52 protein-coding genes (1 of these 52 running past the window's edge) are annotated in these 57,671 nt (G+C 42.6%); 22 read left to right on the top strand and 30 right to left on the bottom strand.

Annotated features, from left to right (window positions below):
* Positions 1-812, bottom strand: the 5' portion of a protein-coding gene (locus tag IQ31_RS22625; RefSeq protein ID WP_145330238.1) for a glycoside hydrolase family 3 protein. The gene continues 1,501 nt to the left of window position 1, outside the view; the window shows 812 of its 2,313 coding nt (coding positions 1-812); it begins with the start codon at positions 810-812; its stop codon lies off the left edge, out of view.
* Between the two features lie 311 nt (positions 813-1,123).
* Here IQ31_RS22625 and IQ31_RS22620 point away from each other — a divergent pair, with 311 nt between their 5' ends.
* Positions 1,124-1,873: an NUDIX hydrolase gene (locus IQ31_RS22620; RefSeq protein WP_145330236.1), complete on the top strand. Its 750-nt coding sequence runs from the start codon at positions 1,124-1,126 to the stop codon at positions 1,871-1,873.
* A 152-nt stretch (positions 1,874-2,025) separates the two neighbouring features.
* Here the strand turns inward: IQ31_RS22620 and IQ31_RS22615 are convergent, their stop codons facing one another.
* The 5 genes from IQ31_RS22615 to IQ31_RS22595 form a co-directional block, all read right to left on the bottom strand.
* On the bottom strand, positions 2,026-2,391 hold the full coding sequence (locus tag IQ31_RS22615; protein ID WP_075992441.1) for a response regulator: 366 nt from the start codon (positions 2,389-2,391) through the stop codon (positions 2,026-2,028).
* Between the two features lie 71 nt (positions 2,392-2,462).
* Positions 2,463-3,293, bottom strand: a complete 831-nt coding sequence (locus tag IQ31_RS22610; protein WP_145330234.1) for a CheR family methyltransferase — start codon at positions 3,291-3,293, stop codon at positions 2,463-2,465.
* Positions 3,294-3,665 carry a response regulator gene (locus IQ31_RS22605; RefSeq protein ID WP_145330232.1) on the bottom strand — a complete coding sequence of 124 codons (372 nt, stop codon included), beginning with the start codon at positions 3,663-3,665 and terminating at the stop codon, positions 3,294-3,296. It abuts the gene before it with no gap.
* Between the two features lie 13 nt (positions 3,666-3,678).
* A complete protein-coding gene (locus IQ31_RS22600; protein WP_145330230.1) occupies positions 3,679-7,281 on the bottom strand; it encodes a response regulator in 3,603 nt (1,200 codons plus the stop codon).
* Positions 7,271-8,755, bottom strand: a complete 1,485-nt coding sequence (locus tag IQ31_RS22595; RefSeq protein WP_145330228.1) for a hybrid sensor histidine kinase/response regulator — start codon at positions 8,753-8,755, stop codon at positions 7,271-7,273. The genes IQ31_RS22600 and IQ31_RS22595 overlap by 11 nt, the downstream gene beginning before the upstream one ends.
* Positions 8,756-8,899: 144 nt before the next feature.
* Between IQ31_RS22595 and IQ31_RS22590 the strand changes: the two genes are divergently transcribed.
* Genes IQ31_RS22590 through pdeM form a run of 4 tightly spaced genes read left to right on the top strand, consistent with a single transcriptional unit; the run spans position 8,900 to position 14,627 of the window.
* Complete coding sequence (locus IQ31_RS22590; protein WP_145330226.1) at positions 8,900-9,898, top strand: ligase-associated DNA damage response exonuclease; 999 nt, start codon at positions 8,900-8,902, stop codon at positions 9,896-9,898.
* 7 nt (positions 9,899-9,905) lie between these two features.
* Entirely contained in the window at positions 9,906-11,486 is a 1,581-nt protein-coding gene (locus IQ31_RS22585) for an ATP-dependent DNA ligase (protein ID WP_145330224.1), read from the top strand.
* A 19-nt stretch (positions 11,487-11,505) separates the two neighbouring features.
* Positions 11,506-13,968, top strand: coding sequence for a ligase-associated DNA damage response DEXH box helicase (locus tag IQ31_RS22580; protein ID WP_145330222.1), 2,463 nt, complete (start codon positions 11,506-11,508; stop codon positions 13,966-13,968).
* Positions 13,965-14,627 (top strand): ligase-associated DNA damage response endonuclease PdeM, encoded by a 663-nt coding sequence (pdeM, locus tag IQ31_RS22575; RefSeq protein WP_145330220.1) that lies wholly within the window; start codon positions 13,965-13,967, stop codon positions 14,625-14,627. Before IQ31_RS22580 ends, pdeM begins: the two co-directional genes overlap by 4 nt.
* Positions 14,628-14,645: 18 nt before the next feature.
* On the opposite strand, the gene IQ31_RS22570 is transcribed toward pdeM, so the two are convergent.
* From IQ31_RS22570 to IQ31_RS22555, 4 genes are all read right to left on the bottom strand, one after another.
* Complete coding sequence (locus tag IQ31_RS22570; RefSeq protein ID WP_075992433.1) at positions 14,646-15,608, bottom strand: helix-turn-helix transcriptional regulator; 963 nt, start codon at positions 15,606-15,608, stop codon at positions 14,646-14,648.
* 91 nt (positions 15,609-15,699) lie between these two features.
* Entirely contained in the window at positions 15,700-16,491 is a 792-nt protein-coding gene (locus IQ31_RS22565; RefSeq protein WP_145330218.1) for a heme ABC transporter ATP-binding protein, read from the bottom strand.
* 33 nt (positions 16,492-16,524) lie between these two features.
* Positions 16,525-17,556 carry a FecCD family ABC transporter permease gene (locus tag IQ31_RS22560; RefSeq protein WP_145330216.1) on the bottom strand — a complete coding sequence of 344 codons (1,032 nt, stop codon included), beginning with the start codon at positions 17,554-17,556 and terminating at the stop codon, positions 16,525-16,527.
* A 5-nt stretch (positions 17,557-17,561) separates the two neighbouring features.
* Positions 17,562-18,419, bottom strand: coding sequence for a heme/hemin ABC transporter substrate-binding protein (locus IQ31_RS22555; protein WP_145330214.1), 858 nt, complete (start codon positions 18,417-18,419; stop codon positions 17,562-17,564).
* Between the two features lie 312 nt (positions 18,420-18,731).
* Here IQ31_RS22555 and IQ31_RS22550 point away from each other — a divergent pair, with 312 nt between their 5' ends.
* The 9 genes from IQ31_RS22550 (at position 18,732) to IQ31_RS22510 (ending at position 28,917) form a co-directional block, all read left to right on the top strand.
* Entirely contained in the window at positions 18,732-21,110 is a 2,379-nt protein-coding gene (locus tag IQ31_RS22550; protein ID WP_244294562.1) for a TonB-dependent receptor, read from the top strand.
* Between the two features lie 47 nt (positions 21,111-21,157).
* Positions 21,158-21,913: an HmuY family protein gene (locus tag IQ31_RS22545; RefSeq protein WP_244294561.1), complete on the top strand. Its 756-nt coding sequence runs from the start codon at positions 21,158-21,160 to the stop codon at positions 21,911-21,913.
* A 29-nt stretch (positions 21,914-21,942) separates the two neighbouring features.
* The gene (locus tag IQ31_RS22540; RefSeq protein ID WP_145330212.1) at positions 21,943-22,566 is read left to right on the top strand and encodes a hypothetical protein; all 624 of its coding nucleotides are present in this window, start codon (positions 21,943-21,945) and stop codon (positions 22,564-22,566) included.
* 273 nt (positions 22,567-22,839) lie between these two features.
* On the top strand, positions 22,840-23,577 hold the full coding sequence (locus tag IQ31_RS22535) for an HmuY family protein (protein ID WP_145330210.1): 738 nt from the start codon (positions 22,840-22,842) through the stop codon (positions 23,575-23,577).
* Positions 23,578-23,615: 38 nt separating this feature from the next.
* Positions 23,616-24,602, top strand: a complete 987-nt coding sequence (locus IQ31_RS22530; protein WP_145330208.1) for a hypothetical protein — start codon at positions 23,616-23,618, stop codon at positions 24,600-24,602.
* Between the two features lie 67 nt (positions 24,603-24,669).
* A complete protein-coding gene (locus IQ31_RS22525) occupies positions 24,670-25,239 on the top strand; it encodes a hypothetical protein (protein ID WP_075992426.1) in 570 nt (189 codons plus the stop codon).
* A gap of 162 nt (positions 25,240-25,401) precedes the next feature.
* The gene (locus IQ31_RS22520; protein WP_145330206.1) at positions 25,402-26,322 is read left to right on the top strand and encodes a peptidoglycan binding domain-containing protein; all 921 of its coding nucleotides are present in this window, start codon (positions 25,402-25,404) and stop codon (positions 26,320-26,322) included.
* A 74-nt stretch (positions 26,323-26,396) separates the two neighbouring features.
* Positions 26,397-27,473 carry a cytochrome-c peroxidase gene (locus IQ31_RS22515; RefSeq protein ID WP_244294560.1) on the top strand — a complete coding sequence of 359 codons (1,077 nt, stop codon included), beginning with the start codon at positions 26,397-26,399 and terminating at the stop codon, positions 27,471-27,473.
* A gap of 196 nt (positions 27,474-27,669) precedes the next feature.
* Entirely contained in the window at positions 27,670-28,917 is a 1,248-nt protein-coding gene (locus IQ31_RS22510; protein WP_145330204.1) for a S41 family peptidase, read from the top strand.
* Between the two features lie 148 nt (positions 28,918-29,065).
* Here IQ31_RS22510 and IQ31_RS22505 read toward each other — a convergent pair whose 3' ends face one another.
* Positions 29,066-29,518, bottom strand: coding sequence for an RES family NAD+ phosphorylase (locus IQ31_RS22505; RefSeq protein WP_145330202.1), 453 nt, complete (start codon positions 29,516-29,518; stop codon positions 29,066-29,068).
* Positions 29,519-29,520: 2 nt separating this feature from the next.
* Positions 29,521-29,961, bottom strand: coding sequence for an antitoxin Xre/MbcA/ParS toxin-binding domain-containing protein (locus tag IQ31_RS22500; RefSeq protein WP_115048458.1), 441 nt, complete (start codon positions 29,959-29,961; stop codon positions 29,521-29,523).
* Between the two features lie 254 nt (positions 29,962-30,215).
* On the opposite strand from IQ31_RS22500, the gene IQ31_RS22495 reads away from it, so the two are divergent.
* The gene (locus IQ31_RS22495; RefSeq protein ID WP_088161405.1) at positions 30,216-30,779 is read left to right on the top strand and encodes a biliverdin-producing heme oxygenase; all 564 of its coding nucleotides are present in this window, start codon (positions 30,216-30,218) and stop codon (positions 30,777-30,779) included.
* 29 nt (positions 30,780-30,808) lie between these two features.
* On the top strand, positions 30,809-30,943 hold the full coding sequence (locus tag IQ31_RS28115; RefSeq protein ID WP_257786987.1) for a hypothetical protein: 135 nt from the start codon (positions 30,809-30,811) through the stop codon (positions 30,941-30,943).
* A 116-nt stretch (positions 30,944-31,059) separates the two neighbouring features.
* Here IQ31_RS28115 and IQ31_RS22490 read toward each other — a convergent pair whose 3' ends face one another.
* The 6 genes from IQ31_RS22490 to IQ31_RS22465 form a co-directional block, all read right to left on the bottom strand.
* On the bottom strand, positions 31,060-31,272 hold the full coding sequence (locus IQ31_RS22490; RefSeq protein ID WP_139145000.1) for a hypothetical protein: 213 nt from the start codon (positions 31,270-31,272) through the stop codon (positions 31,060-31,062).
* Positions 31,273-31,288: 16 nt separating this feature from the next.
* Positions 31,289-32,293 carry a metallophosphoesterase gene (locus tag IQ31_RS22485; RefSeq protein ID WP_145330200.1) on the bottom strand — a complete coding sequence of 335 codons (1,005 nt, stop codon included), beginning with the start codon at positions 32,291-32,293 and terminating at the stop codon, positions 31,289-31,291.
* Between the two features lie 9 nt (positions 32,294-32,302).
* The gene (locus IQ31_RS22480; RefSeq protein WP_145330198.1) at positions 32,303-33,952 is read right to left on the bottom strand and encodes a RagB/SusD family nutrient uptake outer membrane protein; all 1,650 of its coding nucleotides are present in this window, start codon (positions 33,950-33,952) and stop codon (positions 32,303-32,305) included.
* A gap of 94 nt (positions 33,953-34,046) precedes the next feature.
* Positions 34,047-37,085, bottom strand: a complete 3,039-nt coding sequence (locus IQ31_RS22475) for a SusC/RagA family TonB-linked outer membrane protein (protein ID WP_145330196.1) — start codon at positions 37,083-37,085, stop codon at positions 34,047-34,049.
* A 5-nt stretch (positions 37,086-37,090) separates the two neighbouring features.
* On the bottom strand, positions 37,091-38,149 hold the full coding sequence (locus IQ31_RS22470; protein WP_145330194.1) for a FecR family protein: 1,059 nt from the start codon (positions 38,147-38,149) through the stop codon (positions 37,091-37,093).
* An 83-nt stretch (positions 38,150-38,232) separates the two neighbouring features.
* The gene (locus IQ31_RS22465) at positions 38,233-38,757 is read right to left on the bottom strand and encodes an RNA polymerase sigma factor (RefSeq protein ID WP_120336057.1); all 525 of its coding nucleotides are present in this window, start codon (positions 38,755-38,757) and stop codon (positions 38,233-38,235) included.
* 271 nt (positions 38,758-39,028) lie between these two features.
* On the opposite strand from IQ31_RS22465, the gene IQ31_RS22460 reads away from it, so the two are divergent.
* The 3 genes from IQ31_RS22460 to IQ31_RS22450 all read left to right on the top strand — a co-directional run bounded on the left by IQ31_RS22460 (position 39,029) and on the right by IQ31_RS22450 (position 41,919).
* Positions 39,029-40,171, top strand: coding sequence for a DUF4932 domain-containing protein (locus tag IQ31_RS22460; protein ID WP_145330192.1), 1,143 nt, complete (start codon positions 39,029-39,031; stop codon positions 40,169-40,171).
* 147 nt (positions 40,172-40,318) lie between these two features.
* The gene (locus tag IQ31_RS22455; RefSeq protein WP_145330190.1) at positions 40,319-41,374 is read left to right on the top strand and encodes a 3-oxoacyl-ACP synthase III family protein; all 1,056 of its coding nucleotides are present in this window, start codon (positions 40,319-40,321) and stop codon (positions 41,372-41,374) included.
* A gap of 353 nt (positions 41,375-41,727) precedes the next feature.
* Positions 41,728-41,919 (top strand): cold-shock protein, encoded by a 192-nt coding sequence (locus IQ31_RS22450; RefSeq protein WP_070566486.1) that lies wholly within the window; start codon positions 41,728-41,730, stop codon positions 41,917-41,919.
* A 140-nt stretch (positions 41,920-42,059) separates the two neighbouring features.
* Here IQ31_RS22450 and IQ31_RS22445 read toward each other — a convergent pair whose 3' ends face one another.
* From IQ31_RS22445 to IQ31_RS22400, 11 genes are all read right to left on the bottom strand, one after another.
* Positions 42,060-42,653 carry a TlpA family protein disulfide reductase gene (locus IQ31_RS22445; protein ID WP_145330188.1) on the bottom strand — a complete coding sequence of 198 codons (594 nt, stop codon included), beginning with the start codon at positions 42,651-42,653 and terminating at the stop codon, positions 42,060-42,062.
* A gap of 1,262 nt (positions 42,654-43,915) precedes the next feature.
* A complete protein-coding gene (locus IQ31_RS22440; RefSeq protein ID WP_145330186.1) occupies positions 43,916-45,343 on the bottom strand; it encodes a phytoene desaturase family protein in 1,428 nt (475 codons plus the stop codon).
* Between the two features lie 20 nt (positions 45,344-45,363).
* Positions 45,364-45,525, bottom strand: a complete 162-nt coding sequence (locus IQ31_RS27435) for a hypothetical protein (protein ID WP_153847574.1) — start codon at positions 45,523-45,525, stop codon at positions 45,364-45,366.
* 193 nt (positions 45,526-45,718) lie between these two features.
* Positions 45,719-46,114 carry a thioredoxin domain-containing protein gene (locus IQ31_RS22435; RefSeq protein ID WP_145330183.1) on the bottom strand — a complete coding sequence of 132 codons (396 nt, stop codon included), beginning with the start codon at positions 46,112-46,114 and terminating at the stop codon, positions 45,719-45,721.
* Between the two features lie 14 nt (positions 46,115-46,128).
* Positions 46,129-46,359 carry a DUF3995 domain-containing protein gene (locus tag IQ31_RS22430; RefSeq protein WP_070566495.1) on the bottom strand — a complete coding sequence of 77 codons (231 nt, stop codon included), beginning with the start codon at positions 46,357-46,359 and terminating at the stop codon, positions 46,129-46,131.
* A 218-nt stretch (positions 46,360-46,577) separates the two neighbouring features.
* The gene (locus IQ31_RS22425; protein ID WP_075992405.1) at positions 46,578-47,408 is read right to left on the bottom strand and encodes a metallophosphoesterase family protein; all 831 of its coding nucleotides are present in this window, start codon (positions 47,406-47,408) and stop codon (positions 46,578-46,580) included.
* Complete coding sequence (locus IQ31_RS22420) at positions 47,408-49,207, bottom strand: RagB/SusD family nutrient uptake outer membrane protein (protein WP_145330181.1); 1,800 nt, start codon at positions 49,205-49,207, stop codon at positions 47,408-47,410. Before IQ31_RS22420 ends, IQ31_RS22425 begins: the two co-directional genes overlap by 1 nt.
* A gap of 9 nt (positions 49,208-49,216) precedes the next feature.
* Positions 49,217-52,510 carry a SusC/RagA family TonB-linked outer membrane protein gene (locus tag IQ31_RS22415; RefSeq protein ID WP_070567092.1) on the bottom strand — a complete coding sequence of 1,098 codons (3,294 nt, stop codon included), beginning with the start codon at positions 52,508-52,510 and terminating at the stop codon, positions 49,217-49,219.
* 77 nt (positions 52,511-52,587) lie between these two features.
* On the bottom strand, positions 52,588-53,607 hold the full coding sequence (locus IQ31_RS22410) for a FecR family protein (protein ID WP_145330179.1): 1,020 nt from the start codon (positions 53,605-53,607) through the stop codon (positions 52,588-52,590).
* A gap of 104 nt (positions 53,608-53,711) precedes the next feature.
* Complete coding sequence (locus IQ31_RS22405; RefSeq protein WP_158638957.1) at positions 53,712-54,311, bottom strand: RNA polymerase sigma factor; 600 nt, start codon at positions 54,309-54,311, stop codon at positions 53,712-53,714.
* A 333-nt stretch (positions 54,312-54,644) separates the two neighbouring features.
* The gene (locus IQ31_RS22400; RefSeq protein ID WP_070567095.1) at positions 54,645-55,244 is read right to left on the bottom strand and encodes a porin family protein; all 600 of its coding nucleotides are present in this window, start codon (positions 55,242-55,244) and stop codon (positions 54,645-54,647) included.
* Between the two features lie 142 nt (positions 55,245-55,386).
* Between IQ31_RS22400 and IQ31_RS22395 the strand changes: the two genes are divergently transcribed.
* Complete coding sequence (locus IQ31_RS22395) at positions 55,387-56,241, top strand: helix-turn-helix domain-containing protein (RefSeq protein ID WP_070566506.1); 855 nt, start codon at positions 55,387-55,389, stop codon at positions 56,239-56,241.
* A gap of 49 nt (positions 56,242-56,290) precedes the next feature.
* Here the strand turns inward: IQ31_RS22395 and IQ31_RS22390 are convergent, their stop codons facing one another.
* Positions 56,291-56,716, bottom strand: a complete 426-nt coding sequence (locus IQ31_RS22390) for a TonB-dependent receptor domain-containing protein (RefSeq protein ID WP_083295966.1) — start codon at positions 56,714-56,716, stop codon at positions 56,291-56,293.
* Positions 56,717-56,724: 8 nt separating this feature from the next.
* Here IQ31_RS22390 and IQ31_RS22385 point away from each other — a divergent pair, with 8 nt between their 5' ends.
* A complete protein-coding gene (locus IQ31_RS22385) occupies positions 56,725-57,153 on the top strand; it encodes a DUF4998 domain-containing protein (RefSeq protein WP_244294559.1) in 429 nt (142 codons plus the stop codon).
* Between the two features lie 286 nt (positions 57,154-57,439).
* Positions 57,440-57,671 (top strand): DUF4372 domain-containing protein (locus IQ31_RS22380; protein WP_145330177.1); only part of this gene is annotated, 232 nt, incomplete at its 3' end.

The raw sequence follows: 57,671 nt of genomic DNA, 5'->3' as shown, positions 1-57,671 counted from the left end.
ATATAAGCTCTAGCCATGGCTGTGGTCAACTCGGGGCTCTCTCCGAAAGTCATACCAATGCGGTACCAACGCGGCTCGGTACCCAAATCTATCTGTGGCGATAATGCCGTCGTGATGCCCAATGATCGATATTCTGAAGCCGCCACTTGCCCAAAACGTTTGACGATAGCTGGATCGAATGTCGCCGCCATCGCAAGTCCATCCGGCCACATCGAAATTTGCCCCCCTGCCCCCGCATTGAACTCTGCACTGACAACAGCATTATGACGTGGATCGGAACTATTATTCGCCGGAATACCCCATCCCAACCCTTCCACAAAACCCTGCAACTCATTATTCCAGCGGGCAGCGGTTTCCGGATCTTCTACTGCTGTTAATAGGACATGCCTAAGCCCATCCTTCTCCAGAAATTCGCGCTGCTGATCGGTCAGGGCCCAAGGTGAAACAATACCTTCCTGATAGTTTTTGCCTTGATAGGTGCCTGCCATAAATCCAAAGGCGGGTGCTGGTAAAGCTTGGTGTCTGCTGTATAACATAAGTCCAGCAATCTGATCAACAGATAATTTTGAGGCGAGATCTTTGGCGCGCTCTTCTGGTGTCAAACGCCAGTCTTCATAACGATCTAATTTCCCATTTCGATTGAGATCCTTAAATTTATTTCCAGCGATGCTTAGGATCTTCACTCCTGAAGTTGTCGAATAACCCAAGACAGGACCGTATTTATTCTCAATCTTTTGATAAACCTGGCCTTGTGCCGAAAACGTTAAAAATAGACTGAAAGATGAAGCGAATAGTAGTTTCCTTGCGTTCATATAATCTGTTATTTTAATAAATGAGTTCGTAGTAAAAACGTTCGCCTTATTGGCAATAAAAACATTTGGCTTGATACGTTATAATCAGTTACTTATATTGCTTCATTATGAAGCAATACAATTTTACAACCTTTTTATTCAAATACAAAATAAAATCAATAAAATAACACAAACAGCTAGATATCAATATATTGATTTAACAAGAGAGCCCCTAATGTAATTTTTGACACAAGGATTTGTTCGACTTTATCAACCAACTTTCCTCCCATTGGGATATTTTTTTGTAATATTAACCCAAAGACAGAAAGTACATGGATTTCAGAACACAGATTATTAACGCATCGGCAGAGAGTTATGAAAAATTTCTACCTCACATTTCTGTAGACACCGTCGTCTTTGGCTTCGACCAAGGTTCTTTGAGAATCCTTTTGCTAAAAATGAACTACAATAAAGAGTGGTTTCTTCCTGGAGGCTATGTAGGGAAAGAGGAAGATACTGACGAAGCGGTCAAACGCGTACTTTATGAACGCTCGGGTGTAAAGGATATCTTCTTGGAAGAATTTGCTGTATTTGGAAACCCACAGCGCAGCCAGCAATCCTTTGCGGATTACCCAGACACATTGTGGAACAAACAGCGTTTTATTTCAATTGGTTACTACGCGCTGGTAAATTACAAACATGTGGTTCCTCAACCTGATTCCTTAAGTGAGACCTGCCAGTGGATCGACTTTAAGGACATCACTGAACTCAATATCACCATGGACCACCGCAAAATCATCAGCAAGGCTCTTCGGACTCTTCGCGAACGGCTTTCTTACAAACCAATAGGATACAATTTACTACCAGACAAGTTTACACTGTCCGACTTGCAAGGGCTCTATGAAACAGTACTTGGTAAAAAACTTAATCGAGGCAATTTTTATCGTAAAATGAAAAATATGGGCATCCTTCAAAAACTTGACGAGCAACGGAAAGGCGGGGCCCATAAAGCTCCCGACCTCTATAAGTTCAACGTGGAAACCTATAATAATATCTTACAGGAAGGCTTAAATACCTGGTAGTACAATCAAAATACTTTGATACCAAATTTATATTTATATAATAGACTACAACCTAGTCACCGCTGACATAGGCCAACACATTCTACCATCGGCTAAACTAACCCGCAAGAAACTGACATGCGCAGTACGGAAGTCCAACCTTTACAATTGATCTATACAATATATTTATTGACAATATTTTCCAAATCTTCCAAATCAAAAGGTTTAGATAAAAAATCATCCGCTCCGGCACGATCTGCTAGGGATTGAATATCGTTGTTTGCCGAAACGTAAATTACAGGAATATGGCTAAAACGCTTATCTGATTTGAGCAATCTAGTCGCTTCAACACCACCTATGTTTGGAATCCAATTATCCATTAAGATAAGGTCAGGCTCTGCAGATTCCACCTTTTGGATAATATCATGTGAAGTTTCCGAAACTTCAACGTGAAAGCCCAAATCTGTCAAAACAACTGTTATAACCTCCAAAATAATGGTATCGTCCTCAAATATCAATACCGTTTTTGCTTTACTCATATAAAATAGTTTATGTATACCCTCATTGTTTTACATCAGACACAAAAAGATTCACGCCTGCCTGCAAACTCCTATAAGGTATAAATTTTTTTCCAAATTTTTTGATCCCCTACAGGTGTAAAGTTATGCTGAATACCTGAAAATCGTATGGTTTCTTTACTACCTAATGCCAAATATCCTAAATTTTCTAGACTCGCGTCGAATAATTTAAAGACACGCTCCTGCAAGTCCTTATTAAAATAGATCAAGACATTGCGACAAAGGATTAATTGAAAGCTATTAAATGAGGTATCAGATACCAGATTATGGGTAGATAAAATCATTTTTTGCTTTAGGTCGGCATTGAATTTCGCCCATTCATAATTTGCTGTATAATATTTCGAAAAATCCTGTTTTCCTCCAGATTCTATATAATTTTCAGAGAAAGATTTTATCTGGCTCAATGGATATACACCATTCCGGGCAATATCAAGTACCCGTGGATTAATATCCGTCGCATATATCAATGATTTGTGGTACAAATTGGCCTCTTTTAGCAAAATGGACATCGAGTAAGCTTCCTCTCCTGTGGAGCAACCAGCAATCCAAACACGGATTAACGGGTATGTGCCCAATTGTGGTAGAATTTCCTCCCGTAGCTGACGAAAGAATACGGGATCCCGAAACATTTCGGTTAGGTTAACGGTAATCTCTTCTACAAAGTGCTGCAAAAATGCAGGATTGTCCTTTAATACAAAGCGAAGTTCAGCAAAGCTTGCCAAACGGTCATTCGTCATAAGCCGATTAATCCGCCTCTTCATCGAGGCACGGCTATACTGCAAAAAATCATACCCGTAGTCTCGATAGATATCTTCAAGTAAAATATCTATTTCATGGTCTTTTATGATACTATAGCCCAACATTTAGATTAACCGTTCAATTTCACCCATCAATTTATCGACATCAATCGGCTTCGAGACATACGACTGGGCTCCAGCTTCCAAGCATTTCTCCCGGTCTCCACTCATCGCTTGAGCCGTCACGGCAATAACCGGAATTTTGCCTGTAAAACTCGAATTGCGAATTAGCTGAATCGCCTCATAGCCATCAATTTCAGGCATCATCATATCCATCAATATCAACGCCACGCCTTTATTCCCCTCCAAGATCTCCATAGCCTCGCTCGCACTTGTGCTGCTCAAAACCTGATATCCCTTAGCTTTCAACGTCAAACGCAATGCAAAAATATTGCGTTGATCGTCGTCCACAATTAATATTACCTTATGCTGATCCATATATCAGTTGTCCTCAATTTTCATATAACCACACACGCAACAAAGACAAGAGTTGGTCGATATCCACCGGCTTCGAGATATAATCCGAAGCTCCTGCCTGAATACACTTTTCACGATCCCCGATCATCGACTTCGCCGTAACAGCGATAATTGGCAATCTAGCATAGTCCGCATGTTGCCTGATATTCTTAATCGTCTCATAACCATCCATCTCAGGCATCATCATATCCATCAATACGATATCAATGGGTTCTCCGGACATCAATACTTCTAACGCTTCTTTACCATCCATCGCGGGAATTACCTTCACTTGAAATTTCTCCAATGCTTTGGTCATCGAGAAGATATTCCTAACGTCATCATCCGCGACAAGAACCTTCTTGCCCTTCAATACGTCAGTCAGAGCTCCAAGCCCATTGTTCTTCCTCCTAGCGTCGTCTGAATTATTAACCTCAATCAAATGAAGAAACAGGCCTACCTCATCCAGAATCCGTTGATAGGAATGAGCCGTCTTTACAACAACTGAGTCTGCATATTTTTTAATCTTCAACTCTTCAGCCTTGGACAGATTCTTGCCTGTAAAGATAATGATCGGCAAGTTCTCCAGTCCTTCATGTTGTTTGATTGCTTCCAACGTATGGTAGCCCATTTCATCAGGTACTCCCATGTCCAAAATCACACAGTCCACATCCGCTGTACGTAAAGCTGTAATGCTATCCTCTACATTATCTTTTACTTCAAGTGATATATTAAAACTACTTAAGAAATAAGATAATGCACTTGCATGCTTCGGGTTTTCTTCAACAATAAGCACCTTCTTCGGCGAACGGCTTAACGCCGATTCAATTCTTTGGAATACCGAAGTCATTTGTTCTAACGCAACAGGCTTATTAATGAAATCGATCGCTCCTTTTAATAAACTTTCTTTCTTCACCTCAAGCGAAGACATAATATGAACCGGAATATGCCGCGTAGCCTTATTGCCCTTCAATTGATCCATGACAGCCCATCCATCCATAATTGGCAATTGAATATCGAGCAAAACAGCAACGGGATGATATTTTTCGGCGGCTGGGAGTGCATGGTCACCACGAACTACAACTACACCTTTATAGTTTTGCGTATGGGTATACTTCAAGAGTGCCTTGGCAAAATTAATGTCATCCTCCACAATCAAAATCACCTTATCCCCTTCTACAACTGTATCCCGATCATCTGGAATCTCCTCTGGGATCCTAATCGTGACCGGATTATAGGTATCTTCTTTAACAATCTCAATGACCTCTTCGACTTCCGAAGATATCTCCTCAACCAATTGCTGCTCCTTGGTCAATATCTCTTTGACTTCAACTTTAGACTTCGGTATAATGAACAAAAACGTACTGCCTTTGCCTACTTCGCTTTCCAACCGGATTTCTCCACCGAGTAAGCGCGCGATCTCGCGGCTAATGGAAAGCCCCAATCCAGTACCGCCAAACTTCCGCCTTGTTGAACCATCAGCTTGTTGAAAGGCTTCAAAAATAATCTTTTGCTTTTCAAGTGGTATACCAATGCCCGAATCGACTACAGCGAACACCAATCGATCGCTATCGCTTGGATCTTCATAGATTTCCAGACGTATTTCGCCCTCTTTGGTAAATTTAATCGCATTTGAAATCAAATTACGGAGTACCTGATCGATGCGAAGCCGATCTCCCTGAAATCTCCGGTTGACCTTATCGCTGATATTCGTCTTTAGCAGCAAACCTTTTTCCTGTACAATCGGCAAAAACAAACTATTCAAATCCGACAAAATATCATGCAGATCCAACGACGCATAATCCAAAGTCATCTTGCCCGATTCAATTTTTGAAAGATCCAGAATTTCATCGATCAACGTTAACAAACTCGTTCCTGAACTTTGAATGACTTTAGCCGATTCAATCTGATCTGAATTTAAGTTTTTCTCTACATTCTCCGATAGCAAACGTGATAGAAGTAATATCGAATTGAGCGGTGTACGGAGTTCATGGGACATATTAGCCAAAAACTCGGATTTATATTTAGTACTCAACGCCAACTCTTCGGCTTTATGTTGAATTTCCTGATTCCGTTCGGCAATCATTAAATTTTTATCTTCAAGCAATCGCGAGCGTTCCTCTAATTCCTGATTGGATTGCATCAGTTCCTCGTGTTGCACTTTGAGCTCTTCCTCTGATGACTGCAAACGCAATGTCTGCGCCTCCAATTCCGTATTCAGGCTTTCAAGCTCGGCATGCTGCGTCAACAACTCTTCAGACTGTACCTGAGTCTCTTCCAACAGGGCTTGAATCTTTGCCCTTCCCTTTGCTGAGACAAGGGCGACACCAATCTGTCGAGCACATTCTGTCAAAAATGTATGCTCTAATACTGTAAAAGGCTCCATTTGGCCAATTTCCAATACACCCAGCACCTGACCATCAACCAGCATTGGTAAAAAAAGGATATGCTGCACACCGATCTTTCCATTGGCAAAACTGACTACATAATCCTTAGCATTTAGATTATGTAGTGCCTTGGGCTCGCGATCCAAAAATACTTGCCCGATATAACCTTCTCCTGGCAGAAAATACTTTTGAGTCTGCATATCCAAGCCATATGTACCTGATAGTTGCAGCTTCTCATCATTAAAAATATAGATTGCACCACTAACTGATTCCGTATAGCCGACAAGACTCTTAATGGAGTCCGCAGCAATAATATCTTCACTCTTATTTCCCACCAATCCCGTATAGAGTTTAGCATAACCTGCATGAAGCCAATCGTTATCCGTTAGCTGATCAAATGATTTCTTTAATGATTTGGACATTCTATTGACCGATTTGGCAATTGCGCCCAAATCGTCATCTTCAATCTCCTCAGCCTTGACATCATAATCCCCCAATGCTATACGATTAGTAATCTTTTGGACCAAATTTAGTCGTCTAGAAATACCTTCATCCTTCTCACGTAATGATTTTTCAAGGGCTGAACGTTTCAAGAAGTCAGCACGTAATCTAAAATAAAAATAGGATGTAATAAAAAGAGAAAGCAGCGCACTGATGATAATAAACAAGGTTGTAATAAACGAAGAATTGTCCAGATTAGCCGACTTCTTGTCAATACTATCGTCCTCATAATGAATAATAGCCTTAATAATCGCGCGACACTTATCCATAGCCATCTTACTTTCATCCAAATGTGCTAAACTGACAACGCCTCCCTTTCTTTTAATATCAATAGACTCCTTTAAAATAGCTAAACGCCATTGCGCTGCAGTCAATAGGCTGTCAACCCGAACTTTTTGTACGGGATCCATCTTGGTCAGCGCTTCTACTTCCTGCAATTCTCCAGGAAGGCTTTTAAGTGCCATATTAAAGGGTTCCAGGTAATTTTCCTTGCCTGTCAGAAGAAAACCTCTATTACCCGTCTCTGCTCCTTGCAATGAGCTAAGCAGGCTATTCGACATACTGATAATTTTGCGTGTAACAGCAAGTTCCTGACGGTGTCTATTCTGTTCTTGAATACCTAGATAGGATGCTGTAGAACTGATTAGCAGAATAATTAAAGAAAAGCCTATGCCAATCGTTAAATTATTGATTGTCTTATTATTTGGCATCTACAGGTAAATTTAGTGGTAAAGTAAAATAGAAGGTGGTCCCTTGCTCACCCGAACTTTCTACAGCGATCGTACCCTGGTGACTACGGATAATTTCGGCACAGATATATAAACCTATGCCCAGTCCCTGAAAATCAAACGACGTTTCCTCCACGCGGTAAAATTTCTCAAAAACATCGGCTTGCTTCTCCACAGGTATCCCTATGCCAAAATCAATCACACTGATTTTCACAGCATCCTCAACGAGGGTGCAATCAACGATGACCTTCTCTGTTCCCGCAGCATATTTATATGCATTTGTTAGAAAATTAACCAAAACCTGCTCAAGACGAATCTCATCGCCATAAATCAGCAAATCGCCAATATCTCCCTGGCGATAAAGTACCATATTGCTCTGATCGTGTGTTTGAATAATCGAATCAATGGCGCTCTTGATCATATGCTCGAGTGAAAACACCTTCTTATTGATCAAGAGCTTGCCGTTATCGATCTTTGATAGATCGAGGAGATCACTAATTAAACTATTGAGTTTATCAACCTGCCCCTGAACGCGGTTCACATACTTTGCTTCAGCACTCTCTTCCTCAAGCTTAAGCTTGCGGTCCAGCAATTGCATATAGGCCTTAATGCTCGTCAAAGGGGTTTTCAACTCGTGACTGGCGATACTCAAAAATTCATCTTTCTCTTTTTCCGCCCGCTTCTGGGCGTCAATATCGGTAAAGGTCCCTACCCAGTTGCTTTCACTATTTTCTAAGATTGGCCATACCCGCAACAATTGGTACGAATATTCACCACAAATGCTCTTTTTCAAGCGAACCTCCATCTCCAGTGGTTTGCCCGACTGAAGACTCGCATGGAGCTCGGCCGCAATAGACCGATCTCCCGGATAGGTTTGCGGAAAAATAGTGGCATTGTCCGAAAACTGAAACCAACGACCATTGACAAAATCAATATTCCCCCTGTTATCACAGGTGAATGCAATTTGAGGCAAGGACTCTAAAAGAGTATGCAGGTAATCCACTTTGGACCGGAGCTCTTTCTGTGCCTGCTTGCGCCGTTCTACCTCAAGTTCCAACGTTTGTTGAACGTCTTTCAGCGCCTGCGTTTGCTCATATAAACGATAAAATGTCTTGACCTTCAACAGGAGAATATCTGGATCAACCGGTTTGGTCACATAATCCAATCCACCCGAATCATATCCCTTTGTGATAAAGCGCTTGTCGGTATTCACTGCCGACAAAAATATAATCGGTGTCTCCTTCGTTTTGCTAAATCCGGCAATATTTTCAGCAACTTCAAAGCCATCCATATCCGGCATCTGCACATCTAATATAATGAGTGCGTAATTATATTTTAAGATCTTTTTTAATGCTTCTTCGCCAGATTGAGCGGTATCAACTTTAAAATTTTTGGATTCCAGCAATTTTTGTAAAGAGTAAATATTATCCGGATTATCATCGACAATTAATATCATAGTGTATTAAAACTTAGCATCAAGGTTAACAAATCTAAAAAAATTAACTGAATACCCCCAATATAAATAAGCAATCGCAGCGCTAAATTGAAAACGCGACAAATAAGTAAAACTTTAGCGTACAGAAGCCTGTTTTAATGAGATATGATACGTTTTACATCAAAAGGTATTTATTGCGTTCCGGGCAAGTTTTATCTCGATCCATGGCAACCTGTAGATCTGGCCGTTATCTCCCATGGACATGCAGACCATGCCCATGTGGGAATGAAGAAATACCTCTGCCATCATTTTACGGTCAATATCCTACGAAGCCGCATAGGTCCAGACATTCAGGTTCAGGGTCTAGCCTACAACGAAGCGATATGTATCAATGGCGTCCGGGTATCACTACACCCCGCGGGGCATATTATTGGTTCCGCCCAGATACGCCTGGAGTATAAAGGTAAAGTTGTCGTTTTTACGGGCGATTACAAGATTCAGGACGATGGCTTGTCTACACCCTTTGAACCCATAAAGTGCCATGAACTTATTACAGAAAGTACATTTGGCCTCCCAATTTACCGTTGGGAATCTGTAGAAGCACAAAATGAACGACTACAAGCTTGGATTAAAACCAACCAAAGCAACAAAAAAACGTCCGTTTTTATCGGGTATTCACTTGGAAAATCACAACGTATCCTCAACGCTGTTCATGAAATAGGTCCTGTTTATGTCCATTACAGCATTGCCAAATTAAATGAAGCCTACAGTATGGCGGGAATAAAATTGCCGGACTATCACATTGCCGACTTAAAATCGGACCTCAAACAACTAGACAATCAGATTGTTCTGCTTCCACCAGCCTTGCTGGAAAGCCAACTGCTTCAAAAAATACCACATGTAGCTTATGCGATCTGCTCGGGTTGGATGCAGATCCGGGGGGCGCGACGGTGGCGTAGTGCCGACGCTGGCTTTGCGATCAGTGATCACGCCGACTGGACAGGTCTGCTACAGGCTGTCCGTGGCAGTGCCGCCGAAAAAGTATATGTCACTCATGGACAGACGGCGACATTCGCCAAATACCTCAATGAAATCGGCGTTGAAGCCGAAGAAGTGACAACACACTATGGTGATGAAGAGGATCCGCAAACCCAGACAACTTAGATAGCCTATGAAAGAATTTGCCACATTGATCAATGCTCTTGATAGCAGCAACAAGACCAATTTAAAAAAAGAGGCTATATTGGACTTTTTCAGAACGGCTACAGAAAAAGACAAAATCTGGTTCCTGGCCCTGATGACAGGTAAAAGGCCCAAACGCAGCATCGCAATAAAGGACCTCAAAATATGGACTTTAGAAATTACAGGAATCCCAGAATGGCTATTTATCGAATCTTATGCCGCTGTCGGCGATCTCGCCGAGACCCTGTCCCTACTGCTACCACCGCCCGCAATGCTGATCGAAAAAAGTCTGAGCGAATGGATGGACGAGATCATCGCCCTCCAGGATGCCACCATAATGGAAAAGAAAGTTTTTGTGCTCCGTTCCTGGAATACATTAAACACAGTGGAGCGCTTTATTTTCAACAAGCTTCTCGGCGGCAGCTTCCGGCTCGGTATTTCCGCCAAAGGACTAATCAACACCATCGCACATTATGCGAACACCGAAGCGAGCGCCGTGGCACATAGTATTATGGGGCAATGGAATCCACATGAGGTTGAATTCGACAAACTAGTCAAAGGTGCTTACAGCAACACCAACCGCTCCAAACCTTATCCCTTCTGCCTTGCTTATCCTTTAGAAAAAACACCCGAAGAACTTGGCCCGATAACGGAATGGCAAGCGGAATACAAATGGGACGGTATACGTGGCCAACTTATCAAGCGCGAAGACGAGATACATATTTGGTCTCGCGGCGAGGAACTCGTAACCACACAGTTCCCCGAAATTACCGAAGCTCTCAATCAGTGGAAAGGAAATTTTGTGCTCGATGGTGAGATCCTCGCTGTCAAAGATGGCCGTGTGCTGAACTTTTCCGAGCTGCAAAAACGGATCAACCGAAAGACCATCCCCAAATCACTGCGTGAAGAAGTGCCTATTTCCGTCTATCTATATGATATCCTGGAACTGAACGGCATCGATCTGCGCAATGAGCCCGTGACCTATAGACGTGCGCTGCTGGAGCAATGCTATGCAGCAAACCCTCCAGGTGCATTACAGCTGTCACTTTTGATACATGCAGCGGACTGGTCCGCGCTCCAGCATATCCAGGCAACATCCCGTACGCTAAACAGCGAGGGACTGATGCTGAAAAAGAAAGACTCGCCCTATTATACAGGACGCAAAAAGGGTGGCTGGTGGAAATGGAAAGTCAACCCCATGAGCATTGATGCCGTACTCATTTATGCACAGAAAGGAAGTGGCCGTCGCAGTGCACATTATACTGATTATACTTTTGCAGTACGGGACGGTGATCAGCTTGTAACAATTGCCAAAGCCTATTCGGGGCTTACAGATCAAGAAATTCTGGAGGTGAGCCGCTTTGTAAAACAAAACTCACTGGAAAAATTCGGCCCTGTAAGAACGGTCAAACCGGAGCTTGTTTTTGAGATTGCTTTTGAAGGCATAGGATACAGCAAAAGGCACAAATCGGGTATTGCACTGCGTTTTCCACGGATATTGCGCTGGCGAAAAGACAAAACAGCAGCGGAGATAGACGATCTTGAAGCGATTAAGAAATTGATACAGTAAAAAATAGAAACAATAGATATTGAACACAACGTTAGCACATAGTGAAGGGTTTCGAATTGTCAACGGCTATTTCGAAACCCAAGGAAAGGTCCCCTTTAGCTTTCAGACCAAGGCCTGGGAAAAGTATGCCCAGGGATATAGCGGACTGGTTATTGCCCCTACGGGTTTCGGAAAAACCTTTTCCCTTTTTATGGCGGTACTAATGGACTTCCTCAATCATCCAGAGCAATACCATAAGGGGCTAAAGCTGCTTTGGATCACACCCCTGCGCTCCCTGGCCAAAGATCTTGCGCGGGCCATGCAAACAGCAATAGACGAAATTGGACTCGACTGGATCGTACAGGTCCGTAACGGCGACACCGACCCCAAGATTAAAGCGCAGCAAACCCGTTCCATGCCCGACGTTTTGCTCGTTACTCCAGAAAGCCTGCACCTACTGCTTGCTCAAAAACAACGCGACAAATATTTTAAAAATCTGCGATGTGTGACGGTAGATGAGTGGCATGAACTTATGGGCAACAAACGGGGCGTGATGGTCGAGCTGGTACTTTCCTTTCTGAAATCGTATACGAAAAACCTGCGCATTTGGGGTATCACAGCGACCATCGGTAACCTTGATGAAGCCATGGAAGTGTTGCTTCCACAAGCTGCAAAACGTATACAGATCGTTGCCAAGGAGAAAAAGAAAATTGCCATCAAACCGATATTCCCCAGCACAGTGGAGCTCCTTCCTTGGGCAGGGCACCTCGGTGGCAAACTCGTTGATCAGGTCGTCCCGATTATACTAGCAAGTAAAAGCACGATCGTCTTTACCAACACGCGTAGTCAAAGTGAAATGTGGTACCAATTGTTACTGGAGGCTCACCCCGATTTTGCCGGACAAATCGCCTTACACCACAGCTCCATTGATGCCCATATCCGCGAATGGATCGAAGACAATCTCAGCAGCGGCAAACTTAAAGCAGTTGTATCGACCTCTTCCTTGGACCTAGGGGTAGATTTCAAACCCGTTGATACAGTCATACAGGTTGGCTCGAGTAAAGGTGTAGCCCGGTTTATGCAACGCGCTGGAAGAAGCGGACATAGCCCTTTCGAAACCTCTACGATTTATTTTGTCCCCACGCACTCCCTGGAGCTCATCGAAGTCGCCGCCCTTAAAGAGGCCGTAAAAACGCAGACGATCGAAAACCGGGATCCCATGGTTCAGACTTTCGATGTGCTTGTTCAATTCATGGTAACCATCGCCTTGGGCGGAGGATTTCGTTCGGAAGAACTGCATGCAATCGTCGCCAATACCCATGCCTTTCGCTACATGGATACGGAAGAATGGCAATGGTGCATGTATTTTATTACCGCAGGTGGAAAAATAGGCAAACGCTACGAAGAATTTCACAAGGTTATCCAAGATGAAGAAGGTAAATGGATCATCAAAAACCGTCGTCTTGCACTGCTCCACAGGCTCAATATCGGTTCCATTGTCGGTGATGCCATGATGCGCGTGAAGTTTCTCTCCGGTGGTTACATCGGCATGATCGAAGAATACTTTATCAGCAAACTTAAAAAAGGCGAACGCTTTATTCTTGCGGGGCGGATACTCGAACTTGTGATGATCAAGGAAATGACCGTATTCGTAAGAAACTCGTCGGGTAAAGCCATTACTCCAAGCTGGCTTGGTGGCAGACTTCCCTTATCGTCCAACTTGAGCCATTTCCTTAGAAAAAAATTGGCTGCGGCAACAGAAGCTCCTTCAAGTGAAAAAGAGCTTCATTTCCTGGCACCACTGATCGAAAAACAGGCCGAACTTTCGGCCGTGCCGAGCGAGGCCGAATTTCTCGTCGAACATATCAAAACCAGAGAAGGCCATCATTTGTTTTTCTACCCCTTGGAAGGCAGATTGATCCATGAGGTCATGGCAGCGCTTATCGCCTACCGCATCAGCAAGTTATATCCCATCAGCTTTTCCATGGCGATGAATGACTATGGCTTCGAACTCTATTCTGACAAAGAGATCCAGCTCAGCCAAATGCAGCTCGAACAGCTCTTGAGCCGGACCAATTTGATGGATGATGTGATCAGCAGTATAAACGCTGCAGAGATGGCCAGTCGCAAATTTAGGGATATCGCCGTCATTTCGGGACTGGTTGTCCAGAACTACCCAGGCACACAGCAAAACAACAAATCATTGCAGGCCTCCTCAGGAATTATTTTCCGCGTACTGATGGAACACGATCCCACCAACCTTTTGCTCAAACAGGCTTTTTCCGAAGTGTTCAACCAGCAACTGGAAGAACATCGATTAATAAAAGCATTCGAAAGGATCAATCATAGCAAAATACGCTATACCTTTGTCGAAGAGTATACGCCATTGAGCTTTCCGATAAAAGTGGATAGCCTCCGGCAATCGCTGTCGAGCGAAGCCTTGATTGAACAGATTCAACGCATGGAAAAGACCAATGTTCAAAAAAAGAAGCGCAGAAAATGAAAATCGGAGAACAAACAATTACCTTCAATAAACAGGAATTAACCCTTAACACACAACGATCTATATACTGGAAAGACCAAAAAACATTGATCTTGTCCGACCTGCATCTTGGCAAAGCGGCACATTTCAGGAGGCATGGCATTGCCATCCCCATGGATATAGCCATAACCGACCTCAATCGACTGGAATCCCTCATAGCGCACTATCAAGCCAAACAAGTCATCGTTGTTGGCGATCTTATTCACGCAGGCATCAATCAGGAAGTACTTTTGTTGGAATCATTCAGACAACGACACCCGGAGCTCCAGCTTCATCTTGTCAAAGGCAATCACGACCGCTTATCACAACAAATGACCGCCCGTTTCGGTATAGTGCATCACAAGGAAATTCTTGAAACGCAACAGATTCAGTTTAAACACCATCCCGCTGATGCAGCAGATTCATCTTCTTTTCGGATTAGTGGGCATATCCATCCGGGTATAAGCTTGGTTATTCCACCGAAACGACAGGTTCGCCTACCTTGTTTTCTCGTATCTGATCATCAGATTATCCTTCCCGCTTTTAGTACTTTTACGGGATTAGACAGTAACGACCTGTCTTCCCTATATCAAAGCTATGCTATTTCGGACGATCACATCTTCCCGATCAGAAAAAACTAATCCAAGGCCCAGCTTATATTACATCTTGAGCTCTCCAGGCGAGATCCCATAATATTTTTTAAATGCACTGCTAAAATTATTCTGATGACCATAGCCCGTCAACAGGGCCACCTCATAAACCGTCATTTTATCTTCGAGCAGATAACTTTTGGCTTTTTCCATACGCACCCGTGTGAGGTAGTCGTGAATGGTCACTGAAAAATATTCCTTAAAGTCCTTACGTAGTTTACTTTCACTCGTCAGCACCTCTGCTGCCAGTTCTTTTTGCGTTGGTGGATTGGCAATACGCTGTTCAAGAATCTGCCGTGCCATCTCCAACCTTTGCACATCCTCCTCATGAAAGAGTGAATCGCTGCTTTCGGTCTTCTCGTTATATTGCTCGAACTGATACATCAATAGTTCAACAACACGTGACTCGGTATGTAATCGACGGATCTCTCCTTTCTTTTTAGATTCAATCAGCTCAGTTATGGTATGCTGCATCTCGTAGGTTGCCATCAGATCCTCCTCCGAAAATGACACATACTCTCCCTTTTCGATCTCATGCACAAATTGCTGATGCAATAACGAATCGCGTTTGATCAGATTGAGGTAATACTCTTTGGAAATAACGGCTATAAAATACGTGTATTCAATACCAGGTTCCACTTCATGAATGGATTTGACCGAAGGAATGTAGCGTATATTATGCCGGCTCATACCGTAAGGCAATTTGCTATCTGTCGGCTTAAAAAAGATAAACTGGCTGGTTATGGTCTCGCCTTCGATCTCCGTAAGCACCTGCACTGGCCGATCAAACTGCATTTTCGAATGCAAGATAAACAATCCTGAAGTCGATAGCTGAAAATTCTCCATATGGACAGGATCTTTGGATATGGATATCCTATTTTCGACCAAAGGTTTGTCGGGAACATAGCCATCCGGAATTTCTTCTTCAAAAAGCCAATCTGCCAACTCTACTATTTTACTTTTCACCAACATGATTACAAATCCTAAATAAGCCTGAAGCAGTTAAAATTAACGAAATAAGATGGTATTCTAAAATTATTTATAACCTTTCTAAATAACACAGTTAATCCAAGTCAATATCCATTTCCTCCAACTGAACATAGGGTTTCAATGTTCTTGGATTCATAATGACATTGGACTCGACCGAAAAGATGGTATAGATCTCCTTTTGGGCCAATACCTCCACCGGGGTACCATGAAAGAGCTTTCGGCCATTTTTGAGCATCAGAATACGATCGGCATACATGGCGGCAAAATTGACGTCGTGCACAATCAGCACCACCATAAATCCTTTTCGGGCAAGTGCCCGTGCAATGGCCAGTACTTTCTGCTGATAGTGCAGATCCAATGCTGAAATCGGTTCATCCAGCAACAACAAGGCATCCGGATTATCCCATATCTGCGCCAAGATCCGTGCAAGATGAACACGCTGCTGTTCACCACCAGACAGGCTCAAAAAATCCCGTTCAGCAAAAGCAGATACCCCACAAAGTTCCATGGTTTCGGACACGATCTTATAGTCCTGTTGTTTCGGACTATTCTTATAATGCGGATACCGTCCCATCAGCACAATTTCTTCTACATTAAAACTCAATGTCATCTGCTGCTGTTGACTCAGTAAAGCCCTGCATTTGGCCAAAGCCGCAGGCTCGTATGCCGACAGTGCCTTGCCATTGAGATGAATAGCTCCCGAATCCGGCTTTTTTTCACCACAAAGCACCCCCATCAGCGTCGATTTACCCGCGCCATTGGCTCCTAGGATTGCCAGAATTTCCCCTTTGCGCACCTGAAAGGTAATATCCTTCAGGAGCTTTCGTCCGTTCACTTCGTAGTTGATCTTCTCTACACGTAGCATAATGCGATTATTTTTTAAGCCTCTACCAAAAGACTATTTATCTTTGATTAAAATATACAAGAATACCGGTGTACCCAGTAAAGCTGTAATCACGCCAATGGGCAATTCGATGGGTGCCACGGCGACCCGGGCAATCACGTCTGCCAATGTCAACACCAGTGCCCCTAATAGCAATGAACCAGGAAGCACAAATCGGTGATCCGCCCCACCCATCAGGCGAACTGTATGTGGAACAATCAATCCCACAAAACCAATAATACCCGACACCGCAACGGATGCTCCCACAGCAAGCGTGGATAAGACAACCACCCAGCGTTTGACGCGATCAGTACGCATACCCAAAAGATCTGCCTGCAACTCCCCGAGTGAAAAAGCGTTCAATGACTTTCCAAAAAAAGGCAAGATCAGCATCGGGATCAAAATAAAGGGAGCCAACGCCCTTAGGTTATCCCAAGTAGCCCCGCCAAGACTGCCCAGCATCCAAAAAGTGATGGTACGTAACTGTTGCTCCGTCGACATATAAGTCATCAAACCCGTCAGCGCACCAGCAAAGGCATTGATGGCAATACCCGCCAACAACATCGTCGTCACATTTGGGCGACCATTTTTACTGGCGATACGGTAAACCAAAAAAGCGGTTAAACCAGCGCCCACAAAAGCACCAAAAGCCAATATATAGTATCCAATCCAGGCCGCTAAAGAGGTGAAGAGAAAAGTCTCAAAGGCAATGATCAGTACTGCAAAAAGGGATGCTCCAGAAGAAATCCCGATCAATCCGGGTTCCGCTAAGGGGTTGCGGAATATACCCTGGATCGCAGCACCCGATATACCAAGTGCTGCACCCACCAAAAGTCCAAGCAAAAGACGCGGCATACGAATCTCAAAAAGAACATCTCCTTGCATATTGCGCACAGCTTCGACACTCCCCAAGTGCAACTTTTGTGTCAACATCGTTAAGATATCAGCGGACGGAATATGGTAGGCCCCCAGCCCCAAGGCAACAATACTTACAACACCCAATACCAGGCCCAAAGCCAATAGGATAAATTTCTGTTTCTTTTGCACCGGCTTTATTTTGAATCCATCACTTTTCCAAATCCACGGTGCAATTCTAAGATTGCGTCTGGCAGCCGGTTACTGAAATTTACCAGTAGTGAGGCATTCATCACCAAGATACGGTCGTTTTTACCCGCATTCGTAATACGCATGCCCGGCAATTTGAGGATAGCATCCTCACCGCCAAGGCTACTCGCGCCAAAATCAAATAGCAACACAATATCTGGATTGGCCTGCACCAGCGCTTCCGTCGTATAGGGTTTGAAATCCGAAAATTCCTGAACCGCATTTTTACCACCAGCCAGATTAATCATCGCATCCAAGCTACTGCCCTTACCTGCCACACTCATGGTACCGGTACCACGCGCATATAAAAACAATACTTTGGGCGCCGCTTTACCCTGATTTTCCTTCTTTACTAATTCCATGGTATGATCCAAGCTTACTTTCGTGCGGGAAACCAGATTTTTACCGGCAGCAGATTCACCGACGGCATCTGCCACCTCCTGGATGTAACGAAGTGCACCCGGAACAGAATAGTTTGGTTTAATGGAGACAAACTTCACACCAGCCGCACGAATCTGCTGAATGACCGATTTGGATACGTCGCCTTCATTCGCAATGACGATGCTTGGTTTAAAAGATAACAGACCTTCGGCCGAAACCGACCGATTTTTGCTTACCCTCGGCAAGGCTGCAGCCGCTTTGGGCGATATACTTGTCACATCGGTAGCGACCATGCGCTCGCCTACTCCCAGTCCGTAGATCGTTTCGGTCAACGAACTGTTTAACGTAATGATTCTCTGCTGTGCCGTCGCCCATCCACCGATTTGCATCACAAAACACAGTATAACAACATAAAATCTACTCATCGTAATTCTTTATCTCCATGATGGCGATAGCGGATTTCCAGGAATGGTTTTCGCATCTCGCCGTTCAACTTGAGTACAAAACAAATCAATAATCAGTCTAAATACAAATTATATCGAATCTTTTAGAATAGCACACTACAACACAAAAAAGACTATAAAACACTATTAAACAGTATTATACCTCTTAAAATAAACTACTTTTCAGTTCACAAAAAACGGATTAAATAGAATTTATGACATTTTGCATAGAGAAAAATTCAGACGGATTACCGTTTTTTGTTACATTATTTAGAATTAGTAAAAATAAAAATAGTGTTTAGAAGCATCTCATCTATTCGAACAAGCACCCTGATCGCCTTATGTGCCTGCCAGGTTTATACCCTGCAAGCACAGGAAAAATGGAAAATCTCCGGTGTATTGAAAAACGAATCCAATAAAGGCGTAGCCAATGCGACCGTATATCTTTATCCGGACAAATATGCTTTTAAAACAGATACTGCAGGTAGGTTTCAATTCAGTCAGCTCTATGCGGGACGCTACGAATTACAGGTACAGGCCATGGGTTATCAGCAGTACCGCCAAGTTATCGATTTGGAAGACAAAAATCAGCAGTTGAACATTGTGTTAAAAGCTGAAGAACGGCAGATGGATGTAGTTGATGTACAGGGTAAAGTGCAGGCTGTAGACAATCTCGTTAAGGCCGAAAATGCCGCCATGCCCGTTAAAGTCATCACTAAACGTGAAATTGAGCTTATGGGCAGCCGCCGTCTGGATGAAGTTTTAAAAGAACAGACGGGTATCGCCATCGTTAACGATATTGCCGGGGGCTCCAGAGCTGTTGGTGTACAGATCCAGGGGTTCAGCAGCAACTACGTGATGGTCCTTGTAGACGGACAACCCATGCTAGGGCGAAACAGTGGTAATTTTGACCTATCCCGTATCTCGGTGACCAACATCGAACGTATCGAAATTATCAAAGGCGCATCCTCTTGCTTATACGGCAGTGACGCATTGGGTGGTGCGATCAATATCATTACACGCCATGGTGCAATCACACCACAGGCACAGGCATCGCTTCTTTATGGCAGTCTCAATACCGTTGATGCAACGTTGGAAGCAGAAACACCTTTTGCTAATCAACGCGGGAGCGCCGTTTTTTCGGGCAATTACTACCGCACGGATGGTTTTAATACCGACAAGCAGTATCTGGACTCCAAGAGCACCACATTTCCACCCTATACCAACTATAGTTTCCAGGGGCGAGTACGTTATCGTACAAGCAAAAATGGCACTTTGGGCGTTACAGGGCGTTATGCAGCCCGAGAATCTGAAATGATCAATGCATGGTCAGAGTCGGCCACACTACAGGATAAACAGAAAGATCAGGACATCAACCTTTCGGCAAGTTACGACCATAATTTCGAGTCGGGACTGCGCAGTATGACGCGCTACTATTTCTCGCGTTTCCATTCCCAGATTGCCGCACAATGGCTGCAACAAGGTATTGTTGCAAGTGCCGAGCAATTCGGTCAAAATGTACACCGCATTGAACAGCAATTTGCGTATAGCCCCGCACAGCAGGTTAAACTTACCGGTGGTATAGGTGGTAGCCTTGAACTGATGGACAACCAGGATCTGGATGCCAAGCGCTCTTTGAACAGCGCATTTGCCTATTTGCAGACCGAATGGAAACCTGTAGACCGCTTATTAACGACGCTAGGCTTACGCTACGATCAGACCAATGTCTACAATGGCCATCTGAGTCCAAGTTTGGGTCTACAATACCATGTCAGTCCTACACTTTTGATCAAAGGTGGTATCGGAGCAGGATTCAAGGCTCCCGACTATAAGATGCGCTATCAGGTCTTTTTCAATCCAGCAGCCAACTATTTGGTCGTCGGTTCAGAGCGCCTAGCCGATGTGATTGCAGCCATGGATCAAGCCGGAGAACTGAGTTATAAAAACAGCTATATGCTGAATTTGGTGGCGGGCAACCTCAAAGCCGAAACCAGCATTTCAAACAATATTGGACTTACCTGGAGTCCGTCCAATAGATTTCAGGCCGATTTCTCCGTCTTCTACCATCGGATCAACAATCAGATCAACACAGTCAGTGTGGGCAACGGGACCAAAGTAGCACAGATCTATAGCTACCGCAACCTGCCCAAAGCCATGAATAAAGGTTTCGAAGTTTCATTGACCTATCAGGCAACCAAGGATCTGCAATTGTCGATGGGCTATCAATACCTGATTGCCAAAGACCTGAGTGTTTTGGATAGTATTGCCAAGGGAAGTTATCCCTATAACCAGATCAACGATCCCGCTACGGGCGAATATCGCCAGAGTAAAAAATCGGATTATTGGAGTATTGAGGACCGTTCGAGACACATGTTCAACGCAAAAGCCCAATATGAATATAAACCCTGGGGCGTCAATGTCAATGCGCGTGTCAATTTCAGAAGTGCCACACCTTTTCAGGAATATAATGGCAACCAGTTTATCGACAAATATGACATCTTTATTCCCTATCACACACTGGTGAATATGACGGTAGAAAAGAGTCTGATGAACCGCAGATTGACACTGCGTCTAATCGGTGACAATCTATTCAATTTTACAAGCCGTTATTTACTTGGGCAACCTGGACGTGTTATTATGGGCGGCGTCAGCTACCGTTGGATAAAAGAATAATAAGGACTAATGAACAAGAATTTAGCACACAAAGTACAAGATAAAAGATGAGAACGATTCGCATGATTATTGGAGAATGTAGCATCTGGCTTTCCTTTCACAAGATTGACCGTTGTATTTTTTCAGCACTATTGTTATTGACAGTGGTATCCTGTGGGAAAGACAAAGACTATACGATCGGATTAGAAGATGGCAAAAGTACCTTGATCAAAGATCTTGCTGGCGATACCGATGCAGCCATGGGCGAAGGTACTGAAGGAAAAGAGCAAAGACCATTTTTTATATTTCTTTTTCGTTTTAAAGACCAAAAGCAAATATGGGTTAAGACCAAAGCCGATTCTGCGCAGTGGCTTAAAACAAAAGATTGGGATATTGCCTTTACAGGTCCTTACAATTCGGAGATCTATGTGAACAATTCCCAGCATGAATACAATCCAGGTTATGGTGGCCAGGCAAATAATACCGCTGTGGTTTTACTGCGACAAGCCTATCAGAGTGTCACTGTGGCCCCTTCGGATGAAGAGTTTAATAAAAGTGAAGTAAACAAAATTGGCTGGGCAGCAACCGATGGTTCGGATGGCTGGTTTCGCTATAGTTTGAGCACCCATATTATGAAGGCGCTCCCCAATCGCACCTATGCAATTCGCTTACCCGATGGCAAATATGCCAAGTTGCAACTGATCAATGCCTATAAGGGAAATCCAGCGGCGGTAACCAACCTCAATTGGCCTGCCCCGTACTATACATTTAAATATTATGTACAGCAGGATGGCAGCAAAGATTTAAATACAAACACATTATAATAAGGAAAAATTACACAATTAAATTAAAGATGAATAGATTATTTACAACAGCAGCACTACTATGTGCATTGAGTTTAGGTTTTACTTCTTGTAGCAAGGATGAGGCAGTGGTAGAGGAGCCAACCGAGCAACCAGAAGAAAAGCCTGAGGACCCAAAACTTAGTGATGAGACAGCTGTTTCTGCAACTGCAACAATCGCAGTTCCTTCAGGCGTAAAAACTTTTTATGATTTTAAAACAAATGCTGTTCAGGAAGAAGCTAAGAGTATGATCAATCTTTCGGGAATGTATGGATCCACTTTGCAAAACACTTCATCAGATAATTATAAAATGGGCTATTTTGATCAGGCAAACACGAGTATTGAAAAGCTGACACTAGCATCGGTATTAACGGTCAACATCACTTTGACTGACAAACTAGGCATTGACGCATCAAGTGCTGGAGCTCCTGTAACAGGCCCGACGTGGATCATCTATGATTTTGCAAACAATCACGCTGTCTACCCTACTGCTAATCGCTACATCGTTATGTACAAAGGTGAGAAATTAAATAACGAAGCAGAAGAGCTCTATGTAATTCAAGCAGGCGGCATTACTGCAGCTAATGGAAATGCAACCTATAACATCAATTTTAAAAAGTTTGTTAAACAGTAGTAAACTGAAATATAAGTTTGAGAAGGTCTATTGAGAAGGTCTAAAGAAACATACTAGCAAAGCAGCTGGTTAAAATTCCAGCTGCCTTTGTTAACCAAAAATCAAAAACCGAAAAAAATATATTAAATACCAATTTTCATACACACTTTATCAGCAAAAGATTTTATCTTTACTATTATTTAGAATCAATTTAAATAAAAATAACATACTAACAGCCCTACTACATGTATAGAAAAGGGACAAAGTATCGACTAACACAAAAAACTAGTAACAATGAAAATAAAGAAACGCAGTAACCTATTAAAATTCATACCGGTATTGGCATTTTTAATTGTGTTGGGGGCCTGTAGCAAGAGCGCCCCTGTGGTAGAGCCCGAACCTGATCCCATAACTCCGGAAACGATGTTCAACCGCTTGATTACGGTTAAGAATTTCGGAGAAGACCTACCTTCGGGAAGTGAACCTACAACAGAGCAATCGCCAATATATTACAGCTTAGAGCAGAACAAAGCCGTTACATCCGACTACGTGGGTACCGCCCGCTGGGATATGTCATTTTCGGGGATATTCCGCAGCTTTATCAACTGCAACAACACAGCAAACGGATTTGGTAAAGGTGGTCCAGGCAAAGGTGGTGTGCTGATTGTCGAGAAAAAGTTTGAAGATGTAATCGATATTCCTTCAGATGCGGAGTTCCGCAAAGGTGAAAAAGCATACGGTACTGATAACTCCGGTGATTTTGGAGAAGGTTTGGGCTGGTATCTGTATGATTTTAACGGTACGTTCAAAGGCGGTGGTGCTGAAAACAAAAAACACGTTTGTTGGCCTATAGAAGATCATACCCTAGTCGTCCGTACGGCGAATGGAAACTATGCTAAGATCAAAATGCAAAGCATTTACAAAGATCTGCTCGATTCGAAGGATTGGTATACAAATTCGCCTACACCCTACTTTTCTTTCCAATATGTACTTGCCAAAGCTGGTAGTACCAAATTTACAATCGCTAACTAAAAAAATAAGCATAGCTTACTTATTAGACACTAACTAACATGAAAAGAATATACAGCATTTTAAGCTTCCTTTTTGTAGGATTGCTGCTAACCCGCTGCACCAAAACGGAAGAATTAGCCTTACTTCCAGCAGACAAAATACTGGAATACAAAGTCACCAATCTTCCAAATGACGAAGTTATTTATGGAGCCATCGACAATGAGGCCAATACCATTACGGTATATGTCCCTTACTATTATGGGCTATTGGTGATAGATCCGAGCATTACACTCTCCAATGGAGCGAGTATAGCCGAAGAAATTTTACCTGTTAAAACAGATGAAAAAAACCAGACGTATACCGTAAAGTCCGCTACAGGTACCACAAGAACCTATAGCTTAAAGATTGAATTACAAAGTACACCATCTTTTGAAGCGACTTTTGCATCGACATCTTCTATCTCGCTTACAAAAGGTCCTGGCGCTGGTTTCCCGGCGATTAATGGAACCTTTATGCATACCAATCCTTCATTGGTGAGTATTGCATTGATTAATCAAGAAACCAAGGAGCGATTTAAGATGGCTACGCCCAATAGCTTGAAAGTTTCGGTGATTGGATACCAATTAAGCTATACGGGTACCGAACGGGAAAACCGCATTCCATCCGATATTAAAGCAGGCACTTATGATGTAGAGGTGACCAACATCAACCATACCATTACATTAGCCAATCCGCTCAAAATTACATATCGTCAACCCGATGTAATTGTTAGCTTATCGGGTCTAAATTTGGCAAAAAATAAGGACTGGACCATTAAAGCCAACTTAGATAAAGTGATTTTAGATCCGACAGCTGTTATTATGACGCTCAATGGAAAGGATTATCCATTGACCATTAAATCTTATAACCGTACCGAAATGACGGTTTCCTTACCAACAAATCTTCCAATCGGAACCTTTGATAACTTACAGATCAAATTCCAATTTAAAGACTGGGCCGATGTTGTAAAGACACAGTTGTCTCCAAGTACAATAACGGAATCATAAACAAGCATCCACAGTATGCCATGGTGGCATCAAAATTAAATAAATTAAAACAAGAGGAGATCTCAACATGAACTCAAACATCAAAACTATCTTAAAATCAGCGATGGCCGTGACTGTGCTATCGGCAGCAGTATGGGCAGCAGCCCCAACAACAGAATCAGCAACAGCTCCTTTAGCGCTGAACCAAGCTAAGGCAAATAGTAACTACACTGTTGTAGGTCAATGGTGGAGCCCAGCAGCTGCAGCAACTTGGCCTGCAGTATATGTCGACCTTGCTACAGGTGCACAAAGCTTAAGTAGCTCTGGCCAAGTTGCATTCTTTAGCCATGTAAATGGTTCGATCAAGGCTAATGGATCTTATTCGATCAGAACGGTAGCAAAAGACATCGCTTCCGTTACAGCATCAGATTGGGCAACAGCGACTCCAGTATCATCACAGGGTAGTGGCGAATGGTATGAATATGATTTAGATAGCCATGCAAACCAAGCAATCCAACCTTTGACAGTGTTGGTCGGAAATTCTTCCGGAGCTTCGTATGCTGTTAAGTTAATTAATTTTACAAATGTTGGCCAACAAGTAGTGGCAGGTCAATTACAAGTAAAAGCAGATACCAATATCGAAGTTAAGGCATTATAGTCCTTCCTATTTAATGAATGAAAGATTCCGCAACCTGGTGGATGGGTTGCGGATCTTTATAACCTAATCATCATCCGCATAACGATTTTTTAACCAAAAAAAATTATGCAACACTCATTTTTGAAAAAACAAATACATATCATTCAATTCCTAGCTATTTTTATGCTAGCATTAACATGCTGGTCCTGTAAAACCGAATACCCCAGCCTACCCTACAACGACATCGAATCCTTTAGCATTCAGGATGCTGATGGCAAAACCTTGTCAGCCAGTATTGTGAATGACCAGATTATCCTATATTGGCCACCCTTAGTGGAGCAACCCGAAAGCATTACACCTACGATTAAAATTTCGGAATTAGCTACGATTACGCCTGCATCTGGTACCGCTATACAATTGCAATCTGAAAAACCAATTACCTATACCGTACGGGCACAAGATGGTTCCAGCAAAAATTATACATTGGTATTCCAGTACAACCAGCCGCTGGTACAGGCAGAAATGAATCTGCTCGAAGGCAAATATTACCTTAGTTACCCAAAAAATGAGGATTTGGTAATACGAGGAGAAAATATTTTGCCAGACGAGGCGCAAACCAAGGGCTATCTGGTCGATAAGGATGGAAAAGAGACCTTACTTTCTTTTTCTCAACCTCCAACATCTTTTATCGCACAATTTAATACTCCAGAAGATCTCAAACCAGGCAAATACCACATCAAACTGATCTCCGGACGTTACACGAAACTCACCGATGCTTTTGAAGTATTCTTACCAACATTATACAACGTCATACAATGGCAAGGTATGTTTTATACTGGCAAAAAGGGCGGCGACCTGGTGCTGAACATAAATAGTAAAGAGACTTATGAACTTTATTTCAAGGCAGATTTTGACCATTTTATAGCGACTGATAACCTCAATAACGAATATACTATCAACAATGTAGTGTTTGATGTTGCAACGATGACAATAAAGCTACCCATTCCCGTATCTGTACAGGGAAACGCAATTAAATCCTTGAAGATGATGGATAAAAACGGGAAGTTATTGTCAGAAGGTGATTTTAGTATCACTTTAAATTAATTAACGTCTTGCCTAGGATATTTTTGAGCGCGTATTTTCGCTATCACGGAAGGCAATTGATCGTAGCATGTTTCGTGGCACTGATACTATGCAGTTGCAGCAAGAGCGCTTCTGTTCCAGAAGAGCCTACAGCTCCTACTTTGCCAGAAGAAACCTTACGCCAACAATATAGTAAATCGGCAGAAAAATGGCCAGCTGCCGCTTGGTACAACAATATCAAGGTACGTGAACTGGCCGCTTTACCCGAAAACCCATCGAAAGATAAGGCCGAGCTAATAGCACTTGGCAAAGCCTTATTTTTCGACCCCCGCACCGGTAATGGCATGAAGACTTGCGCTTCATGTCATAATCCGGACACCTACTGGATCGACCAAAAAACAACGGCAGATGGTATCGCACTGCATCACCGCAATACACCTTCCATGGAAAATGCCTGGTACCTGGAAGGCAAACTCTTCCACGATGGCCGCGCAATGACTTATCGAGAGCAGATCGCCGAAGCCATCAACTCCCCCATCGAAATGGGCGGCAATACAGCTGCTTTACCCGCTAAGCTGCAAGCTATACCAGGCTACCTTCGTTTATATGAGGCGGCTTATTCGAGCCAGACGATGAGCGTCGAAGGATTGCTGGATGCCATAGCAGCGTATTCAAGATCAATTAGTAGTGGCGAAACCGCCTTTGACCGTTTTATCAAAGGAGATTACCAGGCATTAAACGATGCACAGCTTGAAGGCCTCCATCTGTTTCGAACCAAAGGAAAATGTATCAACTGCCATAATGGTGCCTTCTTTACCGATCTCGATTTTCATAACCTGGGTTATGCTGTTACCAGCAAAGGTGTCTTGGACAATGGTCGCTTTGAGGCAACAGGACTGGAAACAGACAAAGGTAAATTTCGCACGCCGGGACTGCGCAATGTGATCCATACTGCACCCTACCTGCACAATGGTAGTATTTCGAGCTTAGGTGAACTGATCAACCTGCTGAGTCAGGGCATGCCCCAAAAGACAGGACAACAGATCAATGGCACCTTATCGCCGCATATTCAAAATGTACGATTGAGCAGTAAAGAACAGGAAAATATCTTGGTTTTTTTGGAGAGCTTATCGAGCGTACCGACTAAGACCGAGCGGCCAGTATTGCCCTAAAATAAAAAATCCCAAAGGGGATACCTTTGGGACATTTGAGTACTCCACAGTAGCGGAGGCATCAAAAATTAAATAAATTGGCACAAATTTAGACTTTTATATTAAATAAAAAAGTAAAAAAGTATTAAATTTCAGATAATTATCCATTTTGTAGCGAATCAACTACAAGGACAAGGAACAAAATGCACATTATATAATGAGTCGAATCAGCCAAATAGTTGGTCTATTAGTTACAATAACTGCTATAACAGCTTGTCAGAACGGCGGTAAAACAACAACTCTGCCCGATGAATTTATTAGTCCAAAAACAGGAACAAAAAAAGAATTGACTCTCGACTCAATCTACCTGTATGCCAAACAGCTATATCGCTGGCAGGAATCTCTCCCATCATATAGCACTTTTGATCCGCGGACGAAATATGCACAGATAGACCCCGAACAAACGGCTTATGAGCGGGCACTTTTTGCGCTCAGCCAATACGCTTTGCACAAGAAAGATAGACCTTACGAATTGTCGACCATCCCCAATAAACCCAAATATTCATATTTGGAGCGTCGTCGTAACGACAAGAAAAGTAGTGGTCACATAGCCAGCATAGAAACACCCTACAGGTATGCTACACACCTGTCCTACTGGTCTGTTGGAAACAAACGGATTGCTTATGTTTACATTCCCTCCTTTCCCCAGCTCCAGACAGTAAAGGCCGAACTGGATCAGCTTGCAGCCGAACTGGCTCAAAAGCAAGTTACTCATCTCATCCTCGATCTACGTCATAACGGTGGTGGTTATGTGGAGACCGCAGAATATTTAGCCAACCTCATTAGCCCAGCCAAACTGGATAAAAAAGTTATGTTCAGCGAGCAATTTCATCCGAATGTACAGCAAGGCAAAGCAAAACTACTCCTCAAACAACCCTATCTGGATGCCAATGGCAAAGTGGTTCAATACAAAGGACGCCCTGCCACCCTCGCCGATGTAGATTATAGTGAAAAAGCCAATACGCATTATTTTATCAAAAAGGGACATTTCAATTCACTACAGCAGCTATCATGCATTGTATCTGAACGCACGGCTTCGGCAAGTGAATTACTGATCAGCAGCTTCAAACCTTATATTCCGATACGCCTGATTGGCCAGCAGACTTTTGGCAAACCTGTAGGTTTTTTTTCAGTCCACATAGGAGATTGCGATGTATACCTGGCTTCATTTCTCATCCGGAATGCCAATGGCTGGTGTGATTATTTTGATGGCATCCCCGTCGACCTGGCCTTAGCTCCGGTAGAAACATCCCGCCATCCCGGGGATCCAAAAGAAGCCTGGCTTGCAGCAGCGCTAAAAGACATTACAAAAGACGAAAATCTCACAGCAATTTCGTCGGTTACTTATTTTTCGATGCCAGCAGAAGAAAATTTGCTACTTAAAACAAATTTTAGGTTAAAGTAATGAGAAGCGATCCGACTGTAGATGCTCATATTAAAAACCAAGTATACGGGCATATTGGTCATATGCTTTGCGTATAAACTTGACAGCAGATGACTATTCGCGTAGTTACATGAAGCTGGACAGGAGATTACAAAAGCTTTGAAAAGGACTACAAGAGTCTATTGTCCCAGATATAATCTTCGGTGGAAAGAATGCTCACCTTACTGGAAAATGCGGGGTGCGAAGTATTGATTAAATAATTATGCTCCCAAGGAACTAGTGCAGAAGGTACTTGGAGAAGCAATGTTTTTCTTTCTTTATACCATTTTGACCCAATTTCTTGAAGAGCTGGGTAGCTTTCAATCGATTTCCAGTTTTTGGGCAAGTTATTAATGGTCACGACTGTAATATCTGACTCTTCAATTGCTAATTGAATAAACAGCAACTTGTAATCGGATCTAATGATAATCGAACTACGGTGCGCTACAAGCTCCAGAGTCGACAATGCGATGGATTCACCTGTATAAATTACGTACTCATCATCTTTGTTCCACCGATTGGCTACTCCCGATGCCTGCAGTGTATTGGCATATCTAGACTTACGTATATTATATACCAACATGTTTAAACATTTTCACCAAACTCCATTGCAGTAAGTCTGTTATCTATAAATTTGATACCTGAAATCGTTTCCAAAAAACTAGCCGGTGTACAATTATCCAATAGATAATTCTTCTCGGACAACCATGCCTCAAAATTTTCAACATGACCAAACACTTCAATACCGTGTTTATAAAGTGATAAAATAAGAATGATATGCTCTTTAATATTATCCTTTAGGATCAATTCGTTGTTATTTTTGTAATTCCGGAAAGTTCTCGGCGTAATATTCAACCATTTAGACAACGTAATATCATTCAATCCAATGATATTGTCTAATATTAGAATGAATTCTGAATCAAAATTTGACTTGACAGTATAGAAATAAATACCAGAAGAATCCCCTACGGGAGGTATTTCCTTTATTATCTTTTTCTGTTTGCTATTTAATGAAAGCGTTGTCATTTTGTCTCAAATTTTATTCCACTTAAAATTACTAAATATTTTCCTACAACACAAGGAAAATATTCCTATCATCCAGAAACTTCACATAGCTCAATTATATTGCTCCAAGCATAATTTCTTTGGTAACCATAGTGCGGATCATATCTTTCGCTAAAATCTACCATTTTTCATAGATGATAAAGCAGAAAACAGCATAAATTTGTGGAAATAAATACGAATCTTTGTATAGAATCGTTATAAATAAAAATAAGAACATGTTAAGTCAACATATCAAAGAGCAAACGCACGCAGCTCACCAAAACGTAGAAGGAACGATCGTGCGCCAATTGAAAAATATTCGTTCAGAAGCAGATTACGCAGAAGTATTGAAAGGCTTTTATGCTTATTTCCGCGCCGTAGAAGATAGTATCGCTCCTTTTGTTACCGCAGAAGTATTGCCAGATTTGGCCGAACGCCGCAACTCATCTTACATCAAAAGCGATATCGAAGCTTTGGGTGGCAACGTAGATAACCTGCCAGAAGCAAATGCTCCAGCTGTAGCAAATGTACAGGAAGCACTTGCATCATTATATGTCCTAGAAGGTTCAATCATGGGTGGTCCGTATATCGTGCAGATGCTCAACAAATATGGCGTTACCAAAGGAACTTCTTTTTTTGAAGGTTATGGCGAAAATAGCCGTGACATGTGGGCTGGATTTACAGCGGTATTGAACAAATATTCCGAAGATCCGGCAACTTATGATCGCGCAGTAGAGATTGCTAACCAAACTTTTTATAACTTTGGCGAAGTATTCACTCCTATTGCCAGTGCAAACTAAAATTGGAGTGTTCGTGTTTAATCCCATAAATGGAGCAAAAAGACAACAAATCTAAATGGCTTAAGCGTGCCGGAATTGGAGCATTTCTCTTCTTTCTGGCCAAAGGACTCGTATGGCTCGCTGTATTCTTTTTCGCAGCGAAGTCCTGCAGCATATCTATTTAACACAACGTATGAAGCATTCATCTGACGCGCAAAAAATGCGTCAGATGAATGCTTCTATCCAATCAGACCTTTTTCAATCCAATCCGCTTTTTTAGCCTAGACTAGTCTGTGTTTTTTTACCTCGAGCGCCAATGTATTCGGGTTGTGTTCGTATTGTGTTCGGACCACCTTCGGAGCTCGACAATCTGGTAACCACTATTGACCAAATTCCGACCAGGTAATTCCTGTTCAGGGTCTGTACGATAGCTGTTCAGCAGCTGTACAATATCTGTATCACATCCGAATAAGGTACGAAGCAGGTACGAAGCAAGTACGAATCTGCTCCACACCTCCTGCCCTATTACCTTATACTTTTGTAAGCACTGTCCGATACAGCTCTATACCTTCATGGCTGATAACCTGACAAGCTATTTCTTCGCTACTGATCGAGAAAGAGAAAAACCCGTATTGATCTTTCGCAAAACGACTATACGGCAGATCGGTTTTTACAGGCGTTACCTCTGATCCTGCCCCTGAGATAAACTGATGAAACTTCTTGCCTTCCACTTTTAAGTGCTGCAACGAATGTTCATGTCCTGAAAGGTAGATATCTACTCCCCGCTTTTCAAAGATAGACTCCAAGACTTTTCGAACTGCCAGGGTGTCGTAATTCGTCGTCCGCGGCCCCGCCGTATACAGGGGATGATGACCGACGACAATTTTCCAATGGGCATCCGAGTTTTCCAGTAGCTGATCTAGCCAGGCCAGCTGTTTCTCGGGTTGCTGTCCCGCAACATGTGGCCCATACTCGCTGTTACTGTAAAATTCAGGAATCATCGGATTAGTATCGATAAAGGCCATCAGTACTTTTTTTCCATCCTTAAGTGCAAATGTCTTGCTGTAATAACGCGCAAGCATCTTCCAACGTCTGCTGATCGTACTATAACGTACCTGTGCATCGGGATCTGATTTATAATCGTGGTTTCCCAAAATGGGATACCAGTCCCATTGCAGCGAAAATGCGGTATAGATATTTTCAAACGAATAATGCCACAGGGGATCATGTTCACTGACCACTCCGGAAGGGTAAAAATTATCACCGGTAGAAATGATAAAGTCATTGGGATGCTGATCGGCCCATTGGCCCATCTGTCCCGCTACAGCCAACTGATGGTCGGCACCATTGCGTCCCCAGTCGCCTACAGCCATAAAATGAAGATCATAGGCATCTTTGGGTTTCAAAAGCTGTTGTATATCTTCGCTTTCAAGTTGCGTAGGTTTTGTCAGACCGAAACTACTGAGCGTAATTCCGCCCAGGCCGGCTGTAATCGCCGTGCCCAGGGAATTTTTCATAAAAGTTCTGCGTTTCATTAATAGATTTTAATAACCAGGATTTTGTTGCCAGTGGGTGTTTACGTTTAATACAGTTGTTGGTACGGGAAAAATACGACGGAACTTCTCGCTCATGCCGGCAGGATACAGCGATCGGAATCCCCAGTTATCTTCAAATTTTCCGTAACGGATCAGGTCATTTCTACGCCAGGATTCATCAGCAAACTCACGTGCCCGCTCATCCAACACATCCTGCAGACTTGGGGCAGCCGTGAGCACAGGTGCATTAACATAGGCTCGGATCTGATTAACCAAAGATTGTGCGGTCTGACCATTGGTCGCGGTAGCCCCACGGAGTATAGCCTCCGCTTTCATCAACAGGATATCGGCATAGCGAAATACAGGTACATCATTGCTCTGATTACGCTGATTGGCTGATGTAACGGCTACGTCCATATAAAACTTAATGGATCTGTACCCCATTGAGCGCCCCTTTTGGTCGTTACCTACATTCAGTGTGGCCGCACCATCCGAACGCAAAGTAATTTCTTTAGTGGTCTCCAGTTGCCAATCAAACTGCGCATCTGCATCCGCAGCATTATAATCCTGATCTATGCCGCGTTTGGAAGTTCTGATCAGAAAAGGTCGAGTCTTATCTTCTGTATAATTTGACCAGTAATATTGCTTACCGCCGATGTATGAGGCATTCCTTTCGTCGCCTGCCAGATTAAATTTCTCCAAATAGCTCGGTAATACACGAAAAGTCCCCCCAACACTTTGAGGCAATGTTGCAAACTGATTTTGGGCACTGCGATGTATCCAGAAGCGCGAATAAGTCATACCCTGCTGTTTTTCACGATCATAGGGTATGGCAAATATAAAATCCTTTACCTGATAACCATTATCGGGGCGAAACTTGGCCATAAACTTGTGGCTTGTCAGGTTAAACTGTCCTGAGGAAATAATCTGGTCGCACATCGCAACCACATCATTTAACTTTTCATTTTGTGCACTTGGATTGTAATTGGCTACGTCCGTAGCCGTATAAACAGCCCAGTTGAGATACAATTTAGCCAGCAATGCTTCGGCCATATATTTCGTTGCTTTTCCATAGGTTGCTACAGAAACTGTGGTCGGTAACAAATCCTTCACCGCAAGCAATTCGGCCTCAATAAAACGGCAAATTTCAGCACGGTTTGAACGTGCGGGGACAGCATCAACAGGCCCTGTGATCAACGGTGCGGCGCCAAAATTATCCATCAGTATAAAATAATAATAAGCACGGATTGCGCGGGCAGGTGCAGTCAACTTTTCTTTATCTTCCCCGAATAATGCGATGGCATTATTGGCTAAGGTGATTCCAGTGGAAGCATCGTTCCAGATACTTGGCAAGAGGCCATTGTCTGCGTTCCAATTGTGCAGATGGAATTCGCGGTATCGACCGCCATCAAACCAGTCTGTTCCCATGGAAACACTCACTGCTTCATCTGCCGAGAGTGTTTGCACCATCCAATGATCGCGCCCCATTGCGCCTCGATAAGCGGCATATACATCGGCAAGAATCGCCTCGGCCGCACGTTCCGAATCCGGAAATTCCGTCAGCTGTGATTTTATATCAACATCCAGATCGGTACAAGATCCCAGCGAAAAACTCAATGCTGATAAGGTTAATAAACGAATTAATAGTGTTGGTTTCATATAAATTATTTCTTGTTCTATAGGCCATGTGGCATGCTCCATTTATGTCAACAGGATTGTTTCGATAAAAAGTTTTCCATCCCACAGGTCTGTCTTATAAATTAAAGTTAAGGCCAAACATAAACGTTCGCGTCCGTGGGTAGGTCTGGCGGTTATCAATTCCCGGAGTCAGGCCACCTAAGCCCACCTCGGGATCAATACCTTTATATTTCGTCAGCACAAATACGTTGTTCATCGTTGCATATACTCTTAGGTTTTTAATCGGTATATTTTTCATCGGTATCGTATAGGCCAACGTAACATAAGCCAAGCGCAGATAGCTTCCATTCTCCAGGTAACGATCGGATAGGTAATGTGCATTGATATCCGTCATGCGCTCGGTTTCCACAACGCTGGCAAGCACGTTTTTCTGCCCAGCATTACCAACAACGTTTGAATGGCGCGCACGTGTAGCGTTCATAATTTTCTGTCCAAAAGCACCTTGGAACATTCCGTTTAAAGAAAAATTCTTATACGAAAAGCTATTGTTCCAACCCAGTGTCAACTTGGGCTGTGGACTTCCCGTCACAGCCTGATCTTTCTTCTGTGGCGTTGTGGTTGTTTCGCCGGTACGCTCGCCCGTTTTCTCATCTCGGGTATAGAATACCGACACTCCTTCATCGTTGTAGCCGGCCCATTCCCAGGTATAAAACTGACCTATAGGTGCTCCCGGTGTCAGCCTCTGCTGAAATACATTGGTCTGCCCAGCGCCACCGAGATCCGACAATTCGATATAATCCTGCGTAAACTGCTCGTTGGCAATGCTCACCACCTTATTGGTGTTGTGTGATAGCACCAATCCGGTATTCCATTTGAAATCCTCTTTATCAATGGCCTTTGCATTCAGACTCAGTTCAATCCCCTTGTTCTCAATTTCACCAACATTGGCAGTCAGCGTTGGATAAATATATTTCGATTTGCTTACCTGATAATCATAAATCAGGTCACTCGTTTTCTTTTTATAGACCTCCAAAGACCCTGTCAGGCGATTTTTCAGAAATCCGAAATCCAGGCCTAGGTTAATCATACTGGTTGTTTCCCATTTGAGGTTCGGATTGCTATTGCGCAGCACCATCAAAGTACGTAATGGGCTTACCTGGCCATCGGCACTTACATAATCGAAAAACTTGGATGAGGCACCACGTACAGACTGCGCTGTAAATGCGTCAAAGCCCAATGAGTTGCCACTCACCCCGAAACCTGCACGCAGCTTTAAGTCATCAAAAATTCCGGTTTCACGGATGAATGATTCCTCCGAAAGGCGCCACGCCGCAGACACCGAAGGGAATGTTGCCCAACGATTGTTGCTTCCGAAAGCCGAGGAACCGTCGCGTCTTACCGTTGCCTGTAGGAGATACTTGTTATTGTAGGCATAATTCACACGGCCATAAACAGATATCATACGCAAAGTGGAAAGATAATAGTTCCCAAAGCCCAACAAATCAACTACATTGGCCATACCCGGATTATAATAACTCAAATCGTCACTGTAATAATCGGAAGTCGTCAATTGAAAGCCATCGTTATTGTTGTTCTCCTCCCATGAATAACCTGCCAGTGCAGCTACCTTATGTTTTCCGGCGAATGTCTTTTCATAACTCAGGTTCATTTCCATCACTTTCCGTTCATCTTCTACCGCGGCACGGATAGATTTGCCATTCTGACCACGTGCTGCCATCGAAAACATCGAGTAGTACTGTGCATTGTTAAACTGCCTGTTTTGCAGCGAAAGATCAATAGTATAGGTTAACCCGGGCAAGATCTCATAGCCCAGTTTTGCATGCGCCTGGAGCACCTTAGTTTTAGAAAAATTTGTATTCTCTTCAATTAAGGAAAGTGGATTGGCATATTGCGAACGGTCGGGTTTTTCAAACCAGGAACCATCGGTATTTCGTAATGGCGATACAGGTAGGTAATAATACATCGCATCATACACGCTGAGTCCCTGATCCAAAGCGAGCACATCATTCTGCTTGGTGATACTTGCGTTGATATTGAAAGAAGCCATCAGCCGGTCATTCAGCGCCTTGGTCTGCAAAAACGCTCGAGCAATCTGCCGCCCCATATCAGTCCCTTTGATAACGCCATTGTTTTTAATGGTATTGAGACTGATGCTATACTGTGTTTTTTCTGCTCCTCCAAGAATGGATATATTATGGTTGTTCGATATCCCTGTTCGCTCCACAGCTCTTTGCCAATCGGTATCTGCTCCCAAGTCGTCCGTTGGTTCCATCGAAAATCCATTATCATTGACATAAGACCGGTATTGCGCCGCATTCATCATCTCATAGTGCTTAGCCACTTTATCGATCGCCAGATAGCCGTTGTAATTGATATTGGTCTGCCCTGATTTCCCACGCTTCGTTGTAACGATAATAACGCCATTGGCCGCTTTTGAGCCATAAATTGCGGTCGCTGAGGCATCACGAAGCACGTCAATAGAGGCAATATCATCGGGCGCTACCAAAGCCAGCGATGCGCCCGGAACCCCATCGATCACATAGTAGGGTTCCATCGCTTCTCCACTACGTAACGTTGACGCTCCCCGGAGACTAACCGAAGGCGTCGCATTGGGATTACTGTTGTTGCTCGAAATCGTCAGGCCGGCAACTTTCCCCTGCAGCATCTGTGCTGGCGAAGTAAATACGCCGACGTTCGCATCTTCCGCTTTGATGGTGCTGATGGAGCTCGTCAGATCCTTTCTGGATACACGGCCATAACCAATGACGACCTCATCCAGTTTAACCGCACTCTGCTGAAGTTTCACACTCAACGACAAAGGCTTTCTTGCTTCAATAACATAACCCGATAACGTATCGGACTGAAATCCTACAGCCGAAAACACAAATCGATAGCCTGCATGTTCTACTAAATTCTGAAAATGGAATAGCCCCTGGCTATTCGTACTGGTGGTCACACTTGGACCTCCATTGACCTGAATAGCCTTAACGCTGACTCCAGGGAGAAACTCGCCCTTTTCATTTTGTACAGCTCCTTTCACTTGTTGCTGCTGCGCATGTACATGGGTAAGTCCAGCGGAAAGCAACGCAAAAATAAGCAGGTTCTTTTTTTGTGGATTTTTCTTGTTGAGCATATCTGTTAGTTGTTTAGATGTTCAGTAATTGTATTTTCCTGTTTGTATAGCGTATAACTTCCATCCGCATTGGCGACAAAGCGCAATTCATTGATCAAGCAGATTGTTGTCAAGATATCCTTCAATGAATCGTGATGTACATCAATCTCACCTGTATAATGGATGGCGGCAATACCCTTGTCGCCCAAATGGATCTGTTTTTTAAATGCAGTTTCTAACGCCTTTAGCACAGCAGGCATTGGTGTATTTTTCAGATTTAACAAATCCGGGGCAGACAGATCAGGCATGTTCAATGGTTGTTTTTTATTGACGGCTTCAATTCTTGTTGCACCCCGTGAATCAACTGTCAGCTTTTGGCCCGGGTCAGCTAAAAAAATCTGTTTGAAACCGTTTGTAAGCGAGGATACAAGCACCTTACCTGTATGTAATGCCACAGTCACAGCCTGACGCTTCAATTTGGTATTAATGGTAAAGGATGTACCAAGCGCCGTTGTTTTAGTCCCGCTGGCAAACACCGAAAATGGGCGTTTCGGATCCGATGCTACATCAAAGTAGGCTTTACCGCTAAGTTCAATATCACGGGCATTGACAACAAAATTTTTCACATAGCGAATATGGCTTTGTGCGAACAACCGCACATGGGATCCATCGGGTAGATCCAGCGTTATACTATAGGGATTTTTATTTTCTATTGAAGTCCAGACTGTATCTTGATGCGCTATAACTGGTTTAGCAGCGAACCGCTGAGCATCTGGCTGTACAACTGAATCTTTTGTCCACCAGGTAACAAAATGGAAGGAAAAGAAAAAGAGAACTGCAGCTGCGGCACTGTAGCGCAGTAGCGTTACCAAACGATACCGATGTAATGCCTTTCGATCCTGCGCTTTTTCCTGATTTTGAATGGCAGTCTGTATAAACGTTTTCATCGTTTCAGTAGGCACAGGCTCCTCCATTGCTGTGCTATCAAATTTCTCCCAATCTTCGTCCTTGAAAAGTTCGTTCACGAGGAAGGGCATTTTCCAGATCTTCTTTTTGATCTGATGCTGCTTTTTATCATGCTTCATACTCCTATTACGCAGGCCAGCACGACATCCCTTAGTTCTTAACAATTATTTAATAAAGGGCGCCGATACTTAACATAAAGGACTTATAGCATAATGGAATAGAGATGTTGTTTGAGTTGAAGAAGTGCTTTACTGATATGCTGTTCCACGGTTTTTGTGGAAATTGAAAATTGAGCAGCAATCTCTTTATGGGAAAGACCTTCTTTACGGCTCAGTTCAAAGACCTTCCGACGCATCGCCGGCATATTCTGGATATCTTTTTCCATCATACGCAAAAGGTCTTTATTTTCAATTGCCCGGATCAGACTATCGGTAAAAGGTGTCACCGCTGTCTGCCCTTCGTATTTGAAACGTGTAGCCTCCTTGCGCAGCAGATCGATCATGACTTGCCGCGCCATACCGAAAAGCTGCAACAGAATACTGAGCTGCTCGTCGAGCTTCTCCCTTTGGTTCCAGAGTTTGATAAAGGTCAGCTGCGTTACCTCCTCTGCAATATAATCCGATTGCGTACGCTTGAGTACAAAACCGTAAATCTGTCGATGGTACTTTTCGTATACGAGATTGAAACTTTTCTGATTGGAAGATTTGATAGGCTGAATGTGTTCCATTGCGCTGTCAAAAATAAAAGCACAAGGTTTCCTCAGTATTAAGTTAAGATCAATATTAAATTAAACAAATTGAATATATTACCTTTTCAATTAGCAGAATTCATTTCTAATTGTACAAATTTTATTATAAAACAAGCAGAAATCTCCCTATAATTGCAGTCGGGAATATTTCATTTCATAGTGAAATCCCCAATCAGACATGACCATAACCGGTAAAACGTTATGCTATCAGCAACATGTCTTATCAATAATTATATGAAATAACGATACGATGAAAAGGAATATCTTTTTTATTTTAATATGCTTTGTATTACTGGCTAACCTGGCCATCTGCCAAGAAAAAGACGTCGATTTTAGCAAAGCCTATATTGCCCAAAACGACGGCAAGACAACTATTGAAATCAATGAGGCACAGGAACTCATCTATATTATCTTTGCGATAACTGACTTTGGTAAGGAAAATCCAAACATGACCAAGCAGAATACGGCGTATTTTGAAGAGGTCAAAGCACATTTTACCCCATTTTCCAATCTGCCTATCGTAAAGAAATTTGACCAGCAACTACGAGCGAATCTAACGAACTATTTCCTCTTAGCGGCCAATGTATATGGCTTTAAATTTAAAAACGACCAATTAGTACCTACAAACATCTATATTTTTCCAGCGAGAGGAGTTGGAAATTATCAGGTGAAATCAAATCCTATCCCCGCTTACAAAAACGACCTGGAAGAATTCGCCAGAAAGAGCGGATACCGGGCATTCTACAAAGAGCATCAAGGCTATTACGACAGCCTTCGTACAGCATATCAGGAATATGCTTCCATTGCCGAGCATAAAGAATGGTTAGAAAAGAAGTTCGATTATACAATCAATAGCTATCGTGTATTGACTTCCCCTCTGATTGCCGGGATGAATGCGACTCACACCTTCAAGTACAAAGGTTTCAAAGAAATTTTGCTTTTTTTACCCACCCTCCGCGAAGACGAATCCTGGAGCCCAAAATTCAAAAAAGCATTCAATACACGCATTATTTTCACGGAGATAGACCACAACTACGTAGGTCCATTGAGCGAAAAAAACAAAAAACAGATTGATACAATATTCAACAATAGAGACTTATGGGTAGATATAGAAAACAAAAGTACAGTTCATTATCCAAGTCCGGTAAAAGTATTTGATGAGTATTTAACTTGGGGACTTTTCATCTTATATTGTTACGACAAGTTTGGAGATGATCATGATCTTTTTGGCCAGATTGTTGAAAACGTCAACGATATGATGGTCAATAAAAAAGGATTTCCCAAAGCAGATGAATTTAACGCCGAATTGTTCCGCCTGTATAAAGACAATAACCCGAAAGATATTCAGAGCTTATACAAGCCACTGCTGGACTGGTGTGAGAAAGAAAATTAGCGCCATCCCGATAATATTTAGTAAATTAAGGCTGAGAAGGAAATAAGCCGCCAGAAATGTGAATGTATACGACCATAAGGAATCAGCATAGCATAAGGGGATGATCGTCGAAATATATTTATACACAATACGTACGGAGAAACAATTATGAACATTAGATTTATCGGTTCTGGCAGTTATATTCCATCCCACAAAATAGCCAACGCAGACTTCGCCGACCATCTTTTTTTGGATGAAAATGGGCTGCCGTTCAAGGAGCCGGCTTCTGTCATTGAAAAATTTAAGGCAATCACCGGCATTGAGGAACGCCGTTACGCCGATCCTGACCAAGTGGCTTCAGACCTTGCTTTCCTAGCTGGTCAACGTGCCATTGAAGACGCCGGTATAGCTGCTGAAACATTGGACTATATTATTGTTGCACATAATTATGGCGATGTGCAATCTGGCAAAATCCAATCGGATACTGTACCCAGTTTAGCAAGCAGGGTGAAGAAAAAGCTCGGGATCAGCAATCCAAAATGTGTGGCTTATGATCTACTATTTGGCTGTCCTGGTTGGAACGAAGGCGTATTGCATGCCAACGCTTTCATAAAATCAGGTATGGCAAAGCGCTGTATGGTCATTGGCGCAGAAACGCTTTCCCGTGTTATAGATCCTTTTGACAGAGATTCGATGATCTATGCGGATGGCGCTGGCGCTGTAATCATCGAAGCCACTACGACAGAGCAAGGGCTCCTATCACATGAGTGCGCAACTTATGCGCTTGAGGAAGCGAACTATATCAATTTCGGAAGCTCTTATCAACAAGAGCAGGACCCCGATATACGGTATATTAAAATGAAAGGGCGTAAAATCTATGAGTTTGCACTCAGCAAAGTTCCTTTGGCCATGCAGGCTTGCCTTCAAAAAGCGGATATCGATATCGCGGCAATCAAAAAAATACTGATCCACCAGGCCAACGAGAAGATGGACGAAGCCATTCTGATGAGGTTTTATGCACTATACGGTACAGTACCCCCGCCAGATATTATGCCAATGACCATCCATACATTTGGAAATAGCAGTGTGGCAACTATTCCTACGCTCTATGATCTTATTGCCCGTGGTCAGTTAGACAATCAATCCCTGCAAGAAGGCGATATCATCCTATTTGCATCTGTTGGCGCAGGTATGAATATCAATGCTTTTACTTATCGGGTTTAATATAATTTTACGACTACATCGTGTAGCTATTATGCTAACACAGAGCCTGCATAGGATTTATTTCATAAAAAATAACAAAACACTGTATATATCAATATTTTATACTTAAATTTGTATTATAATCGGCTCCGCCTTTGCTTATCTGAAATCGTCAAGTTATACTTACCGCTCAGTTTTCGCATTTTCAGAAGCTTTTTTGTTAGCAAAACGGAGATAAAGACCTTTTTGGACTTGAGTCAATCCAAGATCATTAAAATCAGATCCTATTTCTTGCAAAAAATCGATTAACTATTGTTCATATTCATTTATCACAATAGTGCAGTACAGATTACTTTAATATAATTTATAAAACAATGCAAGAAGGAACTATTAAATTCTTCAACCAAACAAAAGGTTTTGGTTTTATTACGCCTGCTGGTGGTGGAGACGACATTTTCGTACACGTATCTGGTTTAATCAACGAAGTACGTGAAAATGACAGTGTAACATTTGATGTAGAAAACGGTAAAAAAGGCGTTAATGCAGTTAACGTACGTATCGCATAATTAAGTAAACACACAAGAAGATAATTTATTTATCTTCTTGCGAAGTGTAACGGGCAACCGTTACACTTTTTTTTATCCATTTCATACCCAAGTACCGCAAAAAATCGGACGATTTATCGGTCTGGCACATGAAAGACTTTTTACAATCCAGCCAACATCACTTCTTCCTGTCGCAGAAAATATGGACTGCTATCTTTGAATCTCCAGCGCTTTCTGGAATACTTTCTGATGATATCAGCAACAACATCATCGGTGAGCTCATGCCCCTCTAACGTCGGAAAACCCTCCCAGCGTACAATGCCATCCGGATCTACTAAAATACAGTGTGGGATTCCCTGTACTTCGAGCTGTTTCTTCAACTTCGCTTTCGTATCGATCGCTGAGAAATAATCTATTTTAATCTCCTTCGCCTTTTTAATGACCTCTGCTTTTTCATCTGAAAGGCCAATGATCACAAGTTTATCACCATACTTCTTATGCCATTCATTGAGTTCAGGAATTACTTTCCGGCAGGGACCACACCAAGTAGCCCAAAAATCAATAAGGATAAACTTACCCTTTGTATCAGGCACATCTGTGAGCCACTGCTCCACCTCAAGTTTTGGCGCCTTTTGATTCAAAATTGATTTTGCCCACAATTTCTTATTGTTGTTGCTTTCCTGCGTATGACCGATTACATGGATCAGGCAAAGCGCAAATAATAAGAAAGCTTTTAGGATAAATTTTACATTCATAAAACAGCTTGTTTAGTTCCCCTAATTTATGGATTTTTTTCCACAATCATTTCATCCTTTCATCCCACACATCGTCTTTTCAAAGACACCTTAGCGGCCTTTATGAGGTAAAACAAAACCTATACTTTTAATTGACATAAAACACACAATACACTGTATATAAATAATTAGCATATTTATTAAAAACACAACAACTCTAATTTATTTGCTCTACGGCTCATAATTTTCCGAATGGAGCCAGTCCGACATCCCTATAAAATAACAGCGCACCATCGACATTTCCACTGCAAAAACCAGAGTCTAATCCATCCTCACAAAAGCCAAATTGAGGCGTTCAGCACACAAAAACAACGAAGTGAGCCGGCCCTTGATCCCATTCGTCAAGATAATGCACAAGTTGACCGCATTCTCCTGTAGCAAAGTGTAGGATAGCCCAATTTACAAACACTGCTTTCGGAAATCAAGACACTTCTTTAAAGCCTATTGAGTACCTATGTATACGGCTGACAAACTGGCACAATATCAAAAATAAAAAATAATAAATCTATATTAATAAGACATTTGACCTAGTTAATATAAACAGATAGTTACACATTGTTCTCTTTATAACACATCAACTTTACCCATCGGATACCATCCATCTGTAGTTCGCCTTGCGATGGCAAGATGAACTTTTGCCTGACCTGTGTTAAAGTTTCCTTTTTCGGCATCATAGCTTGGTAGGCATTTTATTGCGTCAGGAGCCCAGCTTACCCCGGCCAAAGTGTCTTTCCTAAGTTTATACTTGCCGTACGCACCGATTTATTTCTTCTTATCGATTTATTTCTTTTTATTTAGTATTTAGCGATAGAAAAAGCAACATCGAAACCGATATTGCCATCATAAGTACTAACCTGGGATATTATCTACATACGAAAGGGGGAATTACATACAAAAGGCCAAGAAATTATCTTGGCCTAATGCAACATATTATTTGGGGTGTTTTCGTAGCCCTATATTGCAAAAATACTGCCGAAATTAGAAACTCACAGCCATTAGCTTATTTTTTCTAAAGACTTTATGCTGCGGAAAAATAAAAAAACGGCTAAAATCACTTATTCCGCGGCAACTGGGCAAGTACAGTTTGCAATTCAGCAGAATTTGTAGCGCCCTGGAATAACAGACTGTCCTTTGTCCTAAAATCCAAGTAGGTATTCTCTTCCAACCTGTAGCCACAAGGGCCACAAACAGAGGCAGATAAGGAAATGCTTATTCGGCGTGGTTTACAACAGCAAACCGAAGTGTTCCTTGAGCGCTGTACGCGCAGCATGATAGCCACACATGCCATGCACCCCACCACCCGGAGGTGTTGATGATGAACAGAGATAAATCGTGTCGACCGAGGTTCGGTACGGATTTAGAGCCAAAATGGGCCTGCTGTACAGCTGCGAAATATCCATAATACCGCCATTGATATCACCACCGATGTAATTTGGGTTATACTCTTCGAGCTCCATAGGAGAAAAGGTATGCTTGGCCAGAATGGTTTCTTTAAAACCCGGTGCAAAGCGCTCAATCTGATTTTCGATCGCTTCGGTATAATCTACCTTACTACCATTAGGAACATGGCAGTACGCCCATCCTGTATGCTTGCCTTCGGGAGCACGACTGGAATCAAACGCACTCTGTTGCGCAAACAGCACAAAAGGCTTATCCACTTGCTTCCCAAGATGGCTCCGCTGCTCGCTTTCGGCAATTTCGGCGTAGGTATTTCCCAAATGTACTGTAGCGGCCTGCTGACAACGCAGATCTTTAAAAGGCGTCTTTTCTGATAATGCCCAATCGACTTTAAATACCCCCATTCCCTGCCTAAAGCCTTCGAGGCGTCTGCGGTAGCCGCTAGCAAGACCTATCCCTTTGAGCTGCAACAACTGCTTGGGCGTGATATCACAGAGTAGGACTTTATGGGATGGTAGATCGCGAACATCCTCTACCCAAAAGCCCGTTTGGATCTCCCCACCCAACGATTGATAATAGCCTAACAGCGCATTGGCAATGGATTGCGAGCCGCCAATCGGTATCTGCCAGCCATATTTGTTGCCTACCGCCGCAAGCACAATGGCAATTGCAGAAGTTGTCCAGTTGTCTAGGGGCTGAATTCCATGAGCCGCCATCCCTGCCCATAAAGCCTGTGCCTGCACCGAAGTAAAACGCTTTGCTGTCCAGCTTGCCGGCTGAAGTGCATCCAGCCCAAACGAGGCTAAAGACAAAGGATGCTTCGGAAAGGATAATGGTCCCATAATATCGGCCGCAAGGCGCTCCCAATCTGTCACGACCTTTTCCACCAGCTTACGATACCTTTCACCATCCGTCCCCAAACCCTTTACCATTTCGGCAAGACTATGGTAAAGAATTCCCGTTTCCTCTTCGTCCAATGGGTGTGCTGCCGCATACTCAGGCTTAACAAAAGATAGCCCAAATGCTTCCAAAGGTAAACTCCTGAAAAATGGCGATGCCATAGCCATGGGATGAATTGCCGAACAGACATCATGTTTGAAACCCGGAATTGTAAGTTCCTGGATTCGCATTCCCCCACCGATTGTATCGGCACCCTCAATCAGCAACGTGCTCAGCCCCTGCTGCTGAAAGGTAATCGCTGCAGCAAGTCCATTTGGTCCCGAACCAATAATGATTGCATCAAATTTTCGCATAAGCTAGTTTTTAATCACTCCTAGTCGCAGCCTGTATTGGGTTGTTCCTTTTTTGAGCGCTTTGACGAAGTAGAATCGGACAACGATTTGCTATTATCCTTTTTTTTACCTGCAGATCCGCAGGAGACTGTAAATGTCGTTAAAACAAACGCTAAAAGTCCAAGATTGATTATTTTTTTCATATGTTATCCATTTAATTTACGATAATGTTGACACCATGTATCCTTATGGCTTTTTCAACTACTGATTCCCTTACTACAACTTATGCCCATGGATACAAACTTTTACCTGCATTGAAAGTATTTATTTTCCGGGCCGCACCCATCTTTAGAACTCATATACAATCCTATCAAACAACTTTATAAGAAATATCATTTATATAATATGTTCATCCAAAAAATAGGCGCGATACCGTTGTTTTAGCTCCTGTCGCTGTGTACTATCGAGCTTGATTTTCGGATCGGTCTGTGACACGACCGTAGAAACAACCTTATGTACGCCTTTACCTTTTTCAATAAATAATACCGTCGGCGAAGAAATCCGTTTAATGGAATCAATCCCCACAGCTGTATAAGGATTTAGGATATCGTGAATATTGAGGTAATAAATAGCCGCCTTTTCCTCCTGGGCAAATTCCAGCAGCGGCGTTATGGCATTCCGAAACCAGGGACAGCTGGGCCATCCAAAAAGGACAATACCGTTTTCAAGCTCCAGCACATCCTGTTCGGTCGCATAGACGATCCGCGGATTGTCGGGAATTTGTACCGGCACTTTGTTCGTTTTATTCAGGCTTTCAAGTTCCCGTTTAAAACGAACTCCATTACAAACGCAAAAATCAATAATCCGATAGCAACCAGCAAAGTGCCTACCCGGGTGGGATTAAATATCCTTCTGCCATTCAGATCGGTCGGAACGGCAACAGCCATTCCCCAATGTCCACCGAGCAGCCAGAAAAAATGCAACAAAGCCAAAAAAATAAAAATAGTGGCGATAACGATTGAAAGTACAAACTCCATAAGGTAAATATAACGTATTTTAACTTGCCTATTTCAGGTTTCTCCTGAAACAGGCAAGCTATGCAGCAGCAGAAATGCGAATTATTAAATAAACAATTCATAGCATATCTTGGAAAAAGTCAGTAGGACAAAAAAAGTAAAAATAAAATAACCTCAGAGCGTATGACCTCTGAGGTTATTTCTTATTGTACTAAGCAAAAGTTAAAAAACAGGTTTCTCTATTTCACATAACTCCAGCTGAAATCTTTCCCATGGACATCCACTTCGAGATGCCCGGGCGCAGTCCCCTCAAAAGCTCCATGCCACCAATTGCCCGATACTGCTCCTGCTGTAATAAACTGTACCCCTTTAACTTTAATCTCTTCATACAAATGCATATGCCCCTGCAGGACCAGCTTTAGGCTGTGGTCTTTAAAAAGATCAAACACCTGCTTTTGGTTTGTAAAAGTATCTGCAGCTGTATAACGCCCCTCTAAAACCGGATAATAAACCGATAAAAAAGGGACATGGGAGATAATCACCAAAGGCTGATCTTTGCCTGTTTTTTCGACAAGATCTTTTAGCCAAGCCAGCTGCTTGTCACCAATAACATAGTGGTTATCTTTGGTTTCCACACTATTCAACACGATAAACCTCCAGCCTTTATGGTCAAAACTGTAATAGGTCTGACCAAACGCCTTTTCAAAGAGCGCAAAATCATTAGTGCCGTCGCGCAAATCGCGCGGCAAACGATCATGATTGCCTATAGCCATGTGGTAAGGCTTTTTAGTGCGGTCAAAAAGTCCCTTCAACGACTTGATTCGTTGCTCGCCAGCCGATAGATCAGCCGATTTCAGATTGTCAATATCCACATTATCACCACCGCTTAGCAGCAGTTCCACCTGAGGTGACAGCGATTTTAACCGTAGCTCCACTTGCCCAAGTGTAGAATCGCTATGCACATGCAGATCGGTTAAAAATGCAAACTTAAATTCCTGTGCACTGATCCTCCCAAGGCTACATAATGTGAGGAACAGAAAACATAAAGCCCTTGTCATCGAATTTTTCATTACCATCCAAATATTTGTTTAAGATTATCATTTAAAAGTATTTCCCCTTGCGGTATGGGGCGATAGTAGAATTTAGGCACCTCAAAGGTTCCTGTATTTTCGATCGTTTCGACTGTACCATTATTCCCTTCCGATAGGAATACGCCTACATCCTGCCCAAAGCGGCCAACACGATAATACTGCAATTCTCTCCCCAAACTGTTTTTCTCTTTCACCGCCGGAATGGACGATGAGGAAGCTAACAGTACGATATCCGGAATACCATCGCCGGTCATATCATGCTGCCCCAATCCGGAGAAGTAAATGCCCTCACGTTTGTTCTTCAACAATTCACCCACATTCCAACGCATCAGATCCGTGAAACGGAATCCCTCAAAAGCCAGCTCAACGCGACGCTCGCGTCTGATCTCCAGCACGAGATTACGCTGGTTGCTTTCTACATTGGAGTAACGTGTCGCCATAACGGGATCGATACCTACGCCTACAACCATATCCGGCATACCCGCACGTCTACGCAACAGATTGATACTACGATCAAGATCGGCTTGCGTCAGCTGTCCCAGCTCGGCCTTTGCTTCGGCAAAATTCAATAAAACCTCCGCATAGCGATATAAAGGAATATCAAGATTATTGCGCGCTTCCAGACTGAGCGTATTCTGAAATCCTTTAATCTGATGGTAGCCCGAGAAATTTTTGGCCAATTGCTGCACATACAGTCCCGCCCCTTGTGCATAGGTATGCGAATAAATCAACTGCCATCCCGGATAAGCATACGTTTGTGCCAGACGTGGATCGCGGTTTTCGAACTCTTTGACGAAGGTGTTTTTTTCATAACCTGGCTGGGCCGCATAAAATGAACCATCTTTCATCAGGTAGGCCTGCACAAGATCACGCAAAGGATAGTACTCATAATTACCAAACATACCCGGCCACGAATCTGCGTTGAGTACATTGTTGGCATAAAAACGTCCAAGTACGATCTCTTTGTTGTTTTCAAGATTTTCACTAAAAAATAAAGTGCCGTAGTCCTGATTGGGCTTACCGGTATTGTATATACTGAAACCACCCTCGCGCATCTGCTGATCACTCAACGCTTGTGCTTTGTTCAGAAATTCAGTTGCCGTGGTTTTCAATTCCAGTTCGTTGTGGTATTTCCGGTAGGTTCCTTCATATAGGGCAAAGCGGCCATATTCCTGCAGCACCACCCACTTGTTGACCGTACCCGATTTTATTCGGGGCTGTACGTTTTGTGCGGCAAACTCAAAATCTTCCATGATTTTTTGCACCACCGTTGCTCGTGGGTCGCGCTTGGCAAAAAGATAATCCGTATCTCCAACCTCCAGTGCTTTATCCACCCAGGGCACATCTGAGAAACGCTGTACCTTCTCTGCATAGAAGCGGGCCCGAAAATACCGACCTAGCCCCTCATAATGTGCCTTTTCACTCTCGCTGATCTTAGCCTTGCCCATGTGCTGTAGAAAGAAATTTATTTTGCGGAGCTGCTCCCAGCTCCAGCCTCCTGAGATCGTCGCCGCAGAGGCATTACCGGCCATAATGGTTTTGATCTCCGTATTGCCCGTGGTACTTGCATTGTCTGTAGTAGCATCCGATTGATAGATCCCTACTCCTGAAAAATTGTACAATCCATTGATATACAACTCTAGGTCGGTCGCTGTATTGAAGAAATTTTCGTTATTGATCGCAGTCTCTGGAACACGATCCAAGTAGTTGTCGTTACAGCTTCCAAGCAGAGAAAGACCTGAACATACAACGGCTAATTTTATATATTTATTTATCATGATAAGCAATTAAAAGGTGACTTGAATACCAGCAGAAAAACTTCTTTGAAATGGATAAGTGAGACCATTACCTACACGGTCCGAACCTGCAGTTGGATTGGTATACGTATTTTCGTTCAGTGTCTCCGGATCAAAATAGCGCTTCACAGCAGACCATTCGATGATATTTTCACCACTTAGATAAACACGTAGGTTACTGATCTTGGCGCGTGAAGTAATAGATTTGGGTAAGGTATACCCTATCGTCAGGTTTTTCAGACGTAGATAGGCCGCATTCAGCAAATAATTGGTCTGTGGAATGGCCAATCCCTGGGCCTGGTCAATCCGGGTACCCAAGTTACGGTCAGCAAGCCATGACTGTAAGATGGGGTAAGCCGCATTGAGATTTTGATCGGCCAGTCCCAAATTCAAATAAGCTTGCGAATGTTTCGCACGGTCAATGTCCGAATCACTTCCCGGACGGTAGAAATCAAGCAAGTGCCCATAAAAGTTACCATAAGGCTGTTGGTATGTCCCCCAATACAGGTAGTCCAACGGATAATAATCGCGTTTACCAATGCCTTGAAAAAATGCCCGTAAGTCAAAACCTTTCCAATCTGCAGACAGGTCTATACCAAATTGATAACGTGGTGTGGAGTTACCAATGATCTTGAGGTCTTTGGTATCGCCAAGTGTATATCCTTTTTCAATCTTACCATTACCATCCTGATCCACATAGGTAGGCCATCCCGGTACAATCGACAAGGCGCCCCAGGGAATGATCGAAGTCTGGTCCAACTTGGCAATCTCTGCCTCGTCTTTGAAAAGTCCGTTACTTTGCAAACCCCAGATCTCCCCCATTTGCATGCCTTCATAATATTGCAGAATGCTTTTATTGGGGTTGTCAAAACGTGTAATTTTGGACTGTGAGTCCGACAGCAATAATTTGGCATTGAAGCGTAATGGTGCGTTAGCCAACTCGAAACGATCCTGAAAATTGACAGTCAATTCCCAGCCATTGGTCTTTAGATCGGCAGCATTCTCCCGTGGCTCACTCGCGCCCAAAATATTGGGAAGATCTCTGCCCAGTGTCAACATCCCCAAGGTACGTCTGGAGTAATAGTCAAAACTTGCCGAAAGTTTATTTTTGAGTACCGCAACGTCCAAACCAAAATTTACGGTATTGACCTTCTCCCAGGTATAATTGGGGGAAACCAAAGGTGGAACACCAATATAGATTCCCCGTTCACTTCCGAACAAGTAATCGGCATCCTTTTTTTCCATCGAAGGAAGGTAGCCGTAGTTCGACACAGACTGATTACCCAATTGACCGTAAGATACCCTCAGCTTCAATAAATCCAGTCCAGCGACAGACGACATAAACTTTTCACGGTCTATACGCCAGGCAGCTGAGCCCGAAGGGAAAAAGCCAAAACGCTTACTTTTCGGAAATCGGGAAGATCCATCGTATCGACCATTGAATTCAACAATATATTTATCATCATAAGTATAGTTCAACCGATAAAATGCACCACGTAAGGCATAAGTATCAATAGCTTCACCCATTTTCATTGTTCCTGTTGCAAACTGAATGGTTGGAAAGGATTCTGAAATAAGTCCGGCGCGTTCTGCAGTGATCACTTCATACCGATAATCCTCCTGGTTAAAACCCAGTACCGCATTAACCTGATGCTTATTAAAAGATTGCAAGTAAGTACCGTAGATATTATAAACATTATAATAGGAAAAACCCGCTTCACGATAAGCCCCTGTTGTCCCCTCTTTACGGACATCGTCCGGACCATAACCGATTTCGTATTGCTTGGTGTACCAATTGCGGTTCAACGAATTACGCTGGAAAGTATAATCTGCATTTACTTTGAATTTATTTCCAAAAAAGCGAAGCTCAGTATTGAAGGTAGATTGTACATCCAGACGTTTACGATCACTTTTACCGCCATCCACCATTTGTGCGGCAATAATACCTGCCGAAGAATTGGCCCATGTTCCATCCGGGTTCTTATCAAAAGAAGTTGGAAAAATATTGTATATATCGGGCAAACTCATCTGAGAAGGCGTAAGCCTACGTGTACTTCCGATCACTGTATTGTTACCAAATGAAATAAAATCAGAAAGCCTATAGTTTACTTTGGAACGCAGGTTATAGCGGTCAAAATAATCCTCTGCTAACTTAACAGGCGAATTTTGTCGGTTGTAGCTACCACTGATATAGTATTGTACTTTTTCATTTGAGCCCGAGATTGATAAGTCGTGTGTATTGGTTGCATTCCAGTCGGACAAGAAATAACGTGTCCAATCCCTGTTACCCATATATTCCCAGACCTTGGAATCTGAGGGATTGATACGCACACCGGCAATGGAAGGGTTGTCAGATCGCTCTTTTGCATATTGGTAAAACTGATCCGAATAGTTGACATTATCCCAGGGTGTATTATCGGTTGACGTTTCCAATAGCCTCGAAAACACATAAGGATCCGTTATTTTATTTGGCATTACTGTAGGTGTATTCCATGTAAAGTTATTTGAATAGTTCACTTTCACATCGCCTTTCCCTGTTTTTGTCGTGATGATCAGAACCCCAAAGGAGGCACGGGCCCCGTAGATCGCCGCAGCCGATGCATCTTTGATCACCGTAAATGACTCAATATCCTGTGGCGCAATCCTGATTAATTCGGCTGCCGAAATAGGAACATTATCTACCAAAATTAATGGATCGCCACCATTGATCGATGTAATTCCACGGATATTGATTTTAGGTTCCGCTCCTGGTGCTCCGGAGTTGAACTGTATATTCAAGTTGGGTGAAATCCCTTGAAGCCCTTGCGCAGCATTGGAAATAGGGCGGCTTTCGAGCACATCGCCACTAATCTGATCTACAGCACCAGACAGGTTGGTCTTTTTCTGTGTACCATACCCCACAACGACCACCTCGTCCATTTGATTTGAAGCTGCGTCTATGAGTTGAAAGACCACGCTCGATCTTTTACCGGAGGTAACAATATACTGGCACTCCTCTTTTGGCAGTAGTCCTGTATAAGTCACCAAAATACAATAGTTGCTATCCACCGGCAAATTATTGAACACGGCTTTCCCCTGCTGATCGGCCTGACCGGATCGTTTCAGTTTGCTATTCTTGTTTTTTATGGTCACCGTTGCATTGGCCAAACCTTTTGACTTCGCATCCTGCACGATGACAACAAGTTCCCCGCTTTGTTGGGCAAAACCCTTTTGGCCAAAAGCAATTGCTAGTAGCAGTAATAAAGCCCCCTTGGCTGGCCTTTTACCTGTTGAAAATTGTTGCATAGTTTTCATTAATAATTGAGCATAGTTTTCCCAGGCCTCCCTAAAAAGGGAGGCTCAATAGTGTTTTTTTATGGATTTTATTGACTGTTTTTTAAGATCGTATAGGTATTTGTTTCGGAATTAAACTTGAGTTCGAGCTCATTTGCAATACAGATCGTTTGCAGAATCTGCGCGACCTCATTTTCTGTTGTATATTTACCATAGAATGATAGTCCTGACACATCATCCGGAGAAAAGAGAATCGTTGTGCGGTAGAAAGACGCCAAGGCAGTAAGCACTTCCGCCAAAGGCTTGTGGTGAAATTCCAATGTCGTTGGTACGATCTCTTCCACTGGTTTTTCCAGTTTCAAAACAGGTCCTTTTTTGGGTTGTACAACTTTTTCCGCCCAAGTTTGCCCTGGAGTCAAATAGGCAAGAAGCTTATCTTCCCCATTTTCGCCACGCTCCTTAATGGAAACTCTTCCTGTGATCAGGCGCACACTAGGCTTCCTATTTTTGGCCTCCTGCACAACCCAAAAAGAAGTTCCTAAAGCCGTTGTCAGGATATTGCCCGATAGAACTGTAAATGGGCGCGATTTATCGTGTGACACCTCAAAAAAAGCCTTTCCTTGCAATTGAATTGCGCGCTGCTTTTCTGGAAAGGGTTGCATCAAGGAGATTGAAGAATTTGCCAAAAGACGGACTTTACTGCCATCTTGCAATAAAATCGTGCTATCCCGTACAACAGTATAGGTTATCATTTTGGACTTATCGACCGTTTTTTCGACCTTAACGGACTGCTTGCCTTTGGCATCCCCGCCACTATTCCGATCGAGTAGGTACCATCCAAATGAAAAACAAAAAAGAACAACTGCGGCAACCTTACCCCATAACAACCAAGGTGGATGTGCGATTTTAGTAGGTGTTTCGGTGGCTAGCAAACGGAGGTCTATCTTTTCTTTCATCCGCGTTTGAACCCCTTCCATATCAGCTTTGTACCCTTCTAAGACATCAAGTTCCTGCAACCAACACATTAAATGTGCCCGTTCCTCATCCTTTATCTGTCCTGATGAATACTTTTGGATTAATTCCTCCAATTCCCTTTTTCTGTCTTGCATACACCCTATAGTTGCTCCAATTGGGTGATCGTACCATCGAAAAACCGTTAAGTTTATGTAAAGTTTATTTTAAAAAATTTAATTAAAAACACCTTGGATAAGGATTAAAAGAAGACTAGAAGAGATAAGGACACGAAGACTGTCGGATTTAGCTGTTGCTGCTGCATGTGCTGGCGCACAAGGTTCAACGCTTTACTTAATTGGTTTTTTACAGTTTGAAGCGATATGCCAAGTTGTTCCGCAATTTCATGATTACTGAGACTACGTTGGTATTTCAAATTAAAAACAACGCGCATACGGTCGGGCATTTCCACCACAGACTGTTCAATCGCAATCAGTACGTCTGTGTAATTCTCTTCATAGTCCACGATAGGAAAAATATCATGCAGACCATCTTGTATCATTAAGCTATACTGTTCAATATGTTTTTCATGCACACCTTTCTTTCTGAAATACTGAAACAACTTATGATATAGGGCCGAAATAAGATAGGCTCGCAATCCGCTATGAATATTGATCATGGCCCTTCTTTGCCACAGATCCACAAAGAGATCCTGAACAAGATCCATAGCCACATCCACATCGCCTAACTTCTTAACTGCAATACGGAAAAGTGTGCTCCAATGATGCTCATAAATCTCATCAAAAGCACTGTAATCTGCATTTACCAGACGTTCTAATAGGATAGTGTCTATCGTTTTCACAAGCATACTCTCTAGATCAATAATTCTTCGTCAGCTGTAAAGATCATGCTTTAATACAACTACAATATTAAGGACAGGTAAAGAATACATTAACAACAAAAGCCTGTCATTTATGCATCTCCCCGACTCGGAAAGCTCCATCGAGCTATTAAATAGCTCTTTAAAGTGAATATATTACATATAATGTTTAAAAATGACAGTTCGTGTAGAAATCATGCCATCGCTTCGATATAACGTGAATGTGCAAAAAGTAAAGACTCAATAGATGCAGTTTAATGTACATTTATTGAGTCTTTACTTATAAATTAACAGTTAAACAACCTATTGAGCCGATCAGAACATATAAAAGATACTTAACTGCGCCACGCTATTCTTAAAATCAGATTTTAGTGTCGTAGAATTAAACTTACCTACATCCATAAAACCCTGGTAGTATCTCGCTCCCAGGCCCAAACCTTTAGCTGGACCTTTCGTAAATTCATAACCCAAACCTGCAACAGCACCCGCATCAATCTTATCTGCAAAATCCACAAAGCCTGTATTTTTTGCATCTTTTATCAATAGATTGGCCTGCGCCCCAACTTCCGCATAAAGACCGATAGCCGATCGATATTTTACGAGGATCGGAACGGACATATAGGATAACTTCAGGTCCTTATGCGTTCCGAATACATTGTCTGTGATTTTTGCGCCTTGCATTGAATACAAAAATTCCTCCTGAATAGACCACTTGTCTGTAAGCTTAAAATTGACAATAAGCCCCCCATTAAATCCTGCGAGTCCTTCAGTATCGAAGTTCGCACCTGTAAAGTTACTGTAGTTTCCCCCAGCCTTTAAACCAAAAGAAAGCCTTTGAAAAATTCCGCCCAAACCTTGAGCAGCGGATCCCTGTGCCATTGCCAAGACCAATCCAATTAATAATAGTTTTTTCATCACGAATAATTTCATTTAAAATTTATGTGACAAATGTAGATGCATTTAAAGAGGCTGGGAAGCTCTATAAGAAGGCGAAATTGTCCAAAAAGTCGTTTTTTCAATATAAAACAATACATTTGAATAACAATACTTGACTATTATGGAAATGACGCTGCCATTTACGCACAATAAAAACTTGAAACAGCATAACCATAATGAAGATTTCATTTTATTGGAGACACCCACAATTGAACGACTTAATTTTCCGGTGAAATTGGATGTCACCATAAGTATTATTTGCTTTAAAGGTCATTTGAAAGGGCATTCAAATATGCGCTACTTTGAAACGGGTGCCCCCTCTCTTATTGTACTCCTCGCGGGGCATACTGTAACCATAGAAAATGTGAGTGCCGATTTTTCTGCACTTTTTATAGTCATGTCAAAGACATTTACCTCAAGTCTTAATATCGAAGAGCATCTACCCGTTTTTCTTTCTTTGCATAATCAACCTTTTATTGCATTAAAAGAAGCAGAACTAACGAGTTTGGCTGATTATTTTAAAACAGTACAAAAAGTGCTGGAAACAGATAATCCTTCTACCACAAAAATTCTTCAACACCTAACAAAAGCCTATTTTTACGGGTTTGGTTACAATGCCCATAACATCGAACGTCATACACAACAGGAAAAAAAGCCCCGATTGGAAGAACTGGTTGAAAACTTCCTAAATCAGGTACAGGACAATTTCAAGCAAGAACGGGGCATAGAATTCTACGCAGATAAGCTATGTGTAACTCCGAAGTACTTATCTAAGGTGATAAAAGAACACAATGGCCTGTCTGCTAAGCAATGGATTGATGACTATGTTGTGTGGGAAGCTAAAGCACTGTTAAAATCTACGCATATGACTATACAGCAGATCAGTAATGAGCTTAACTTCCCTTCACAATCTTTTTTCGGCAGATACTTTAAGCGATCAGTCGGATTGTCTCCGCTCGCGTATAGAAAAATGTAGAAATTTTCCGAGGTAGTAAGCACACTTGTGCAAACCCATCAAAAATTGGCTAAAAGGAATGCGACAGACTCAAATTGAGACGAGTTCCATTGCCTTTCACATAATTCATATTATTTGACTGCCATTGCGAGATCACCGTGTAATAATCCTTATTGAATATGTTTTCGATTCCCAGGCGTATTAGCGATTGTGTGTTGATCTGATATTTACTGGAGAAATTGAAGGTTGTGAATGATCGGATAGGTCCTGTTCCATAGCTGTACAATCCATTAACAGGTTCAAAACGATTTCGGCCCGAAGTAGCGATCATTTGCGTTGTAAGCGACCATTTTTTCATTGGATTTACGGTAATAGAGCCCGTTATCTTAGGTGGATTGATGCGATCCCCACCAAGATAAACACGACTTCCGTCCGTTAATTCCCTTTTCCCTTCAGTATATGAATAGCAAGCGAGATTCACTTGTAATCCCTGCAAATAATGAAATGGCCAAAGATACCGTCAAGGTAATCTTGTCCAATCTTGGTGAATATATCCAGGATTTCACATTGTACACGATGGATGGAGCCGGAAATAAATCGGTAGGCCAGACATTGACAGCAGTAAAAGTATATGGTCCCCTATATGTGAGCTCACTGCGGAATAGAAGATTTACGACAAGTAGTTTAAATTTGACAAATTTAACCCTCAACTTTGCCGCAAACACCGATACAATCAATGTAGATACCAAACTTAGTTATACAAATAACCTCGGTGTAAGAGTAAATCTGTCTTTGCATCCTGATTCGCTGAAGATCGTATTACCAAATTGGAAAACAGGTAAGAAAGTACTTTTGAAGTCTTCATTTATACCTGTCAAGAATGCAATTGATGTATTTACAGCGTCTTATACAGACACACTTCTTATCAACTAAGTTCTCTTTTTTAACTTAAAAATCCGCTTGGTAAGTCTAGGCGGATTTTTAAAACCGATCGCCATGCGATTAATTTAACAGATGAAGCACATATTAGGCTCAGATAAAAGGAAGCATCTATTAAGCTTAAATATTTTTATTATCTTTACACGAAAATTGCCTTATTAAATTAGTTAAGGTGGTTTTATTCATATTAACCCACTTGCGTCCTAAACGTTTAAAAAGTGGCGGTGTTTAGATATAGCAAAGTTGCTATATTTAAATCGCAAAATTATAACACACCGCCATGATAAATTTAAATGTTTTTAGTCAGATTTTATCTCTTATCGACCGCGAATTATTCAAAGATTTGGTTTCAAAGCACAAAAGTGACAAACATCAGAAAGGGATCAACAGCTGGACGCATCTAGTCAGTATGCTTTTCTGTCATTTTTCCTCGGCAGATTCGGTTCGTGATATTAGTAACGGTCTACGCAGTACCACTGGTAATCTGAACCACTTAGGTGTAGTAAGAGCTC

It is taken from the genome of Sphingobacterium siyangense (assembly GCF_007830445.1).
In the GTDB taxonomy this organism is placed as follows: domain Bacteria; phylum Bacteroidota; class Bacteroidia; order Sphingobacteriales; family Sphingobacteriaceae; genus Sphingobacterium; species Sphingobacterium siyangense.
This window is presented reverse-complemented; position numbering and strand designations above follow the sequence as displayed.

Excerpts from the sequence above, each read along its gene's own strand:
- IQ31_RS22620 (WP_145330236.1), top strand. The coding sequence starts at position 1,124 with ATGGATTTCAGAACACAGATTATTAACGCATCGGCAGAGAGTTATGAA.
- IQ31_RS22615 (WP_075992441.1), bottom strand. The coding sequence starts at position 2,391 with ATGAGTAAAGCAAAAACGGTATTGATATTTGAGGACGATACCATTATT.
- IQ31_RS22610 (WP_145330234.1), bottom strand. The coding sequence starts at position 3,293 with ATGTTGGGCTATAGTATCATAAAAGACCATGAAATAGATATTTTACTT.
- IQ31_RS22605 (WP_145330232.1), bottom strand. The coding sequence starts at position 3,665 with ATGGATCAGCATAAGGTAATATTAATTGTGGACGACGATCAACGCAAT.
- IQ31_RS22600 (WP_145330230.1), bottom strand. The coding sequence starts at position 7,281 with ATGCCAAATAATAAGACAATCAATAATTTAACGATTGGCATAGGCTTT.
- IQ31_RS22595 (WP_145330228.1), bottom strand. The coding sequence starts at position 8,755 with ATGATATTAATTGTCGATGATAATCCGGATAATATTTACTCTTTACAA.
- IQ31_RS22590 (WP_145330226.1), top strand. The coding sequence starts at position 8,900 with ATGATACGTTTTACATCAAAAGGTATTTATTGCGTTCCGGGCAAGTTT.
- IQ31_RS22585 (WP_145330224.1), top strand. The coding sequence starts at position 9,906 with ATGAAAGAATTTGCCACATTGATCAATGCTCTTGATAGCAGCAACAAG.
- pdeM (WP_145330220.1), top strand. The coding sequence starts at position 13,965 with ATGAAAATCGGAGAACAAACAATTACCTTCAATAAACAGGAATTAACC.
- IQ31_RS22570 (WP_075992433.1), bottom strand. The coding sequence starts at position 15,608 with ATGTTGGTGAAAAGTAAAATAGTAGAGTTGGCAGATTGGCTTTTTGAA.
- IQ31_RS22565 (WP_145330218.1), bottom strand. The coding sequence starts at position 16,491 with ATGCTACGTGTAGAGAAGATCAACTACGAAGTGAACGGACGAAAGCTC.
- IQ31_RS22555 (WP_145330214.1), bottom strand. The coding sequence starts at position 18,419 with ATGAGTAGATTTTATGTTGTTATACTGTGTTTTGTGATGCAAATCGGT.
- IQ31_RS22545 (WP_244294561.1), top strand. The coding sequence starts at position 21,158 with ATGAGAACGATTCGCATGATTATTGGAGAATGTAGCATCTGGCTTTCC.
- IQ31_RS22540 (WP_145330212.1), top strand. The coding sequence starts at position 21,943 with ATGAATAGATTATTTACAACAGCAGCACTACTATGTGCATTGAGTTTA.
- IQ31_RS22535 (WP_145330210.1), top strand. The coding sequence starts at position 22,840 with ATGAAAATAAAGAAACGCAGTAACCTATTAAAATTCATACCGGTATTG.
- IQ31_RS22530 (WP_145330208.1), top strand. The coding sequence starts at position 23,616 with ATGAAAAGAATATACAGCATTTTAAGCTTCCTTTTTGTAGGATTGCTG.
- IQ31_RS22525 (WP_075992426.1), top strand. The coding sequence starts at position 24,670 with ATGAACTCAAACATCAAAACTATCTTAAAATCAGCGATGGCCGTGACT.
- IQ31_RS22520 (WP_145330206.1), top strand. The coding sequence starts at position 25,402 with ATGCTAGCATTAACATGCTGGTCCTGTAAAACCGAATACCCCAGCCTA.
- IQ31_RS22510 (WP_145330204.1), top strand. The coding sequence starts at position 27,670 with ATGAGTCGAATCAGCCAAATAGTTGGTCTATTAGTTACAATAACTGCT.
- IQ31_RS22505 (WP_145330202.1), bottom strand. The coding sequence starts at position 29,518 with ATGTTGGTATATAATATACGTAAGTCTAGATATGCCAATACACTGCAG.
- IQ31_RS22500 (WP_115048458.1), bottom strand. The coding sequence starts at position 29,961 with ATGACAACGCTTTCATTAAATAGCAAACAGAAAAAGATAATAAAGGAA.
- IQ31_RS22495 (WP_088161405.1), top strand. The coding sequence starts at position 30,216 with ATGTTAAGTCAACATATCAAAGAGCAAACGCACGCAGCTCACCAAAAC.
- IQ31_RS28115 (WP_257786987.1), top strand. The coding sequence starts at position 30,809 with ATGGAGCAAAAAGACAACAAATCTAAATGGCTTAAGCGTGCCGGAATT.
- IQ31_RS22485 (WP_145330200.1), bottom strand. The coding sequence starts at position 32,293 with ATGAAACGCAGAACTTTTATGAAAAATTCCCTGGGCACGGCGATTACA.
- IQ31_RS22480 (WP_145330198.1), bottom strand. The coding sequence starts at position 33,952 with ATGAAACCAACACTATTAATTCGTTTATTAACCTTATCAGCATTGAGT.
- IQ31_RS22475 (WP_145330196.1), bottom strand. The coding sequence starts at position 37,085 with ATGCTCAACAAGAAAAATCCACAAAAAAAGAACCTGCTTATTTTTGCG.
- IQ31_RS22470 (WP_145330194.1), bottom strand. The coding sequence starts at position 38,149 with ATGAAGCATGATAAAAAGCAGCATCAGATCAAAAAGAAGATCTGGAAA.
- IQ31_RS22465 (WP_120336057.1), bottom strand. The coding sequence starts at position 38,757 with ATGGAACACATTCAGCCTATCAAATCTTCCAATCAGAAAAGTTTCAAT.
- IQ31_RS22460 (WP_145330192.1), top strand. The coding sequence starts at position 39,029 with ATGAAAAGGAATATCTTTTTTATTTTAATATGCTTTGTATTACTGGCT.
- IQ31_RS22455 (WP_145330190.1), top strand. The coding sequence starts at position 40,319 with ATGAACATTAGATTTATCGGTTCTGGCAGTTATATTCCATCCCACAAA.
- IQ31_RS22450 (WP_070566486.1), top strand. The coding sequence starts at position 41,728 with ATGCAAGAAGGAACTATTAAATTCTTCAACCAAACAAAAGGTTTTGGT.
- IQ31_RS22445 (WP_145330188.1), bottom strand. The coding sequence starts at position 42,653 with ATGAATGTAAAATTTATCCTAAAAGCTTTCTTATTATTTGCGCTTTGC.
- IQ31_RS22440 (WP_145330186.1), bottom strand. The coding sequence starts at position 45,343 with ATGCGAAAATTTGATGCAATCATTATTGGTTCGGGACCAAATGGACTT.
- IQ31_RS27435 (WP_153847574.1), bottom strand. The coding sequence starts at position 45,525 with ATGAAAAAAATAATCAATCTTGGACTTTTAGCGTTTGTTTTAACGACA.
- IQ31_RS22430 (WP_070566495.1), bottom strand. The coding sequence starts at position 46,359 with ATGGAGTTTGTACTTTCAATCGTTATCGCCACTATTTTTATTTTTTTG.
- IQ31_RS22425 (WP_075992405.1), bottom strand. The coding sequence starts at position 47,408 with ATGAAAAATTCGATGACAAGGGCTTTATGTTTTCTGTTCCTCACATTA.
- IQ31_RS22420 (WP_145330181.1), bottom strand. The coding sequence starts at position 49,207 with ATGATAAATAAATATATAAAATTAGCCGTTGTATGTTCAGGTCTTTCT.
- IQ31_RS22415 (WP_070567092.1), bottom strand. The coding sequence starts at position 52,510 with ATGCAACAATTTTCAACAGGTAAAAGGCCAGCCAAGGGGGCTTTATTA.
- IQ31_RS22410 (WP_145330179.1), bottom strand. The coding sequence starts at position 53,607 with ATGCAAGACAGAAAAAGGGAATTGGAGGAATTAATCCAAAAGTATTCA.
- IQ31_RS22400 (WP_070567095.1), bottom strand. The coding sequence starts at position 55,244 with ATGAAAAAACTATTATTAATTGGATTGGTCTTGGCAATGGCACAGGGA.
- IQ31_RS22395 (WP_070566506.1), top strand. The coding sequence starts at position 55,387 with ATGGAAATGACGCTGCCATTTACGCACAATAAAAACTTGAAACAGCAT.
- IQ31_RS22385 (WP_244294559.1), top strand. The coding sequence starts at position 56,725 with ATGGCCAAAGATACCGTCAAGGTAATCTTGTCCAATCTTGGTGAATAT.